This window comes from Halobacillus alkaliphilus (genome assembly GCF_900113125.1).
GTDB lineage: Bacteria > Bacillota > Bacilli > Bacillales > Halobacillaceae > Halobacillus > Halobacillus alkaliphilus.
This window is the reverse complement of the sequence record NZ_FOOG01000028.1, coordinates 1-53,242: the sequence shown is the minus strand read 5'-3', so window position 1 is coordinate 53,242 and position 53,242 is coordinate 1. Positions and strand designations below refer to the sequence as shown.

Genomic DNA, 53,242 nt, shown 5'->3' with positions numbered 1-53,242 from the left:
CAATGTCATGATTCCACTCGACCAGTGAAATATTGTAGTTTTCACTCAACGACAAGAATTTATCTTTAGCATAGTTTGAAATGGTGTCATCGATGACGTGTCTTCTATATTTTACGACCAATACAAGATGATAATACAACAAGAACACTGAATGGTTATTACTATCTAATTTCATTTATATATCAGTCCTTATCCATTATAAGACTGATTATATCATATATTGTAATCAAAAGCATTTGGGCTCTCGCCCAACCGAAATTCATCTCCCCCTTACCGCTGAGCTTCGCCCTTCACACGCTTGAAGAGGGAGACTTCTTTCGGAAGTTCGTTAAAATAACCTTTACAAGTTGGCCCAAGGCTGAAGATTAACCAAGTTGAATAAGATTTCTTCCCCTCCCTTGAATTTTCCATTAATTTCATAGAAACTAGTAAATGTTGAAGTTTTTGAAAACGTTTACAAGTGAGGGGGAAGAAGATGCTTAAAGGAATGACCTTGTTTTTTGATCGCCTGGTCCAACGTTATCTCCCGGATGCGTTTCTGTTTGCGATTATATTAACACTCGTAGTATTCGGGCTTGGAATGGGTTTTACTGAAAGCTCTCCGGTTCAAATGGTACAATTCTGGGGAGACGGGTTTTGGGATCTATTAGCATTTGCCATGCAAATGTCTTTGATTGTTGTAACAGGATACATATTAGCTAATACTCCCCTTGTTAAGAGTGTACTAGTAAAATTGAGTACTTTGGCTAAAACGCCCGGTCACGCTATTTTGTTAGTTTCTTTTACGGCGGCTGCAGCGTGTTTGATTAATTATGGCTTCGGTTTAGTGGTAGGAGCTTTACTGGCCATACATGTAGCGAGACGTGTGCCAAGCGTGGACTATCGTTTATTAATGGCCAGTGCTTACAGTGGATTTTTACTGTGGCATGGTGGAATGTCTGGTTCCATACCCCTTACAATTGCGACGGAAGATCATTTTCTGGCGGACACCATTGGTTCTGTTCCGATTACGGAGACTCTTTTCAGCAATATGAATCTATTCATCGTCTTTGCGCTATTATTGTCCCTGCCATTACTTAATTTATGGCTGTTAAAGTCCAGTGGCGATTTGAGCAAGAATAACCTGGACTTGTTGAATGAGGACATGGCGGAAGAAGAGCTTGCAGCAACTGCTGAGCAGATGACGCCTGCCGAACGGTTAGAAAACAGCGCCGTTGTTTCTATCGCGATAGGGTTGTTAGGGTTATCGTTTGTTATTTACTTTTTTGTACAGAATGGTCTGGATTTAAATATCAATATCGTCAACTTTCTATTCCTGTTCCTTGGGATTCTGTTTCATAAAACCCCTCGGAACTTTTTAAACAGCGTGAATGGAGCTGTGAAAAATGCGGGTGGTATCATCATTCAATTCCCTTTCTATGCAGGAATTATGGGAATGATGGTGGCTTCGGGGTTATCAGAGCAAATGTCTTCATGGTTTGTAAGCATATCTACGGAGTTCACATTTCCTTTGTTTGCTTTCATTAGTGCAGGGATTGTAAACTTTTTTGTTCCTTCTGGCGGTGGTCAATGGGCTGTTCAGGCACCTATCATGATTCCGGCAGCGATGGAGCTTGATGTCAGTACAGCCAAAACTGCGATGGCTGTGGCCTGGGGAGACTCTTGGACGAACATGATCCAGCCATTTTGGGCTTTACCTCTTCTCGCTATCGCAGGGTTAAAAGTTAAAGATATTATGGGGTTCTGCATGATCATCTTCCTTTGGAGTTTCATTCCGATTTCTATCGCTTTATTATTTATCAACTGATCCATGGAAAAAGCGGAACTTCCGATACCCTCGAAGTCCCGCTTTTTTTGATATCACTACGAGGACTTCCGTGTTTGAATTGCTCGTTTCTATCAGGGTGTTAAATGAGAAAAAGGTCACCTGTAAGCTGTAAAATTGTTTATGAAGTGGAAGCAGTTTTTTAAAAAAGGAGGGGCAGGCGGGTGAACAAAAATCAAAGATTAACCATCGTTTTTCTACTGTTAGGTTCCATTTTAATTTCAGGAGGGATTGGTCTTCGTGATTATGTAAGCTATTCACTTCCAATAGGATGGATCGCTGGGTTTATCTCACAACTGATTGCTGTATGGTTTGCTGTAAGCTGGTATAAAGAGACAAGGTGACCGGATCGTCTGCTCAACCACACTGCTTTTAATGAATAGAACATACTACGAAACATAAGGGAGTGAAACGAATGAATGGTTTAATAATTATTGTGGTAATCATACTCTCTCTATGGTCGATTACAAACACTCTCCAAAAGTTAACGAATAAGGTTTTGGAGAAGCAGGACCAGCAGAACCAGCTATTAGAGGAAATAAAAGTAAAATTGGAATCGAATTCGAATGGAAAAAATGAGTAAATTTAAACCATGCTTTTCCTTCTATATCAATTCAGATGTGAGCGATACTGTACGATTGCGTCCTGCTTGCTTCGCTTTATATAGAGATTGATCCGCTAATTTGATAATCTGCTCCGCCTTAGCGGCCTTTTCCGGATAAGTACTTACCCCTATAGATACTGTAATATAAATAGTTTCTTTATTAGATATAGGAAAGGGATGATCCTTAACTGCTAATCGAATCCGTTCAGCAATTTCAAAAGCACGAGCGTTCGGACAGTCTGGCAATATGATTGAAAATTCTTCACCTCCATTCCTTGATACAATATCAAAAGAACGAGTCTTATCCTTTAAAATTTGTCCCAGTTGTTGCAAGACCATATCCCCGGCAGGATGTCCATAGGTGTCATTTACGTGTTTAAAATGATCTACATCGACCATAAGTAAGGATAAACTCTCCTTATTCTCTACCGCTCCATTTAACGTTCTATTCCATAAAGCATCAAATTGCCGCACATTATTGAGTCCGGTCAGGAAATCAATGGAAGATTGTTCTTCGTAGGTTTTAAAAAGGTAGTGGGAGGTTCGTAAGTAGTCGACTAAGTAAACAGCGAGACTTCCGCCCAGGAAAGAAAGAATCCAGTACGTAGGCAAAAGAATTTGAAGCGTTTCCCAGTCTTGGACAAGAATCGCTATGATAATTGAAAATACCACGTTGGAAAAGGCCAACATATAGATAGCTGTTTTAAAAATTTGTTCCTCGTTTCCCCATTTACGGCGTATGAAACAAAACCCTGCGAGTAAGATGACCATAAGAATAAAGGCACCCAGAGAAGAGTAGTTAAACCCATATACAAAGCGGCCAGCAATCACCAGAAGTGAACTAATGACAGCAGGTTTGAGACCGATAAAAAGAAGAAGAACGAGAACTGGTATATGTCTGAGGTCTACAAACGTCTGAGCAGTCACCTGAATGGAATAATACATTACAATATTCCCCAAAATTCCTCCAGCGATTCCATCTATTATTAAAACAGTCTTTTTGGACAGGAAGATGTCTAATTTATTCCATCTTACTTGGAGATAAGAAAACAATAAAGCAATTAATATGCAAATATTTACAAAAAATTCTGAAACGATCATTCTATAAGCCCTCTCTTCATGCATTAAAATTTCGTCGGATAATCAAATAAAAGGCCTTTTCAAAAGCCATAGTCCAGCTGCTAAAAGGTGCATTACCTTCAATATATATCCTCTTTTAACTAAATACCATAGCTTCTTGTCCATTTCGAACGCCTCTTAAAGAATGAGTAACCCTGATAAGTCATGATCATAATACACGGGAAATTTAGTTTTAGATGGCCTCTATAACACTTTTTATAATTGGAGGGCGGAAGATTGGTATAGTTACCGGAGGAGTCGTGAGTGCTTGTTCTTGAAAAAGCACAGGAGCTTAAATTGGATGGTTTATTAAAAGATGAAATGATAAATAGATCTCTCATGAAAGTATATAAATCGGTATCTCAAGATTCTTCTAAATATATCTATTTAATCGGTTTGAAAGGGGATAATGTTTAGCTAGCTTGTCTAATAGAATAGCTGAGTTTGAGAAGAGATCATAGCTTGAAGAAACGGAGACTTTTCAGAATACTCTATGTACAAAGCAGGAGTATAAAACTAAAGCTAGAATATACATAATGAAGATTAGAAGCATATTACAAAAAATAATGTATTTCAGGAGGACCTAATGGGGAGAATCATTCATTTCGAAATTCATGTAGATGATATGGAACGAGCCAAGAGTTTCTATAGTGGAGTATTTGGATGGACATTTGAAGATTGGAGCGAGTATGCCGGGATGCCTTATTTCGGAGCTGTGACCGGCGATGACAATGATCTTGGAATCAATGGAGCTTTAATGCAGCGTCAAAGCGCTCCTCCTGTATTAAATCAGGCTCTGAATGGTTTTGCCTGTACCATGGGTGTGGAAGATTTCGATGCTGTTGAATCTAAGATTTTAAATCACGGTGGCCAGGTCGCGATGCCTAAATATGCCTTGCCGGGAATGGCCTGGCAAGGATATTTCCTGGATAGCGAGGGAAATATATTTGGTCTTCATCAGCCAGATGAAAATGCTGAATAGAGATGAGCTATCTCAAGCTAACCCAGTTAATCAGTAAACGCTGTAGTTTGTGTCCCTAAAAAACTTATTAAACAATCCGGATGGAGAGTGTAAGATTTAGCTTTGAGATATCTTTGATCCGTTACTAATATAGAGCGGAGCTGGCTACGGAAACAACTCGCTTTCCTGCGGGGGAACTGGCAAGCCTCCTCGGTCGCTGTCACTCCCTGTGGGGTCTCGCCTAGCTCCTTCTCCCGCGGGAGTCTCCTTGTTTCCTTCGCCACCCTATGATTGAAGAGTGAACGGACCCTTCTATAGGCGATAGAGGGGTGCTTGGTCCGACTTAAATGCATTTATAGCAGGTTCATCCAGGTGGACAAGCTCGTTCTTAAAGAAGTCTCCACCATATCATGGTTGGACTTAAGACCTCGAGAGGCTAGGCACCGAAACTAGCCTGGAGCTGGCGGAGATAAAGAAAACACGAAGAGCGTAGCGATTCGATGTTGCCTGATCGTACAGAAGTGAGGGAAGTCTCACTAGACGCTAGGTGCTGGAGCTGGACAGCTCTCCTTGTCGTTTATGTTCTGATTTTCGAGTAAGACTAAAAAAGTGTAAGAATGGGCTGAACATGATCGGTGAGATGCCGCAGGGATGCAAAGCCTGAGGAAGCTCAACTCAGAAGAGGTTCGACTAAGAACTCCCCGTCATGTGGCAACGTCGAACGACCCTGCGTCATGTAGGGCCGGAAAGCGAAATCGTCCCCTGGAGGACCTTCCTCATCAACCAATATCTCGAAACTGCGTCTTCCAGTATCGGGAGCTTTTTTATAACATTAAGATGGAGATTACACACATACAAAACTGTCCAGAGTATAATCACTCTGGACAGTTTTGATTCGTATTCATTTAGCCAAGCGCGACATCGAGCGTCATCATGACAGTGAAACCGAGCATAAGGCTCATGGATGCGAGATTGACATTGCCCTTTTCATGGGAACCAGGAATGATCTCCTTCGCCACCACGAAGATCATAGCACCAGCGGCGAAGCTGAGTGCGTACGGAAGAATGGGCTCAATGACAATAACGGCCGATGCACCGATGACGGCTGCAATGGGTTCAACCATTCCTGAGAATTGACCGAACATAAAGCTTTTCTTTTTCCCCATCCCGTCGCGATGAAGAGGCATGGAAACAGCCGTACCTTCTGGGAAATTCTGAATGCCGATACCAAGCGCCAGTGCCAAAGCCCCCGCAAGCGTTGATTCTGTCATGTTGGAAGCAAGAGCTCCAAAGGCAACGCCGACAGCCAGACCTTCAGGAATATTGTGAAGGGTCATGGAAAAGAAGAGCAGAGCTGTACGATTTTTAGCCTTAGTATCTTTAATATCGTGCATGTAACGATCGGTGTTAATCGCTGGAAGCATGCGATCGACAAACATCAGCAGCACTCCCCCTAATAAGAAGCCGACGGCTGCTGGAATCCAAGCCGGGCCTGGACTTTTAGATGACATTTCAATCGCGGGGGCAAGCAGAGACCAATAACTGGCTGCGATCATAACCCCACCGGCAAATGCAAGCATGCTATCTAGGAATTTCTGGTTCGTCCCCTTGATGAAAAAGACGAGAGAAGCTCCTAGAGCTGTCATCCCCCATGTAAATAATGTCCCAATAAAAGCTTGCATAGTGGGGTGGAGTTCTTTAAAGGCTTCTAACATATTAATTCACCTCCAATGTTGTATTTTTTTATAAAAGTTGCACACGAGCAAAAAATGTTTATGAAGCCATTTTACAAAGAAGCTGTATGGACGTCAAACTTCCCGTTTGTAAAATATTAGTGAAGAACTTCTCATAAAAGGTAAGGTTCGAACTAGCAAAAATCTAGCAACGAAAAGAATATACCCAATATTTCACAGAATAAATCTTGAATCTTTGAAACGGACATATATTTAGGGTACGCGCTGTCTTGAAACGTATCGGTAAATAGAATCGTAAGCGTATGTAGAGAAGACGAGCTTAAACAATGATCTATTTTTCATCGATTATGGTATAAACGAGAATGGGGGCTAAAGAAATGAAGCGATTTATGATTCTAATTGGAGTGGCGCTTGTGCTAGCCGGGTGTACAAATAAAGGCAGCGAAACGGGGCAGGCACAGGAAGAGAACGGTGGCGAAAATGCTTCTTCATCTTCTCTGGTGGTGAAGCCGGCGAAGCTTTCCAAACGTGAGAAAACGCTTGTTAATCAAATCGGTGTCGATTATCAAACCTTTTTCACGGTAGATGGAAAGGTAACAGAGGGGGAGGCCCTGATCAGTTCGATTGATGTCTACGAAAACGGGGAGCTGATCAATGAAATCACCACCCAGTCTACTGCTGAGGAGAATAATAAATATAAAAAGGCTCTTCATTCTTTTCAACTTCGAATGGGGGAGGAGATGAATGATTTAACGATCGGAGGACCAGACGGATATGTGGCGGGGCAAGCGCAGCAGCCCGCAGATTTGAGGGCATTTCTTTTTGAATATCCAGAAGAACAGGTCACGATCTCTAAGGGAGAAACCGTCTACTGGGCTTATTTAATGGGATCGAGCCAGGGTGAATTATCTTCACGGGGAAATGAAGATTTGAAGACATTGCCCCCATCCGTTAAGAACGAGGACTACGCCATTGTCTTTAAAATGGAACTGAATAAAGAGAAGTAGCCGTTAAAAAAGCTGAAGGTGATCCTAATCATCTTCAGCTTTTTTTAATGCGTCCAGACTGTTCATAAGATACCCTTATTCGGGCCGCTTTTCTAATTTATAAACGAGAACCCCGCTGATTAAAAGTGTAATGCCGATCAGTTTCTGCCAGGAGATGGAAGATGATTCGAATCCAAACCAGCCCGCTGTATTGATTGTAAAAGCAAGGATGATCTGTGAGATCAACGCAATCGATATGGCATAGGCCGGTCCGATCAATGAAACGCCCCTCATTAAGAAGAAAACGATTCCGACACCAAATACACCCCCAAATAAAAAAATGGGATTAACCTCTCCAAACGCAAACAGACTTTTTTGCTCGACCGAGTAAAAGACAGGCAAGGAGCAGACGAGCCCTAATCCGAGCACAAGTGTAGTGGTAGCCCAGGGACCTGTTTTTTCACTGACTCTCGCATTAAATATATTCTGCAGACTGATTAAAACTCCTGAAATGATGGCGAGTGACGCACCGACCATGAGAGCACCTCCTTATTCATAAATATTTCCTTTCGCAAGGGTTCGAAGCTTTTCTAGATCTTTAATCGTAACCGATCCATTTGTTCTCTCCACGACATGATCAGCAGCCATTTTCTTCAGAACCCGGTTCAAGTGACGGTAGCTGGTGCCGATCCATTCGGCGAGCTCGATTAAATTGGAGGTTCGCATTTCCTGATGAAAAACCGTTCCTTCTCCGACCGAAGAAATGGATAATAAATAGCTCGCCAGCCGCACTTCTACAGGGTAAAGCATGTGCATACTTGTCGTATGGGATTCGGTATAAAACTTATGAGCCACGGTATCCAGCAGAAACCGGATAAAGCTTGGGTGCTCCTTTTCAAGATCAGATAAATGCGAAAAGGGGGCGGAAATCATCACGCCTTCGGTAACGGCTTCCACCGAATTGAGGACCGGGCTGCCTTTAACATATTCCACATCTCCAATTAGAGCGAGCGGTCGTTTAAAGCGGTTTATCAGTGATTTTCCTTCCGGCGTCAGCGTGAAGATTTTAATTTTTCCTTCGACGAGAAAATATAGTTCTTCAAGCTGATCCCCGGCAGTAAATAAAGTTTCGCCCTTTTCAAAGGGGGAGACCTTCATATGCTGCCTGAAGGAAGCAGGAAACAAATCTTCCAGCTGGTACTGGTGGATGTAGGAGTCTAGTGTTGTATGCTGTTTTTCATTCACGTTAAGCTCTCCTTCTTTTTACAATTGAAAAAGGATGACACCGAGGAGCATCATAGTCAGTCCAATACTCTGCCTGCGTGTGATCGGGATTTTTCTTTCGCCGAACCATCCTTGCGACTCAATAATAAAGGCCGTTCCGATTTGTGAGACGAGTAATAAAGCAATAGCAGGCGCAGGACCGATTCTGTGAATCGCTGTTAATTCTGAAAAAACAACAATCACCCCAAACGATCCCCCCACTAAATAAAGCCAGGGCACCTGTCTGAAGCTTTTTCCTTTTCCATCTCGTACATTTAAATAAATAATAATGGCAATCGTGAAGGCAATGACATGAACCATTGAAGTCGTATGCCATCCGCCAATTGCTTCACTCACTCTTGCGTTAAAGATTCCCTGCATCGTAATGCAAAGACCTCCAAGCAGGGCAAATAATGCACCTTTCATTGTTCATCCTCCTCTTCTGCATCTATTAAAGAGGATGTGGAAAGGTTTCGAAAGGACATATGTCCTAACGTGCTATTTTTTAATAGTATTTGTTTGACTACTCCTATACAAGAGCGTAATTATGGAAAATTCTATCCACTCTTATGCAGTAAGATCAACTAAAAATTATCTTTATGAGGACGGGTGCTGAGCAGGCGGAAAAAGTCTTAGAAAAGCATACATAGAAATACAAGAATAAGAGGGGGGGAGGAAGATGAACAAAAAACTTACATACTTATCAGGTGCCAGGATAGTCTTTCAGATTTCATAGTGAAAACGGCCAGGTGTAGGATTAATAGTGGTTTTTTCCATTGCTTTAGCAAAGGAAGCCTGAAAAGAGTGTAAGCATCCTTAGGCCAAGGGAACAGAATGACGATACAGATGTTCCTATTCTATGTAAACAAAGTCAAATCGAATGTGAACGTTTCTCTTATCATGTTTCCCTAATTATAAACCAGCACCGCTAGAAGAAGGGTGCTGGTTTCTTTTGTTTTATTCTATTTTGTATTAAAAATTCTATTTACCTGATCGGTTTGCAGCTTTATCACGATCTGGATCTTTAAAGGGGTACTTATTTCTGTCGGAAGAACAATAGATGATTACCAACTAATGCTGCAGCCGACAATGATTAATAATATAAACAACACGATAATTAATATAAAGTTGTCTTTCTGCGGAGGGCAGTGGTGTACGGGAGGACAGGTCATCTGCGGGGCCATCATGTAGGGTGCATTTACATTTGCATCCATATAAGGTGCATTTACGTTTGCCCCCATATAAGGCGCATTCATATTAGCAGCCATGGCATAAGGAGAATTTAAGTTATGCATTTGAAAACTTCCTTTCTTTGTTGTGTGTTCGTCACTATATAGTACTCGCCTAACCCAAAGTTGAGCCCGTCTACCTGAAAAATGGGTAGGTATCACGACCACACCTCACTCGTTTTCAATGCTTCAGCTGATAACTCAGCTCAAATAGATAATTAATATAGGAGATTGAATTCTTGTTATGGTGGACGACCAAAGAGGCCATTTTATGAACGCGTCCGCCTCCTGATAAATTAGCTAGCTGATTGAAAGAAGGTCTTGTAATTAAGCTTGCCAGATAGGCTGATTGCTGACTGTCCGGCTTTCTTTTCCGGTTCAGAGCTTCAATCATCTGATTCGCCGTCCTGATACTAAACCCATGTCCAAAAAAACGACCATTTCCCATCGCAATTGCATTAATCCCTCTGAACCACGGGGTATCGGGGTCAAAATCCGGGTTATTGAAATAGACGACATCTCCCGGAACATAATGATTCGCGTGAAAAGAATACAGCCCGAGGTCTTCATCGGTGTACCAGCTATATAAATAGAGTCTCGGAAAGAGATTGTTAAATGAGAGACTGCCTATCGTCAGCAAGATACCATGGTAAAAGTTGATGACACAGGCAGTTGCGCATTCAAATTTATAGAGATTACTATTTTTAAAAATATCGTACATCGCATCTGAAGGGCGCACTTGAGGCTTCAATAGAAACCCGCCAGCTTCCGTCAGGTTCCAATATTCCGGGTTACAGCGGGAACCCTTAAAGGTGGCAAAAGCAGCTTCTCCCTCATCCATTTGCTGTGCACTTCGAATAATGTTTTTTCTGGATTTGATTACAAAGGAAAGTTCCCTTTCTGAAGAAAAAGAGTATATGTCCTGAGCCTCTTGCATAGCTTCGGTGATGACATTCTCAAGTTCGTCCGCATTCCAGTAATGATTTGGTTGAAAAGGCCGTCCGGATACTTGGATCATATGAATCCTCCTTTTCTAAAATAAAACATCTGTTATTGTACCTATCGTATTCATATAGGGTTTGGAACATGTTTAAATCCATCCAACTTTAAAATAGAATCCTATTGAAATGCGGAATCCGTTTATAGAGAAAATAAGATGAACAACGAGACTTCATAGACACAAGAACGAGTGAATACTTCTTCCGTAAAGGTAGGAGACAAGCCAAGACTACTAGGGATTATAAAAAAGTGACATCGTGTCACTTTTTTATTGACTTTACTCAGGAGTTGGCTTAAGATAGCAAAAGTATCTTAATGTGACACAGTGTCATATTAAAGGAGGTAGCATAATATGCCGAAGAAAACATTTTTTAATTTACCTGAAGATAAAAAGCAATCGCTCGTGGAAGCATGCAGAATCGAGTTTTCGAGAGTTCCCTTACATGAGGCTTCGATCTCCAACATGATTAAAGTGTGCGGAATATCAAGAGGCAGCTTTTATCAATATTTCGAGGATAAGGAAGATGCCTTTTATTACCTGCTAAAGGAGAAGTCAAAACAGCGGCAGGAGACGTTTATTCTTTTTTTGAAAGAAACCGATGGCAACATATATGAGGCTGTAACTAAGTTGTTTGAAGTAGTAATGGAAGAGTTTGAGGAGGAAGAAAACCGGAATTTTTTCAAACATGTGTTTTTGAACATGAATCATAAAATTCAAAACACATTTACGAACGGGGAAACAGAAGATAAATTTTTGCAGTACTTAGATGATATCAAGGTTCATTTGGATCAAAGTCAATTTAACACCGAGAATGATGAGGAATTTTACCATGCGATTCATCTCATACGTATGTTGATGTTCAATAATATAGTCCGCCATTTTGCTAAGGGCTTAACAAAAGAGGAAGCAATGAAGAATTTCACATTGGAATTAAATCTTTTAAAACGTGGAATTTCCAGTTAAACACAGGGAGGAATAGATATGGCTGAAGTCAATCAACAGATCAATCAAAGTAAAGAAGGGAAGCCGATCAATCGAGTAGCGATCATGGCTGTACTATTAGTTAGTGCTTTTGTAGCCGTGTTAAATCAGACATTATTGAATACGGCATTGCCTAATATCATGGAAACATTAAATGTATCCGCCAGTACATCCCAATGGTTAATGACAGGGTTTATGCTGGTTAATGGAGTCATGATTCCAATCACCGCCTTTTTAATCGGGAAATTTACAACCAGAAATTTATTTTTTACAGCAATGAGCCTGTTCACGCTCGGAACCTTGGTAGCGGTAGTTGCTCCTAACTTTCCGGTCCTGCTGACGGGCCGCTTAATTCAAGCAAGTGGAGCCGGAATTATGATGCCGCTCATGCAGACGGTCTTATTAATGATCTTCCCTGTAGAAAAGCGCGGTACGGTCATGGGAATGGCGGGACTAGTGATCGCTTTTGGACCGGCGATTGGACCGACCCTGTCCGGGTACCTGGTTGAAGAATACTCGTGGCGCGTTCCGTTTATAGTGATCATTCCGGTTGCCCTTGCCTCGATTGCATTTGGAGCTTTCGCACTTAAAAATGTAACGAAACAAACCAACCCAACGATCGATACTCTTTCTATTATCCTATCAACCTTTGGATTCGGCGGTTTGCTCTATGGCTTAAGCAGTGCCGGCAATGATGGATGGGATAGTGCCAATGTGTACTTGGCGGTTATCATTGGTGCCGTGTCACTGACGGCATTTATCATCAGGCAGTTCCGTCTGGAAACACCGATTCTGGAATTCCGGGTGTTTGGAAATAAAATTTACGCATTGGCTGCGGTCATTAGCATGATTGTGATGATGTCGATGCTCGGAGCAGAGTTGCTGCTGCCGATTTATATGCAGACGATGCGCGGATTTACGGCCTTTGAGTCCGGATTGATGTTGCTCCCAGGCGCCATTGTTATGGGAGTTATGTCTCCGATTACTGGTAGAATTTTTGATAGAATAGGAGCTCGTTGGTTAGCTATTGCAGGCTTAACGATTATTACGGTGACCACTTTTGAATTTACAAACTTAACCGCTACGACAAGCTATACCTTTATTTTAGTTATTTACGCTATTCGGATGATGGGCGTGTCTATGGTCATGATGCCTGTCTCGACTGCGGGTCTGAACCAGTTATCCGTCGATTGGATTCCTCACGGGACAGCCATGAACAATACGATGCGCACCATTGCGGGATCGATTGGAACCGCCTTGCTCGTTACGGTTATGACTAACTCAGCAAAGGATTATGCACCATCTGAGGGAGCTACACCTCAGGAAGTCATGTCGAATTCAATGATTCACGGCATTAATGTCGCTTTTATGGTGGCTACGATCATCGCGATTGTGGGGATTCTACTATCCTTATTTATTCCAAGTAAGCCGAAAAAGAATGATCAGCAGCCGGTCACCGATCCTGAAGCAAGCTTACAAACCAATTAGGAGAGGTGTCACTAGATACCATTATTGAGGTCAAAGGACTGAAAAAGTAACGATCACCAAACCTTCAGAAGGCGAGGCTGAAATCAATGGCTTTGACTTGATTTTCCAGAGCTCTACTTAGATGAAAAGCTTAATTTCGATATGGAGCCTGCATGAGTTCATGCCTTGAATCGAATGCATTGAAGGACAAGGACGCAATCCCTTAAAGAGTGGGGTTGCGTTTTTTTTGTTATTCTCCTTGCGGGTCTCTATAAAGATCAGGAGGAGAGCTTTTGTTGTCCATATGTTCAATCGACTAATAGGAATAAGACGGGCGATGACACCTTCCTATATTCAGAAATTAATATTTCGAGTTGCTTATATAAGAATATGCTTATATAATCATTGGTGAGGTGAGGTTATGGAAAAAACCATCATACAGATCGAGGATGCAGCTAAAACACTGAAGCTTTTAGGAGATAAAAGCCGATTAACGATTGTAGGCCTCTTGAAGGACGGGGAGTGCTGTGTCTGTGAATTTGTTGAAGTGTTAGAAATGAGTCAGCCTTCCGTCAGCCAGCATCTAAGAAAATTAAGAGACGCTGGACTGGTGAAAGAAAAGCGGAAAGGTCAATGGATTTTCTATTCCTTGAATGACCAGCATGAAACGTATCCAATCATACAGCAGTTATTAGAACAAATACCGGATCAGAAAGAAAAGTTAGCAGCATTGGAGGAAGCCGGTTTACGTATCCAATGCGATTAGTAGGGGGATTCACTTGAATTTGGCAATTGTAGCAACCATTATTTTTTTACTTACGTTAGTTTTAGTTATCTGGCAGCCGAAGAATTTGGGGATTGGGTGGTCAGCCTGTGCCGGCGCCGTCTTAGCGCTGCTTTTTGGCGTTGTGGATTTTAATGACGTACTCGCCGTAACCGATATCGTCTGGAATGCGACGCTCGCTTTTGTGGCCATCATCATTATTTCCTTAATCCTTGATGAAATCGGGTTCTTTGAATGGGCCGCTCTTCATATGGCGCGCGTGGCTAAAGGCGATGGCAGGCGGATGTTTATTTACGTCACGCTGCTCGGTGCTGTGGTAGCCGCTTTATTCGCGAACGATGGAGCAGCGTTAATTTTAACACCTATTGTGCTGGCCATGGTTCGAAATTTAAACTTCAAGGAAGCCATGATCCTGCCGTTTATTATGGCGAGTGGATTTATTGCAGACACCACTTCACTGCCTTTGATCGTCAGTAATCTGGTAAACATTGTTTCTGCGGATTTCTTTGACATTGGTTTTATTGAGTACGCATCGCGAATGATCGTTCCCAATCTGTTTTCATTAGTGGCGAGTATTCTTGTGTTATTTGTTTTCTTCAGAAAAAGTATTCCTGGGCACTATGATTTATCCCAGCTGAAGAAACCGAATGAAGCGATTCAGGACCATAAAATGTTTCGTATGTCCTGGGCGGTCTTAACCGTACTTTTAATCGGTTATTTCGCAAGTGAGCCGCTCGGAATTCCGGTATCCATTATTGCTGGAATTGTAGCTATATTCTTTCTAATCATGGCTCAAAGAAGTGCAGCTGTGAAAACGGGAGAAGTCGTTAAAGGTGCTCCCTGGGCGATTGTGTTCTTCTCGTTAGGAATGTACGTCGTCGTTTATGGACTGCGAAATGTAGGATTAACCGATATGCTCGCAAGTGTTATTCAAGCGGCAGCGGACCAGGGGTTATTTGTAGGAACGATATCGATGGGATTCATTGCTGCGATTCTTTCTTCGGTGATGAATAATATGCCGACCGTAATGATTGATGCCCTGGCGATTTCTGAAACGGCCACGACAGGAACCATGAGGGAAGCTCTTATCTATGCCAATGTGATTGGCTCTGATCTTGGGCCGAAGATTACACCGATTGGATCGCTTGCCACTCTGCTTTGGCTCCATGTTCTCTCTATGAAAGGCTTCCGCATTTCATGGGGATACTACTTTAAAGTTGGAATTATACTGACTGTTCCTACCTTATTTATTACGCTAGTGGGATTATATTTGTGGCTTTTAATTATCTAATTATTTTTGAACAAAAAGGAGAAATTTACGATGTCTGAAAAACCAGTTGTTTACTTTCTATGTACAGGAAACTCTTGCCGCAGCCAGATGGCTGAAGGATTTGGAAAAGAATATTTAGGGGATAAGTACGACGTCCGTTCTGCCGGGATTGAGGCTCACGGATTAAACCCGAACGCGGTAAAAGCGATGAACGAAGTGGATATTGATATTACTGATCAAACTTCCGATATTATTGATCCTGATACCCTGAACAACGCAGCCTACGCAATTACGCTGTGCGGGGATGCTAATGATAAATGTCCAATGACCCCGCCGCATGTTGAACGCTACCACTGGGGATTTGATGATCCAGCTAAAGCAGAAGGAACAGAAGAAGAAAAATGGGCCGTTTTCCAAAGAGTACGTGACCAAATAGGTGAGCGAATTCAGCGATTTGCTGAAACGGGAGAGTAATAAAAGTAGCCAAAACGTAAGTGTTTTGGCTACTTTTCTATATAACGAAGTCTATTTGTATTTATGCCATGAGTGGAGGCTGCTGCGGACCACAAATTGGATTATCCCTTAAGCAAGCGCAGATCACCGATACTGTTTAAGAGATTAACGGTATCTCTATGGTTATTGATCAAGAGATCAAAGATACGGTCCAGGGAGTAACGCTGGAAAAAGTTGGAAAACAGCTAGTAATGCTAGAGTTAACAAATTGTTGGTAAACAGACAGGCCGGTGGTCGATATGAACTGCCGACCTTATTTGTTATTCACATTCCATTAAATCAACTTTTTTTGATTTAATGGTTGATTTTATGATTTGCGTAGCATACACTGATATTAATCAAAATAATTTGACGAAGGAGGGTGAATATGAAGAAAGATATTCCTTTCAAGGATGAATCGTTAGACCAGACATTTCGCATGTATGAGAAAAAGTTTAAAGCTCTGGCTGATGTGAGACGGCTCCATATTCTAAATGAAATTACTGATGCCGGAGAGGTTTGTGTTTGTGATTTATCCGAAAAGCTGCATGTACCCCAGTCTAAATTATCGTATCATTTGAAAATCCTCATGGACGCTGAGCTGATTACTAAAGACACGCGCGGAACCTGGAGTTATTATAAGTTAAACCATAAGGAAATGAACCATTTATTATCCCAAGAACTTTGCTGCCTGTTTAGAAAAGAATAAATTTTTTTATTATATATATCAAAAAAAATTGATTTAATGAGAGGGTATATCTATGGAATTTGAAGAACTGCAACAGTTGAAAAGAGAGGACATCATACAATCCGTCCGTCACTATCGTAGCTTGAAAGGGTTTAAGGAAAGGTCAGGAATCAAGAGAGGATTACGTAATCCACTTAAACTGTTCTCTCCAGCCAAAGGCGAGGAAGTATGCTGCTGTTAAATTTTTTAATCAATTAATCAAAAAAAATTGATTTAAGAAAGGAAAAAATGAGATGGCAGATATGTTCAATAGTTTTTTCAGTATTGCGTTAGAGTTAACGATTTTATTTATCGGGGTATCTTTTCTCATTCATCTCCTTCAGGGATTCATTCCTTATGAGAAGATGGAAGAATTTATGAATAAAAGCCACCCCTTCGTTAGTGCCATGATCGCTGTGGGGTTTGCTTTTGTTACTCCCTTTTGTTCTTGTTCAACGATTCCGATTGTAGTGAATTTATTAAGAAACCGGGTGCGATTTTCCATGGTCATGATTTTCCTGTTTGCCTCTCCTGTACTAGACATCACGATTCTTACATTAATGATGGCCATATTAGGCTTTAAAGTGACACTTACTTATGCAATCGTGACCGTAGTTTTCTCGGTATTCATCGGATTTTCTCTACACGCGCTTGGTTTTGAAAGGCAATTAAAAAATGTAATGGTAGAGAATTTCTCTTATCCACAATCTGAACGCAAGATTAACATCAAGGCTGCCCTTAAAGAAACATGGACGCTTATAAGGACTGTCTATCCTTTCTTAATCCTGGGGGCAGGAATTGGTTCGGTTATTCATGGTGCGGTTCCTAGCGAATGGATTTCAGCTCACTTAGGAGGCGAGCATTGGTGGCTCATTCCAATCGCAGCTGTCATTGGAGTTCCACTCTATATTCGTTTATCCACGATGATCCCTATTTCGCAAATTTTAATAACCAAAGGCATGGCTTTGGGGCCAGTTATGGCTCTCATGATTGCTTCAGCAGGTGCCAGCCTGCCGGAGGTTACGCTTCTTCATACTATATTTAAGAAAAAACTAGTTGCAGCTTTTGTGGGCTCCGTTTTAATGATGTCTACCGTATCAGGGTTCTTATTTTATCTTATTTAAAGGAGAGTAAATCATCATGCAATGGTTGAAAAAAATGATAGGTTTAAAAGATAGTAAAGACTGCTGTCAGGTTAAAATTAAAGAAGTTAAGGAAAACGATCTTGGCAAAGACTCACAGGGGGACCTTGTAAAAAAAACGAATTCATAAGGAGCACTCTTCCTGCGTGGACTTTACAAAAAACAGATCGAATGGAAAAAGTTGGTCTGTTTTGTGTTGTGTTTATTTTAAAGGAGTAAGCTAAACTCATTTTTTTGTGCAGCAGACTATGGAGTAAATAGCTGATTGACTTCATACGTTTGTACATATAAGAGTGAGCAAAAAATTGTGGGACTGATTTCCATTAAGAAATCAGTCCCGGCTTATTTTGGCGTTTATATGATTAAATAGGTAGAAACCGACCATCTTCCAAGTACCTGATCAGCTGATTTGTTGGGCATTCTTTTTCTCTTGAGCAGCTTCTTTCTTTTCTTCGGCGGCTTCTTTTTTCTCTTCTTCAGCTTCCTGCTTTTCTTCTCCCGCTTGTTTAATCTGTTTATAACGCTGGCGCTGACGGTATCCGTAAGTAGAGGAGAGGACGACCTCTTCATTTTCAAGCACGGATCCCAGCGCACCAATAATGGTTGAAATGCTGGTTGCCGTCCAGGCTATATAAAAATAGTGACTGTAACCGACAGAGCCGGTCAATTGCGACTCCAGCATACCAATTGGAATAATCATGATGACAGCGATGGAAAACAAGACAAATAATAGAGTGTAATACAAACAAACGGTGATAAAAAGCGTCAGAAGCGTTGCTGTATTGTAGAACTTACGTAAGGCATCCGCCCGTTCCTTGTTGGGTTTTTCCCATAAATTGTGCGCAACTACTACCCATCCGACCATAGCGAGTATCGACACGATCGAAAGCATGAACATCCGCCACACATCGTAATTGTTGGCGAGCTGCCATAGCGTAGGGAACACAAGGGCATAGGCTCCTGTGGTAAAGGCGATTACAATGACTTTCATAAAGGCTGGAAACATCGCCCAGGGCCGATTAGCTCGTACCATCCCTGTGATCAGACGTAAGGCTCCGCTGCCACGGGAGTTCACCAGAAATCGTACATCAACGTTCGATTCCTCCTCGTCTGGTGTTTCGCGTCGGATGGGAGAAAGTCGTTCAAAGGCACGCTTTCCGACGAGACTTGTAGAGTTTTTATTTCGCAGCTCGTGATGGTCTTCATCATCTTTGGACTGGATTCTTTCTTCTGCCTCTTCCCTGTCTTCTTCCGAGCTTCCATAATACATTTCGTTGACTAACTGTAAAATAGATTCTCTGACGCGTTTAACCATTGGAGTCGAACCCAGACTGGGCAGGCTGATTAAGGCGACATGTCCTTCTTCATAACCTTCAGCAACGATTAGTCTGTTGTTATTGAATAGGGGTAGATCGGTGATACAGACGGAAAAGTCCCAATTCTCTTCCTCTTTTTTATCCATAGCCGCGTTTAACACTTCTATAGAATCTTCGGTCACTCCTGTAAGAGCGTTGATTACATATTCTACTTCCCAGTTATATTCGTCATCTACGTAATAACTGAGCCATTCAGGCAATTCCTGCTCCAGTCTTTCCCCTAATTCTTTAGGATATCCGGGAGGTGCAATTAAACCTAATTTCATTGTTGATGCTCCCATGGTGATCACCTCTGTTTACTATTTCCTTCACATGTATTACCCAGAAACCAAGTTTAAAAAACGCATTTAGAAGATTATACATATATAGTAAATAGATTCTAACCAAAAGACTCCGTGAATCCCCATGTCCATCTTGAACATAAGCTCCCGATACAGGAAGACTTGAATTCGAGACTTTTGTGAGAATAGGTACGGAGGGGGAAGATTTCGCTTTCCGGCCCTGCACGATGCAGGGTCGTTCGACGTTGCCACACGATGTGGCGGTCTTGGTCGAACCTCTTCTGTGCTGAGCCTCCTCAAGCTTTCCGGGGTCTCACCGATATCATGTTCATGAGGCCGCTGAAAAACTCCTTTCTACCCAGGGGAGTTGTGGAAGTTTGTTGTTGCTTCTCACGAATCGCTTGTCGGTGGATGCTTGCCGCGGGCACGGCCTCAGCTAATTTGGTCAAGAAGATCACTTGACCAAATGGATCTTCGGCTCGCGCTGTTCCCGCAGGCGTCACCACCGAACGCTCATCGTGGAATCAACGAAAATCCATCTAAAAAGAGAGGTATTCTTGTACTTATAAAAGTAAAAGAAAAGCGGCTTGGAGGGATGAAATAAATCCGTCCAGGCTGCTTTTTTGTAGTCTACCTTTCATAAATTTTTCAGTTTTTCAGCGACCTCATGTTCATCCCACAGGGGTCTTCATCGTCCCACTCCGTACCTTGCCGAAAATAGGGAGCTCGAAATCATGTTTGAAACACTCTGATTTATGGTGGAGACCTCTTTAATAATGACCTTGTCCATCTGGATGAATCCTGCTATAGAAGCATTTGAGGCGGACCAAGCATCTCCCTATCGCCTATAGAAGGGGCCGTTAACTCTTTAATCACAGGGTGGCGAAGGAAACGAAGAGACTCCCACGGGAGAAGGAGCTAGGCGAGACCCCACAGGGAGAAGCGACCGAGGAGGCTTGCCAGTTCCCCCGTAGGAAAGCGAGTTGTTTCCGTAGCCAGCCCCTCTCTATTTTAGTAACGGACCCAAGATATCTCGAAACTGAGTATTCAACTATACGCCCTATATTTCAATAAGTCTTATATGGAAAATCAATCAACAGTATCAAAAAAAGAATAGTAAAGGGTATAAAAAAGCTGCTCTCCTTTCGATCGGGAGAGCAGTTTTTTTCATTGTTATTTCACGAGTTCCATTTGTAATTCATGATCCTTGATGTCAGCCTGAGGCAATAATGTAGATTCGAAATCGAATTCGTTCAAGTCCTGCCCAAGCTTAGCTTTATTCGGAAGATCCGGATTGGCAAGTGCACTGGTACCTAGCGAAACTAGATCAGCCTGTTTGTCTTCCAGTACTTTTTCCGCTTTCACAGGGTCGCCTAGTTTTCCGTTTGCGATGACAGGGAGTCCACTGAAGTCTTTTGCTGCCTGAGCTAACGTACGGCTGTCCGTTCCGAACGAAGGAGCAGCACCGTCCCCATCTGTCACGTGGATATAGTCGAGTGTGGTCTTTCCGAGGGTTGAGAAAATGTATTCAGCTTCATCCTCACCCTTGGCCCATTTGTGTTCAGGGTCTGATACTTTTATTTGAGACATGCGAATCCCTATCATAAATTCTTCACCCACAGCTTCGCGGACATCTTGAATGACTTCAACGAACAAGCGGAGGCGATTTTCAACAGAACCTCCATACTGATCCTCTCGGTCGTTCAGATAATCGGTTAAGAATTGGTCAAGCAAGTACCCGTTTGCTCCGTGAAGCTCTACGCCATCGAAGCCTGCGTTCTTAGCCCTGCGTGCGCTTTGGACAAAGGATTCTTTCGCTTGTTTAATATCTTCTTCCGTCATTTTCTTTGGCGTCTGGAAGGGACCAGATCCACCGTAAAAACCAAGCTGTTCGCCTTTCGGTGCGTTTTCTGAAGGAGCAACCGTCTCATCTGTATAGGCGTTGCCCTGACTTTGTCCACCAGCATGCATTAGCTGGGCGATTAAGTGAGCGCCTTCTTGATGGACCGTTTCCACTACAGGTTCCCAGGTCTTCATCTGTTCATCATTCGCAAGCCCCGGTTGATTGTAATAGCCCTGGCTGTGCTTTTCATCCGTATAAATGCCTTCTGTGATAATCGTGCTGAAGCCGCCTTTAGCGAACCTTTCATAATAACGTCTCATCTTTTCATTCGCATGACCATTATCGAAAGCGCTGATCCGTGTCATAGGTGCCACGACGAAGCGATTGTTTAAGGACACGTTTTTTAGATGTATATCTGAGAATAGATGTTCAAAATTCATGATTCCACTCCCTTTCCCTTTGGTCTACTTCCACATCATAAGGTGGGAATATCTCAACTTCAAGGTATATGCTCGCTACTATAATCTCAAGTGTTCAATGAATCTCACGGCAAAAGAAGGGCAGCTATGGGTGGAATGGATAATTTTTCTTTTTTGGGGTAATAGATAGTAGGAGGCGTTTTATTATATGAAACGACAAACCTTTTTTATTTTACTTGCCTGCGCCAGCTTTATGTTAATTGTGTCCCTTCTTCTTGTCACAACCCGTTCTACTGATCAAAAGCCTACGAAAGATACCACCGAAATGTCTGAGGGCAACTCCGAAGATGTTGAAGAAGACATCATAAAAATCAGTTATGATGGCGAGCAATTCCCGATTGCAGAAACGCCTGATGTTTCAGAAAGTGTCCAGCAATACGAAGAACAAATTGAAAAACACGCGGCATCGTATGATGTGGAGGATTACTCCAATTTGATTATGGCCCTGATGATGCAAGAATCTCAAGGGAAAGGAGAAGACCCGATGCAGGCTTCTGAATCCTTGTGCGGAGAAACCGGGTGTATTGACGAACCCTCGCAATCCATTAAACAAGGTGTCTACTATTTTTCAGAAGTTCTAAAACAAGCCAATGATGATGTGAAACTGGCTTTGCAATCGTATAACTTCGGTAATGGTTTTATTGATTATGTAAAAGAAAATGGAGGAGCTTACACGAAGAAGCTGGCCATTCGCTATTCTCAGAAGATGTTTACGAACTTAAAAGATTCCGGCCATTACACCTGCCGCACACCGGAAGAAGCTGATTTGAATGCGTGTTACGGAGATTTTAACTATGTTGGAGAAATTCTCAAGTATTTTGAGTGATCAGTTATAGTAAACGAAACTCCATTCATATAAAGGCGAGCGTCTACTGGCCTGTATATGAATGGAGTTTGTTATGTGAACCATTCACTTAGTATATACGCTGCCTATGTACCACCTTTTGTATTATCTTAAATTATCTTGTAGAATGATAGGTTGATAGATATAATGGAAATAGTGTGAAATTTAGATAGAATCTGGAGTGAAGAATAAATGTCTCGTTCTTCTAGGTTAAAAATGAAAAAGGGGAAATGGTGGAAAATCCCGCTCCTTTTACTAGCATTCCTATTAATTGGCGGGGGTGTGTACGCCTATACCATCTATAGTGGTGCGAAAAATACAGTTGATGAAAAAATGCAGGAACAAGTAACAGCTATTGATACGGAAGTAACCACGAAGAAAATGAAAGAAAAAGAACCGTTAAATATCCTCCTGATGGGTGTGGATGAGAGAAGCGGTGACCGTGGCCGTTCGGATGCCCTGATGGTGTTGTCCGTAGATCCTGAGAACAACCGAAGCCAGCTCATCAGTATTCCTCGTGATACGAGGACCGAAATGGTCGGCGATGATCCGCAGGCCGGCAATTTGGATAAAATTAACCATGCGTATGCGTTTGGCGGTACCGAAATGGCGGTAAATACCGTAGAGAACTTCCTGGACTTCGAACTCGATTATTATGTGAAGATGAACATGGAAGGTTTATCTGAAATGGTCGATGCAGTCGGTGGAATAACCGTAGATAATGAACTGAGCTGGACAGATACCGGTTATTACGAAAAAGGATATGAATACGAAAAGGGCAATATCGAGATGAATGGCGAAAAGACGATGGGGTACGTCCGTATGAGATACCAGGATCCGAACGGTGACTTCGGCCGAAACGAACGTCAGCGTAAAGTCATTCAGGGAATTATCGATAAAGGCGCGAGTGTCGGTTCCGTAAACAAAATCGGTGATGTCATGGATGTTCTTGGAGATAATGTGACCACGAATATGGACTTCAGTACGATGCAGAATATGTTGATGAATTATCGAAGTGCCCGCGAAAATATGACGACGTATCAGATAACAGGAAGCGGTACAAAAATCGATGGCATCTATTATCTTCAGGTTCCGGACGACGAGGTAGAGAATGTGCAGGAAATGGTTAAAGAATATAGTTCTTAAGTGAAAAACAGTCTCTACGGAGGCTGTTTTTTTTTTGTACAGTGCGAGGGGGACTTTGATTTAAAGCCTGCCCAAGTGCAATCCATCTATGAAAAGCAATAAAAAATTTTAACAGAATATGTTCTTAAAACCCTTATCCCACAGCTTCAAAATCGAAAGCGGTTTCTTTTTTTGTAAAAAACTCTTGAAAACGGATACATTTCGTCTTATAATCAAGTTAAGTTCAAAGAAGAGCTCTTTTTTTTACACCAACCGGAAACCGGTTTCGAAACAGTTTTAATAAGGTTTTCTCTTTTTTTAAATAAAACAGAAACCGGTTTCGATAAAATGTGCAAGAGAGTAGAACTCTTTGGGAATTCATTTACTATTTAAGGGGGAAACGCAGTGAAGTTTAAGAAGAGTTTGCTAGTTGGTCTGCTTCTCAGTTTAAGTTTAGTTTTGTTCGCGTGTAGTAATGATGAAGGAACGTCTTCCAATGGAAGTGACGGAAGTGATGGAAATAATGGAGAAAAAGTAGAACTGGATTTTTGGGTGTTTGGTGCTACCAATTATGAAAGTCTAGCTAAAAAATACGAGGAAGAAAATCCGAACGTTACTATTAAAATCCGTAAGTCTGAACTCGGAGATCACCACAATAGTTTATTCACAGCGATTTCTTCTGGGACAGGCGCACCGGACTTAACCATGATTGAAGTGGATCAGTTGGACCGCTTCCGTGAAGCTCAGGAGCGTTTTACGAATTTGTATGACCTGGGAGCAGGCGACATCCAGGATGAATATTTAGATTGGAAATGGAAAGTAGCAGAGAACGAATCAGGAGATTTCCTGTTTGGACTTCCTACTGATATTGGACCAAAAGCTATGTATTATCACACAGGTGTGTTTGAAAATGCAGGTCTTCCAACAGATCCTGCGGAGGTAAAAGAGCAAATTTCCAGTCCAGAAGCTTTTGAAGAAGCGGCAGCAAAAGTTAAGGAAGCTACTGGAAAGCCAATGGTCGATAGTATGGAAATGGCGTTCCGTGCGAACATGGATGCTCTTGAAGTAAGCTATTTTAACCGTGAAGGTGAACTGCTTATTGAAAATCCAGATAACAAAGTAAAAGATGCCTATGATTTTGCGGTTCAATTAAATGAACAGGGATATGTAGGATCTTATGAAATGTGGACGCCGGAATGGGCCACAGCTTTAAACAAAGGTGAATTTGCTGTAGAGATGGCACCAGCCTGGCTTAAAGGCTACATGACAGAAAATGCACCGGAAGCTGAAGGAGAATGGCGCGTAACGACGCTTCCAGAACAGTTTGCTGGAAACTGGGGCGGTTCTTACATCTCCATTCCAAAAGAAACGAAGCATGCGGAAGAAGTTTATAAATTCTCCAAATGGTTAGTCAATCCTGAAAACCAATTGAAGTCATTTGTAGAAAGCGGATTATTCCCATCCACTCCAGCTACGTATGAAATGGAAGAGTTTACTCAGAATTCGGACGAGTACTTTGGCGGTCAAAATACAGCAGAAGTATTTGCGGAAGCGGCTCAAGAAGTTACCGCTGCCTATAAAGGACCGAACTATGTAACCGTCAACAACGAAGTTTTGACAGCTCTTCAAAACGTAAGTGAAGGAGCAAACCCAGAAGAAGAATGGGAAGCTGCTGTTACTAGAATCCAGGACATTATGAAACGATAATTTTTGAAATCAAAGGGCTGGATGCTGCTTATGATCTAGCCCTTTATTAATAGGAGGTTGTCTGGGTGGAATTAACAAGGGCTAGGGCTAAAGACAAGGCTGAACCGAAAAAAAGAAAGCTGTCTGAAAGTAAAAAAGATATGCTGTCCGGCTATTTATATGTAGCTCCTTTCTTTATCATTTTCGGCATCATCGGTTTGTATCCCGCTATATTCAGCATCTATCTTGCTTTTCAAAAGTGGAGCGGGTTTGGCGAGATGGAATATGTCGGTATGCAGAACTTTACATTGGTACTTCAGGATCCATTATTTTGGAAGTCGCTTTATAACACACTTATTATCGGGGTTATGGGTACTGCCCCGCAATTGCTAGTTGGTATTATACTCGCTTACTTTTTAAATTTAGCGGTCATTAAGTTTACGAACTTCTTTCGTGTAACCATTTTTATGCCGTACATTACGTCGATGGTTGCGGTCGCATTAGTGTTTGGTGTCTTTTTCAGTAACAACGAGTCGGCCCTTGCGAACTATGTAATCGGATGGTTTGGTGTAGATCCTATCAACTGGAAAACATCAGAATGGGGAGCGAAGATTGCTATCTCCTTAATGGTGTTCTGGCGATGGGTAGGATATAACACGATTATTTATCTTGCCGGCCTTCAAAGCATTCCTAAGGATTTATATGAAGCGGCTAAGATCGACGGGGCGAACGGCGTGCAGCAGTTCTTCCATATTACGATCCCTCTTTTGAAACCATTCATCGTGTTAACGGTCTTTATGTCCACGGTTGGAGCACTTCAACTCTTCGCAGAGCCTACTGTTTTCCTTGGTGGATCAGCGTTTAACCGTGATGAAGCGATGACGGTGGTTATGTATTTATACCGTGATGCCTTTAACCTGAATTCCTTCGGTACCGCATCTGCAACAGCAGTCTTACTGCTTATCATTATTGTTATTATTGCATCCATCAACACTTGGTTAACATCAGGGTCTAAACGACGTAAGAAAGTGAGGGCTAAACATGCCAAAGGCTAATAAGAAAAAATTCTCTATGAAATCGGTTCCGATATATGCCGTGCTGATCTTAGCATCTCTCTTATCCTTATTTCCGTTTTACTGGATGTTTGTCATGGCGACGAGACCAAGTGAAGCGTATAACTCCATTCCGCCAGCAATGATTCCCGGTACGAAGCTGGTTGAAAACTTTCAAAATGTACTGGATCAAATTCCTTTCTTCCAGGCCATGTGGAATACGTTTCTGCTCTGTACCATTACGACACTGCTCGTACTGTTAATTAGCACCCTTGCTGGATTTGCATTTGCCAAGTTTCATTTTCCGGGGAAAAATGTATTGTTTGTATCGATTTTGCTTACGATGGTTATTCCGCCTCAACTTGGATTAATTCCGCAGTATTATCTAGTTTCCGAACTAGGGTGGCTTGATACATTATTCGGAGCGGGTATCGTTTACCTGCTTAACCCGCTCGGAATCTTCTTAATGAGGCAGTATGTCAGCCAGTCGGTGCCGGATGAATTAATTGAAGCGGCTAAACTGGATGGATGTTCGAACTTCAGGATTTACCGTAGTATCGTACTGCCGATTATTAAACCGGCCTTTGCGACTCTTGGGATTATCGTCTTCACGTTAGTATGGGGCGAGTTCCTGTGGCAGTTCACCGTATTAAGGAGTCCAGAATCTTATACACTCCAGGTAGCGCTCGCTTCCTTGAATGAGTCGTATAATATGGACTTTGGCATGGTGCTGTCCGGTGTGTTCTGGGCAACGGTACCACTCATCATCATTTTCCTTATGTTTAATAAACTATTTATTTCAAGTATTACAGAAGGTTCTGTGAAGTAATAAAATCGCATGACTATTCGACTTAACTATAAAGCTATTCGGAGGTACGGAACATGACCACAATTGAATTTCCTAAATCAATGAAATGGGGAGCGGCAACAGCCGCTTACCAAATTGAAGGAGCAGCCGATAAAGGCGGCAGATCTCCTTCAATCTGGGATACCTTTTCCCATACCCCGGGAAACGTGAAAAATGGAGACAACGGGGACTATGCCTGTGACAGTTACCACAAATATGAAGAAGATGTCCAGCTGTTAAAAGAGCTTGGCGTGGACGTGTATCGCTTTTCTATTTCCTGGCCTCGTGTCATTCCCCATGGAAAGGGAGAGGTGAACCCTGAGGGAGTCGCCTATTACCAGCGTTTAATTGATTCGCTTCTTGAGAATGGAATCGAACCCATGATTACGTTGTATCACTGGGATTTACCACAGGCGCTGCAGGACGAGGGCGGCTGGGAAAACCGTGATACGGTCGAAGCGTTCCAGGAGTATGCAAAGGCTATGTACGAAGCGTTTGGAGATCAGGTAAAGAACTGGATTACCATTAACGAACCGTGGTGTGCTTCTTTCCTCTCCAATTACTTAGGCGTCCATGCCCCGGGTAAACAGGACCTTCAGGCAGCAGTGGACGTATCCCACCACTTATTACTTGCGCACGGAAAAGCGGTGGAAACCTTTCGTGAGATGGTTCCTGACGGGGAAATTGGCTATGCACCGAACGCGGACTGGCTGGAGCCGTTCAGCTCGGCTGAAGAGGATCATGCAGCCTGCCGCCGCGATATGCAGTGGAAGATCGAATGGTTTATGGACCCGGTGTTCAAAGGGAGCTACCCTGAGCTTCTTCAATCCATTTTTGCCGAGAACAATGCGTATCTTAAAGTAGAAGAGGGCGATATGGAAACGATATCTCAGCCGATTGATTTTATGGGGATTAACTATTATTCGGGCAGTATTGCGCGCTATAAAGAAGGCAGCGGATTATTCGAAGTTGAACCGATCTGGGTGGATTATGATAAGACTGATATTGGGTGGCCCGTCTATTCAGAAGGCTTCTATAAACTATTAACCTATATTCATCAGCAATACGGTGAAGTTCCGATTTATATCACGGAAAATGGAGCCTGCTACAACCATGAAGTAGAGAACGGCATCGTAAACGATCAGCCGCGTATTGATTATTTGAAAAAACACTTAACCGCTCTTCATCGTGCCATGAAATCCGGGGTTCCGATTAAGGGATATATCCTCTGGTCGCTTCTCGATAACTTCGAGTGGGCGGAAGGATACAGTAAGCGATTTGGCAGCGTTCATGTTAACTACCGAACGTTTGAAAGAACGAAGAAAGAGAGCTATTACTGGTATCAGCAGACGGTTCATAATAACTGGTTCGAGATTTAAGTTAAAGGTTTTGTTAAACTTCAGGGTTGATTTTAAGGTCAAGCTCCCGATACTGGAAGACTCGACTTCGAGACTTTTGTGAGAATTAGGTCCTGCGGGGGACGATTTCGCTTTCCGGCCCTGCACGACGCAGGGTCGTTCGACGTTGCCATACGAGGTGGCGTTCTTAGTCGAACCTCTTCTGTGGTAAGCTTCCTCAGGCTTCGCCTTCCGGGATCTTACCGATCATGTTCATCCCACAGGAGTCTTCATCGTCCCCCTTCGGACCTAGTGATATATTGAGCTCGAAATCATGTTTGAAACGCTCCGGTTTATTATGGAGATAAACTTATAACCCTGAGCGTGCACGTGTGGATAATTGCCGCTATAGAAGCATTTGAGGGAGATAATACATCCCTATCGCCTATAGAAAGGGTCCGTTCACTCTTCCATCATAGGGTGGCGAAGGAAACAAGGAGACTCCCGCGGGAGAAGGAGCTAGGCGAGACCCCACAAGGAGTGTTAACGACTGAGGAGGCTTATGGTAAAAAGGAGGATCGACTAATATCGCCACGTCCTATGGCAACGTCGATCGACCCTACTTCGTGTAGGGCCGCAGGAAAGCGAGTTGTTTCCGTAGCCAGCCCCTCTCTATATGAGCAACGGACCCTAGATATCTTGAAACTGAGTCTTAAAGTATACGGCCCTATTGTGTAATAAGCCTCTTATGAAAAATCAACAATAAACTTTAATAGAGTTCAGTTAGAAAAGACTGTCGGGAGATTATCCCGGCAGTTTTTTTATATCGATTTTTATTCTTAAAACTTGATGATGCAGGGTCTCGGAAAGCGATTTGTTCCCGGGAGAACTTTCAACGTAAATTAATATCTAAAACGAGTCTTACAGGGGTGGATGTGTATCTCCAAGCTCATCGTATAGATTTTATAGAATTAAATTTAGTTTCGCACAGAAAATTGAAACGATCTTGTTCTATAAACGTATATAAAGATGCTTCCTGAAGATATAGGTTAGGTTAATAAGTCCATAGAATGGCGAGAATTTAAATGGGAAAAATTACGTTTCATTTCAACGATAGGAGTGCTCCACTTTTGTTTCTTTTACTATTGGAGGTTTAATTAAGGAACAGAAATCTATTTACTTATTGAAATGAGGAGGCGGAAAGCATGATTAAGAGTCTGGCCATTTGGTTTTCAATCATAATCGGTGGATTTATCCTGTTTATCATCACGCAAATCCCTTTTCAAATGGGGTTGTTTGGTGGATATGAGGGTGTTGGTTTAACTCTCGTTGGATTATTACAAGCCGTAACGGTCATCCCTTTATTGTACATTGGATTACGATTTTTAAAGATGAGCTTTAAAAGCATAGGCGTAACCACTGATAATTGGAAAAAGGATAGCCTGTTGGGGGCAGCTGTAGCGATAGTATGGGCCATTGTACAATTTATTTGGATCATACCCCATACAGGCGGGGCTTCCCGTGAAGATATATCTGAGATACTCATAATGCTTGATTCTAACTGGGTGAATATTTTGTGGTATTTACCTCTGGGTATCATTGGCGGAGGGATCGTTGAAGAGTTATACAACCGTGGTTTTTTTATTGGCGCGTTAACAGGTATTTTTAAAGATTCTAAAGTTGTACTTTATATAGCTTCTGCTTTCTCCATTTTGTTCTTTGCAGCCGGGCACTTACCAGCAAATTTTGTAGAATGGGTGGATCTTCTAGTACCTAGTACAGCTTATACGATTCTTTATTTATATACGAAGAGATTAACCGCATCTATGGTTGCTCATGGACTGTGGAACACCATAGTCGTCATTGTAGTCACCATCATTTATTCATAGTTCGGTCGGCGCACAAAAAACTGTATCCTCCAGGGTACACCTTGAAGGATACAGTTTTATTTTAGGATGGAGAGCTCTCCGTCTGGACGAGAGCTTTACAGCTGTCACGAATGACGAGTTCAACCGGAACGACAATACTGTCGTTCATTTTCTGGCGGCTGTTGATTTGACGAAGCAATAATTCTGCAGCTTCTTTACCAAGTGCCTCCGTATTCTGACGGATGGTTGTTAAAGGCGGATTCACGAATTGCGCGATATCAATATCATCAAACCCGATAATAGAAAAGTCCTCCGGAACGCTGTAACCCGCGTCTTTAATCGCCTTCATAGCACCAATGGCTAATTCATCACCAGCTGCATAGACAGCGGTAGGAAGGTGGGGAAGGGCCAGAAGTTTTTTCATGGCTTCATAGCCTCCTTCGCGGGAAAAGTAATCTCCGTTTACAATGTATTCATCCTGTATATCGAGTCCTAATGATTTTGTCGAAGTTAAAAATCCATTCAGTCTTTCCTGTCCAGCAAACGTGGTGGCGTGCCCTGCGATATGAGCCATGGTACGATGACCCAGGGAATACAGGTAATCAACAGCCTTATAGCTTCCGTCGAAGTTATCCGATTTCACGACAGCAGATTCGCTGCTATGTAAATCAATGACCACCGTAGGAATGGTTGATTCCATGAGCTCCTTAACCTGCTTATCGTTAAATAATGAGCTGACGATTACCACGCCGTCGACTCCGCGGTATTTAAACTGTTCCAGGTAACTTTTCTTCTGGTTATTGATCATCCGGGAAGCAAATAGCAGATCATAGCCGAATATTTCTACATTTTTGCGGAAGCTTTCAATAACGGAACTGAAAAAAGGATGCTTCATTCCAATTCCTAATGATTCGATGAAAATAACGCCGATTGTCCATGATTTTTTCGTCGTCAGGGTGCGGGCATGAGAATTGGGTAAATACCCCATCTCTTCCACCGCATCTAAAATGGTTTTTCTTGCTTTCTGACTGACATCAGCATAGTTGTTAAGTGCTTTGGATACGGTTGTAACTGAGTATCCGGTTTTTTTAGCGATATCGTATATGGTTACCATGGTTTTATTCCATCTCCTCCGGTATCGAAAGCGCTTTCGATTGTTGGCATATATGTATTATAATATCGTGCCGTATTTATTGCAAGACTGAAAAAACAACAGAAAAAACCTTGAAGTTTGAAAAAGGAAGCTGCTTCATCAGCTTCCTTTTCAACATGAATTATTCGTATTCACTTGCATTCTTTACTTGTAAAACGACATTATCAATATAAACGTCATGAGCCTCAGCAAATTGTCCCATTAAAAACTTCAGGGAAACTGTGTCGTCCGCGGTCATGTTCCATTCGTAGTCGAAGCTCTGACTCTCTGTTCCAAGTGATATTTTTTCGCTGAAATACCTCTGGTAAGAAGCGTTTTCTACCGTAAGTTCGATGTCTCTCTCCACAGTGGACCGAGCATCAAAGGATAGTTCGTACGTGACTCCTTTGGACAGTTGGAGTCCTGGCTGTTCAAGGAGCACACTCCACATCTCATTACCTGCATTGGTAATACGAGCTTCAAGCTCTCCACCGTCAGCTGTTATTTCCGCCCCGGCATCGAAGTGAATATAGGTAGACCAATCGTCCAGTCCATTTGTAAAGTCTCCGTTGGTTAAAGGATAAAGGTCAACGTTACTGTAATCAATAAAACTGGATGTTTGAAGGAGGACGACGTTGTCCAAGTAAATGCTGGCTGACTTTCCGCCTGCATGAAAGACAAGCTGTCCTTCACGATCTGTGATGTCCTGTGGCATTTCAAACGTGACTTCGTGCGTATCCATATCTTTCGTTAACTGAACCTCCTGCTCGGCATAACGAACAGTTCCATCCTTACTCAGGAAAGCCACTTCCATCGTTTGATTCTCGTCAGCACGCCCTTCAAACGTAAGAGCGTACGTATTTCCTTTCAAAAATTGAAGTCCCGTTTGGCTCAGCTGGACAGCCTCAGGGGAATCTCCGCCTTCGGAAACGTCCAAGTGCAGTTCGCGCGTTTCTGAGTCAACGCTTGCTTCTGCGACCGCATCTTCTTTGGTATTCAAATTCCAATAGCTCATGCGGGACTGATCTCCCTGGTCAAATGTTCCATTGTACACATGATTTCCATCTGAAAGCGGCGTCTTTTGATCACTTGTCTCTTCTGTTCCCGTAATATCTTCCATGCGGACATTTCCAATCCAGACAGGGGCTGTTCCGTTTGCGCCCATATTGAATTCGAGTCTGGCGGCAAGATCCGTTTCCTGGTTCAGGGTAAAGGTGTACTCATACGACTGAACTTGATCCGAGAGGGCGATCGACTGTTCGCCGGAGTAGTTGGCATAGCCTCTTTCCGCTCCGCCCGAAACTTTGGTCATCATATTTCTTGATGTATTGGATTTAGCATCAAAATTGACCTTATATGTGTGTCCTTCAACGATGGCTGCATTTTGTATCAGCTGAAGCGACCACAAGGCGTTTCCAGGATTACTAATTTCGGTTTTGGCAAACGTCTCTTCATCGACATCGGAAGTTGTGATGGAACCAGCGCCTTCAAAGTCTGGCAGCTGAAGGAAGTTCCAATACAAAGGATCGTAGGAAGCGCTTCCCGAATTTACCTGATTGATTTCTCTAGTGTATTGGTTATCATAAATAAGATTTCCGTCTTCGAGAGGCTGCTTGGCATCCTCAGGAAGCTGTTCTTCTTCTACTTCAGGTTTAACCGGTTCTTTATAATCGCGTCCGGTTAGTTCATAGACACGGACGTAATCCACTTCCATGATACCTGGAAAAGGAGTAGTTTCGTCTGCATTTCCGCCGTACCATCCGCCAACAGCGAGATTCATAATAAGATAGAATTCCTGGTCAAAAGGGGCAGGGTAAGTATAGTTTGCTGCTTCGTCTTTCCCTTTGCTGAACCAGTTATTAAGAGTTTGATAGAGTTCTCCGTCCACATACCAGCGGATTTCTCCCGGTTCCCATTCCACTGAATACGTATGGTAGTCCGTATAATCGGTTCCCACCGGAAAATGATATTCAGTGCCGCGGTACGTATTATTCGGATATTCCTCTCCATAATGAATCGTGCCGCCAATAGTGCTCGTGTCTTTTCCTGCTGCTTCCATAATGTCAATTTCACCTGAGGAAGCCCATTCTCCGTAGACACTGTCTTCCGGCATCATCCAAAAAGCCGGCCAGAATCCTTGGCCTTCCGGGAGTTTCATTCTCGCTTCAAATTTACCGTACTTCTTACTGAATAAACCCTTCGTTTTCAGCTTGGCGGATGTATAATCGTAAGAGCCAAACTGATCCGTAATCGGCTCTTCTTCTTTTTGAGCTTTAATAACTAATTTTCCGTCTTCAATATATGAATTTTCCGGAGAATCGGTGTAGTATTCCTGCTCGTTATTTCCCCAGCCCGGAGAGATTCCTTCTCCATTTTCATCGACGATCCAGTTGCCGATGTCGTAGGTCCACTTGGAGTCATCTATCTCGGCTGTCATAAATTCATCTGACCATACGAGAGACCAATCCGTTTCTTTTTGACCGGGTTCGTAAATTTTCACATGATTCACATCGGAATCGATTAAACGTACGTGATTCTGAACTTGCTTGTGTACGTAAATCGTTCCTTCTACCGTGACGTTTTCTAACTTCGTCCAGCCTTCTTTGGTTCCTTGTGTGATGTATAGATCGCCAGTGATCGTTGTATTTTTCAGGGTAACATCCTCTGAACTGATCACCGCTGTACCTTCAATGGTTTCATCCTGATATGTACCCGGCGTGGTGTACGTTCGCTCGATCAGCCTGTCAAAGATCTCCATCGCTTTTGATACGTTAAGGGGCTTTTCAGCCTTCACGCTTAGTTCATTGGAGGTTAATTTTTCTTCTTCGGGCATGAGATAGGCCATCATCTCGACAGCATCTTCTTGTTTAATCACTGAATTTTTAGATGCTTCATCCTCTAAGACAGTTTTCCAATAGTCAGCCTCTTTGTCTTCATATCCAAACACTCGATTCACAAGGGAAGCAAATTCCGCTTTCGATAAAGCAGCATTAGGATTTTTTAAGCTTTTTTCCAAGCCGGAAAAGATCTCCTGCTCACTCCACTCATTCGCAGCTCCTTTCTTTGACTTGGCTAAAACAGGGGAAGCTGCTGATACAAACACCATCACCAGCAAGATACAAATGAACAACCATTTTTTCAACATGTATTTCTCCTCTAAGGATTATATATGATGAAGCGGGGGAGCCCCACCAACCATCGACAGGTAACAGAAACCGGTTTCGTAAAAGTGTAAAAAAATAAGCAGAACGTAAGTGGGTGCAAATGCGAAAGCGCTTTCGTTTTTTCTGAAAAAAATAAAACTTCTAGTAGGTCCCTGTTATGTTAGTCCATATCTTACCACAATTTTCTGAATTGGCAAGAGGTGTCTGAAATAGAATTACTGGTTATTATTTAATAATTATAGTGTAAAAGGACTAAAATTTATAAAAACAGTCTATCATTTTTATCCATTATAGGTAATAATAAGGAGGCGCGTACTACCTGATTGAATATTCAATAGAAAAGAGAAATGATGAACCAGTTGCCTTGTCCATTTGAAGAATACCATTCCCTTGTGCATCATGTACTGCATCAGTTAGGTATGCCGCTTCCCTATGAGGATTACATACAGGATGCCTACTTTGTTTATGAGCAGTGCATTCAGCGTTACGACCCTTCACTCGCTAAATTTTCTACTTATTTCACCTGGCAGTTAAATTACCACTTTCGAACTATTATTCAAAAAGAGCAACAGTACTGGAACCGAATTTCGATTATGTATCCGAAAGAGAAGGGGTTCTTTCCTGATCCGACATCCGAGTTTAATCAATTCTATGATGTATTTTACTGCAGTCAATTGAACAGCCTGGAGAGTGAGATTCTTCATTTAACGCTGCAAGGTTATACAGTGGAAGAGATATCGGCTGATCGATCGGTCAGTGTGTCGACGGTGAAAAGGTACAGAAAAAAGATCAAGCATAAGGTAGGAAGGAATTTTACGAGTGAAGAGTAGAGGAAGGGAACAACAAAGCTGGTAAGGAAACATGGAGACTGTCTCAATCGAGGCGGTCTTTTTTCTATCTATTAGACTAGGTCTTTGTGACTCTGTTCCAATATTTGCATAAAATTAACGTCCGTTTATTGAAGACTTTACATTTCGAGTCGATATAGCTTTTAGAGACAAATATCGACGTTTCAATAAACTTTAGGAGGAATGAGATTCCCATGGCCAGACGTACATATGTAAAACGGGCGATCGCATCGGTTGTTTTGCCCATCGCTCTTCTTATCCCTCTGCATACAGTAGATGCAGGGTCCAAACAGTTTTCTGATGTGAATGAGGGAACGATCTATTATGAACCGATCCATGCGCTTGCAGATAAAGAAATTGTTCAAGGCTATACGGATGGAGAATTTAAATATCGATCAGAAATTACCAGGGCGGAAGCGGCGCTTATGATTACCCGTCTATTAAACTTAGATACGGAAAATGCTCCTCCTGCTCCATTTACGGATGTTAAGCAGGGAGAATGGTATTCAGGAGCAGTCAATGCTTTATACCATGCAGGAATCATTGTAGGAAACGGTAATGGTTTATTTGGCACCAATGAAGATATTACCCGGGCAGAGTTATCTAAGATCATCGTAGAGGGATACAATCTTGAAATGCAGGAAGGGAATGCTTTACCCTTTGAAGATGTGAATAACCAGGCCTGGTACACCGATTATCTTCGTGTCTTATATTCGCATGGGCTGATTTCAGGCACATCTGCGACTACGTTTGAACCAAATGAGCCTATGATCCGTGGTGATTTTGCCTTGCTATCCTATAACACCGAATTTGGATATGGTGATTTGTTCCTTGAGCTTGAGGAAGCGGTGGCGATCAGTGCCTATCAAATCTCGGCAACTTTTAACAATGAGGAAACAGCTGTCATCCACCTGGATCAGCCTCTTGAAGAAGGGGAAAATACGAGAACATTCACTTACAAAGGGGAAACGTATGAAGAGCGCTTGAACTATGAATTAATATATCCAAAAGACATCGCGCTTGAAAATGATTATGTAGCTGCGGCGCTTCCGTATCTTGGCATTCCGTATTTATTCGGTGGAGAAACAACAGAAGGGTTTGACTGCTCAGCTTTTACGAGGCGTGTCTATGAAGAGGCGAAAGATATATTTCTTCCCAGGTCTACGGATCTGCAGTGGGAGGTAGGACAGGATGTAGCTCTTGAAGACATTCAAGTAGGCGATGTAGTATTTTTCAGCAATACATACCGGGAAGGAATCTCGCATAACGGTATTTATGTAGGAAACGGGAAAATCATCCACTCTTCGAGAACCTACGGCATCAGCATAGCTTCGCTGAGTTCTTCCTATTGGCAGAAGAAATTTACCGGGGTGAAAAGGTTCGAGAATTTACGAATTCCCGAAGAAGATCCGATTGTGTCAGAAGCAACGAAGTACATAGGCGAATCTCCTTATTTAGCTGGAGGTACGACTCCGGAAGGCTTCGGGGCGGCTGAATTTATTCAATATGTATTTATGGAAGCGGAAGGAATTGAGCTGCCTGCGGATGGCTATGCTCAGATGGAAATCGGGGACGACGTCGCAAGAGAAGACCTGCAACCCGGAGACATCGTCTTCCTGGAAGCGAATTATATGAACCCGACGATCTATGTAGGCAATGGGCAGATCGTTCATGTTACAGTATCAAAAGGAGTCACGGTGACAAACTTAGTGACAAGCAGTTTCTGGGGACCGAAATATGTAGGTGCGAAACGTGTAACTAAGGAAAATTACGATGATGCCCCGGAACCTGAGGAGCCGGAAGATCCCGAGAATCCTCCCGAGGATCCGGAAGACCCACCAGAAAACTCGGAAGATCCTGTGAATTAAAACAAAACCACCTCCCCGAGCGACGGGGAGGTGGTTTTTGTGATCGTCATTTATATCTGACTTACCGTTTTGGGGTCCGGCTTTCAACAAATCGTTTCATGCGGTCCATTGCCTTATCAAGCTGTTTCAGGGAAGTGGCATAGGAGCAGCGGATATAGCCTTCTCCACTTTCTCCGAAGACATCACCAGGAACGACAGCGACCTGCTCTTCGTGGAGCAATTGCTCGGCAAATTCAGCGGAGGATAATCCGGTGGCTTTAATGGAAGGGAAAGCATAGAAAGCGCCGCCCGGGTTCGGACAGTCGAGTCCCATTTCATTTAAACTTGTTACGATAAAGTTTCTACGCTGCTTATAGCTCTCGAACATATCCCGCACACTCGGACGTCCGTTTTTCATCGCTTCAAGCGCCGCGTGCTGAGCCATGGTCGGTGCGCACATCATCGTATATTGATGAATTTTTACCATGGCCGCAATCAGATCCGGTGGCCCAGCCGCATAACCGAGGCGCCAGCCAGTCATTGCGAATGCTTTAGAAAAACCACTGATCAGAATGGTCCGCTCCTTCATTCCAGCAAGGGAAGGGAAACTCGTATAGGAAGCGTCATACGTAAGTTCCGCGTATATTTCATCTGACAGCGCCACTAAATCGTACTTCTCAATCACCTCAGCAATCGGTTCCAGTTCCTCTTTCGTTAAAAAGGTGCCTGTGGGATTGTTCGGGTTGCAGAGCATGATCGCTTTCGTTCTTGGGGTAACTGCTTCTTCAATGGCTTCAGCGGTGAGTTTGAATTCATTATCAGCTTCTGCCTGGATCGTGACAGGCGTCCCTCCGGCAAGACTGACGGTAGGAACATAAGCCACAAAGCTTGGTTCGACCACGATGACTTCATCTCCCGGTTCGACGACCGCCCTCAAAGCAAGATCAATGGCTTGACTTGCACCTACCGTAACAATCACCTGTTCGGCAGGATCATAGTCCAACTGGAAATTCCCATGTAGATATGTGCTGATTTCTTTCCGCAGTTCGATCATCCCTGCATTTTCCGTGTAAGATGTATACCCTTGCTCAAGAGAATGGAAGCTTTGCTCGATAAAGTTCCAAGGGGTGACGAAGTCCGGCTCACCGACTCCCAGGGAAATGACATCCTCCATTTGGGCGGCGACGTCAAAAAAACGGCGGATCCCCGATGGTTTCAGATTCTCCACATTCTTCGATACGAACGACTTTTTACTCATGGAGATACCACTATTCTTTTATCATCTTCATCATCGTCTTCCAGAATAAAGCCGTCATGCTTGTACCTTTTCAAGACAAAATGAGTAGTGGTGGATAGAACGGAATCAAGGGCCGACAGCTTCTCGGAAATGAACTTACCGATATCCATCATCGTCTTTCCATTAACCGTTACGGACAAATCATAGGCTCCGGACATTAAATACACCGCTTTCACCTCAGGAAAACGATAAATACGCTCGGCCACTTTATCAAAACCGACTCCTCGTGCCGGTGTCACTTTCACATCCACCATAGCCGTGACTTCCTCGTGCTCTACGACCTTTGCCCAATCAATCAAAGTGGAATAGCCAAGGATCGCTTTTTTGTCTTCGAGGTCATAAATGACCTGCTGAATTTCTTTTTCACTTCTTCCCATCATCTTGGCGATTTTAGCTACACCTAAATTTGCATTCTTCTCAATAATCTTCAAAACCTGAATTTCTGTCTCTTTCAATGGAGTCACCTACTTTCCTTCTATCCCATCATTTTAACAGTATTAGGTATAAACGAGAACCTTGTTTCAGAGATATTTACATAATAGCTTACCAACCATCAAAATAAGAGCGAATGTTTGGAAAATTATTCATTAAAATGATACGCTGAGATCATCTTTATGGAAGGAGTCGATTATGAGTATTCCAAACATTACACTTCATGATGGTTTGACCTTGCCAGCGATAGGCTTTGGCACTTACAAATTGAACGGAAATGCTGGCGTTCAAGCAATCACAAGCGCCATTGATACTGGATATCGACTAATTGATACCGCTTATAACTATGAAAACGAAGGAACCGTTGGAGAAGCGGTCAGCCGCAGTTCCATTCCAAGGGAACAACTGATCATAACCTCGAAGCTTCCAGGTCGTTACCAGACCTATGATAAAGCTGTTACAGCGATCCAGGAATCCCTATACCGTGCTGCTCTTGATTACTATGATCTGTATTTAATTCACTGGCCTAATCCTAAACAGGATCATTACGTAGAGGCCTGGCAGGCTTTAATTGATGCGAAAAAATGGGGGCTGATTCGTTCCATCGGCGTATGTAACTTCCTGCCTGAACATTTGGAACGCCTGGAAAACGAGACGGGCGTGAAGCCGAGCTTGAACCAAATCGAACTGCATCCATTTTTCAATCAGGAAGAGCAGCGGATCTTTAACGATGAACATGAAATTAAAACAGAATCCTGGAGTCCACTCGCCAAAGCAAGTGAGATTATTCATAATGAAACGCTGCAGAAAATAGCAGACGAGCATAATAAAACAACCTCGCAAGTGGTCTTACGCTGGCACCATCAGCTAGGAGCGATCCCGATTCCGAAATCAGCTTCCCCTGAGCGCCAGCTTGAAAACCTGTCTATATTTGATTTCTCACTCAGTGATGATGAGATGGGAATGATTGCTGAACTAACCCGTCCGGACGGTCGATTGAATGACCAAGATCCGGCGGAGTATGAAGAATTTTAATGATCGAACAGCGCATCCACGAGGGTGCGCTTTTTTATTGCCAAAAAGAGGAAAAACAGATTTAATAGAAATAGACTCATTAATTTAAGAAAGAAGTGAGAAACTATTGAATCGTAAAAAAAGAAGTGTGCCTCTTATATTGAGACAGGAAGAAGCTCTTTACCGCCGGCTGCCAGATCAATATGAGAAAAGAAGAAATATAGAGCATTCCATTCAAAAGAGGTGGGCGGGTTACCGCGGTGAACTTGCGCTGGATTACTTTCTTGATTTTCTCCCCAAAACCACTTTTCATGTGTTCGAAGATCTTCGTCTCTTTACAAGTGGCAAAACTTTTCAGATCGATACCCTACTTTTAACCCCTCACGCAGGCTTCATTATAGAAGTTAAAAATATCTCCGGAACGATTATATACGAAGGAAACTCTCAGCCCTTTCGACGAATTTTACAAGGAAAAGAAGAGCGACTTCCGAACCCAATTGCACAAGTGAACCGCCAGAAAATCCAGCTTGAGCATTGGTTTCATGCACGCGGCATACACGATTATCCGATTATTCCTCATGTGGCCCTCAGCAGCCCCTCTACTAATATGGATCTGCAAGCAGATCCAACTGTCCCCATTACTCACCTGGATGAAACCATAGAGAGAATTCAAGAGGTATATTCTTTATATAAAAGGAGGAAAAGTTTTGAACTTGGCCGTATCTCAGAAAAGCTTGTAGAGAGGCATCGCCCCTATTATTCTGATATTCTCGGAGCTTATTCAATCCCTGCTTCCACTATAGAGACGGGAGTTCAATGCCCAGAGTGCCAGCGTTATGCTATGGCTAGAATTAGAAGACTATGGGAATGTCCTTTTTGTAAAACTCGTTCTAGTGAAGCGCATTATCAAGCGATAGCAGACTATTTCCTATTATTTGGACAATCCATGACTAATAAAGAATGTCGTGAGTTTTTACATCTCTCTTCACGATATTCGATGACTAAATTATTAAAACGGTCAAGTCTTGTAGTGGAAGGGGAAACAAAAGGAAGAATTTATCAAATGCCGGCTAATATAGAAAAATGGTTAAAGTAATTATAGAGAGTTCGTGGCCTGAATATATTACGCACGGCCCAATCGAGGGAGCGCACGGCCCAATCGGGGGAGATCACGGCCCAATCAGGGAAGAGCACGGCCCAATCGAGGGAGCGCACGGCCCAATCGGTGGAGATGACGGCCCAATCGGGGAAGCGCACGGCCCAATCGGGGGGGAGCACGGCCCAATCAGGGAAGAGGACGGCCCAATCGAGGGAGCGCACGGCCCAATCGAGGGAGCGCACGGCCCAATCAGGGAAGAGGACGGCCCAATCGAGGGAGATGACGGCCCAATCGGAGGAGCGCACGGCCCAATCGGGGGAGAGCACGGCCCAATCGGGGAAGATGACGGCCCAATCGAGGGAGGTAATGGCCCAATCGAGAGAGAGCACGGCCCAATCGAGGGAGATGACGGCCCAATCGGGGAAGCGCACGGCCCAATCGAGGGAGCGCACGGCCCAATCGGGAAGCGCACGGCCCAATCATGGAGGAAACATCGCCCCTCCATGCAATTTACGCCCCTCCTCTCCACCTTGAAAATAAGAAAAGCTTGCAAAGTTCTCATCTCTGCAAGCTTTCCCCATTATTTATACTTCCTTAAATCCTCCGTCATCGACAGCGCCCACTGCGTCAAAGTCGCAGAACCATAAGGAAGGGCTTCCTCATCGAGATCAAACTGTGGATGATGAAGAGGATAAACGGCTTCTTTTTCTTCATTTCTAACTCCAAGACGGAAAAAGATCGCTGGAATCTTCTCAGCGTAAAAGGAAAAGTCTTCTCCGCCCATAGACGGTGGGATGACAGAAAACCTTCCCGGACCGAATACATCGTGCACGGCTTGCTCTACCGAAGGAAGCAGGTCCTCGTCATTTACAAGCGGAGGATAGAAATATTGGTAGTGGAAATGATAATCCATCCCGAATCCCTGGGTAATTCCTTTAATGATACTTTCCATTTTCGCTTCGATTGAATCACGAACTTCCGGGTCCAGTGTGCGGACGGTTCCGCCAATTGAAACTCTTGGAGCGATCGCATTGTTCGCCGACCCGCCGTGAATCTGGCCGACGGTAAGTACCGTAGGAGATAAAGGATTCACCTGGCGGCTGACGACCTGCTGCAGAGAACTGATCACTTCAGAAGCGACACTGATAGGATCTGCTGCTTTATGAGGTTGCGCCGCGTGTCCGCCTTTTCCAATAACCTCAAGGTCAAAAAAGTCAGCGGCTGCACAGGCTTCTTTTTGTGCACAGGTTACTTGCCCAGTAGGATAATCCGGATTGACGTGAAGACCAGCCATTACGTCGATCTCAGGGTTTTCAAGAACACCCTCTTCGATCATCGTTCGAGCTCCAAACAGTGCTTCCTCCGCCGGTTGAAATACAAGCTTGATCTTGCCTTGTTTAGGAGGGTTATCTTTTAATAGCTTCGCTGCCCCTAGCAGCATAGTGGTATGTCCATCATGTCCGCATAAATGGGCTTTACCTGGTGTGTTGGAAGCATAGTCTGCTGTTTTTTCGTCCTGGATAGGAAGAGCATCCATGTCGGCTCTTAATCCGACCGTGGGTCCAGGGTTTCCAGAGTCGAGTAATGCCACCACCCCGGTTTTCGCGATCACGTAAGGTTCATAACCGAATTCTTTCAGTTTTTCCTGTACAAAGCGGGATGTATTATATTCTTCATACCCTGTCTCCGGGTTTTGATGTAAGTATTGTCGCCACTGGGTCAAATCCGCTTGCGTGGATTGTGCTTGTTCCAACAACGTTGTCATCCAATCACCTCTGTTCTTTTTATTAACCATGACACATCCGAACCTCTAAGGACAACTATTTATTCGAATTTTCTATCTTCGAGACTATTTTATGGGTCTGATATACTTTGTTTATCAAGAAAAAGGAGGTTCATTCAATCCATGACGATCAAAAATGAATATATAGAAGTAACTAAGATTGAAGAAATCGGTGAAGGCATGAGAGTTTGTCTTGATTTTATCGACATACTTGATCCGGAGGACGGACTCTATATAGGAAATACAGGACATGGATACGTCAAAGTACTTTCCGAAAATCGAGAGTCGGACGGCTATCCGCCTCGTCCCTTTCGTATTAACTGCGGCGCATTTCATCAATACTTATATCAAGAAGAAAAAACGTATTACTTACATGAACTGAACCCGGGAGAAAGCTTGTTTTTATCTGGAAAAGAGGACCGGGAGCTCCCTCTTGGACGTGTGAAGGTCGAGAAGCGCCCATTTGTAAGGATTGAATGTCAGACGGAAGAAGGGATAATTTCGGCCACGCTGCAAAAGTCCTCGAGCGTGTATGTGATGGAAGAGAATGAAGGAGAACTCCCCCTGCTCAGTCTGGAAGTTGGACATCGACTGCTCGGGATCAGGGATAAGCCTGGCCGGCATTTAGGAACGCAAGTGGATGAAATTATTTGGGAGAAATAAACGGGCAATGCTTCCGCAAATGAGGGTGGAAGCATTGTTTTTTATTCACCTTAAATTACAGCTTTAACGATTTCTAGTTTCGCTGTTACATAAGAAGAAACGAACGATAGCTACGAAGATGAATAAGAAACCATATCCTAAAGCGGTGGTCATCTTTTTACTCTCCTTTCATTATTTTTTGTAGTGGAAAAGTGTAGGAAACCTTTATGGTAACCCGAAAGCACTTTTCTCCATTTATTATTTTTATATAATTCATTCCTTTTCCGTTTAAATGAAAAAATAAACTACAATCTTCTATATCAAGCTAAAATCTGACTAAAGTCATAACGTCTCCATTGCCTCCTAAGACAATTGTAGGAAATGGAAGCAACCTTGTTTGAAATTACCATTAAAAGTAAAAAGAACTAATATAAATCAAATCAATTAGAAAGGTGGAGGAATGATGACAGCACTAAAAGAGTATATGAATGCGAATCTTACGACTTGCGAGGCCTCCGATAACTTATCAGAAGTAGCCAAATGCATGAGAGAAGAAGATGTTGGGTTTGTACCAATTGTCGAAGAAGGCAAATATGCAGGCGTTGTTACAGACCGCGATATCGTAGTAAAAGGGCTTGCTAAAGGGTCGCCCGATGATGTAAAAGCTTCTGATATTATGACGGAAAAAATTATTACAGGTTCCTCAGATATGGAAATAGCTGAAGCTGCTCGTTTAATGCAAGATCATCAGATTCGCCGCCTGCTTGTTGTGGACCAAGATACCATCCGTGGTGTGGTGAGTATAGGAGATATAGGAAAACAGGGATCTGATGAAATAGCTGGAAACATTATGAGTGAAACGGCCAAAGGCTCAAGCAACAATTAAAAAAGAAGTAATAGTACCATGATCCACTTAAACCTGATTAGTTATATTAAAAAAATATTACAAGTAAATATTTGGGTTTGATCTCCATGTGATTGGTGGTAAGTATTTTATATCTTATTCAAAGGAGGCAAAATAAAATGGCTAAGAACAATAATCAAAATCAAAACCAAACCATGAGTCGAGAAGAAGCTGGTCGTAAGGGTGGAGAGAAGACAAGCCGCAAATACGATCAAGAACATTTCGAGAATATTGGTCAAAAAGGTGGCGAAACTACAAGCCAGGAGTACAGCCAAAAGCACTTTGAAGATATCGGTCAAAAAGGTGGAGAGACCACCAGCGAAGAGTACAGTCAAGAACACTTTGAGGAAATAGGCAAGAAGGGCGGAGAAACAACCGCTAAAGAACATGATCAAGAATTTTATGAAGAAATCGGCCAAAAAGGCGGAGAAACGACAAGTGATAAGTACGGAGAAAAACATTTTGAGAAGATTGGTAAAAAAGGCGGCCGCAACTCAGGTAATGGTTCTAGCAATAACTAAGAGCTGCAGCCGCTGATCAAATAAAGCTGGGAACTTTATTTAATTTTGAATTATTATTATAACGGAGGGATATTATCATGGCAAACAACCAGTTTAAAACAGGTGAAAAAGCTCCAGAATCCGGTAACTATAAAGTAGACAAACTTGTAAGTGGAAACAATAAATCTAGTGACAATACAGAAATCAGTTTGAATGAAGGCGATCAGTTCCCGCCTTCTCCATCTGAAAACGAAGCAGCTTATTGGGTGAAGTCATCCTAATAGCTTTATAAAATCCTCTGCCATGCGGCAGGGGATTTTTTGAGGTCAGTTATCTGTAAGCATCTTATTGGTTTTCATAAGCGAGTCCTCCATTATCTAACCGATTAATGGAGGACTCGCTTTCTTATATATCTTTCCAATTAACTATCTTACTTTTTTCATATATTCAGAGGAAGTCAGGGGACGTTTTTGTTTAGGTTTCCAGGTAACAATAAAAATCCCGCACATGATCAGAAAGAACCCTATAAAGAATTGGGGCGACAAGGATTCATCTAACAACAGCCAACCTAGTAAAGCTCCGGTAAGAGGCTGAAAGAAGTAAAATAAAGAACCGACACCCGCTTCCATCAATTCCATCCCTTTGTTCCAAAAATAAAAACCCCCGGCCGTTGATACGATTCCTAGATAGAGTATGCCGGAAATAACGGTTAAATTAGGAATGGAGAATGAGGAATATTGAAGTTCTCCTATCATAAAAGGAACAGTCATCATCATCCCAAAAAAGATGCCGTACGCTGTGATTTCCAGCGATGAAAATTTGGAAGACGCTTTTTTTACATAAATAGATAGTAACGCCCAGCATACCGCTGCCATGAAAAGAATAAAGCTGCCCAGTAGGTAACTGTTCATTTGAGTGTTCCATTCAATTACAGTAACAACGCCAATTGAGGCGAGGAACAGAGAGGCTGCCTTCCGATAAGTAATTTCTTCTTTTAAAATAATTCTAGCAAAAACCACAATGAAGACGGGAGTGGTAGCAGTGATTAACGCTCCTGTGTGGGCATTGGATAGTTCCACTCCAATGAACTGGAAGGAAATCGTGACTAAATAACCTATGAAACCAATCCAGATCAACAACATCCAATCCCTTTTTGTTTTAGCAGCAGAAGGTTTTTTCCTTACTTTAATAATAGAAAAAAGCAAAAAGCAACCAATCAAATACCGGATACACATGAGCGTAAATGGCGGAATGAATTCCAGGACATATTTGCTGGCTACAAACATCCCGCCCCAAATACTAGCGGCTAAGGCCAAACAGATAGAACCAAGGACTTGCTGTTTCATTTTATCCCCCTACGTTATATAAGATATTTCAATATAATATTTAACACTATCCGGTATTTATTGATAATAAACGTGAAGTCTTTAAAAAAGATTATTTGTTATCTTTCGGGATAGTAGATTGAAGTTTTAAATTATATTGTAAAAATGAATGTTTGAACTGTAGATTGAAAATGGCTTTTCAATCTTAACCAACTACCAGTTGATAGACTCAGATATTTTCCGTCTAATTCTGTAGCTTGGTAAAGTGTTTTGTAGATAGAAGTGAAATGAAATTGTCATATGATATAATGAAAGAAACGAAAAATAAGGGATGGAGTAAGATGACTATTAAAACTAAACGGGATATTGAAGAGTTGTTGTCGTCTTTTTGTGATTTCGCGCAGTACGATGAGAAGGGTGCCAAGCACTATCTGGTGTTTGCGGACAAGGAACGGAGCGGAGACTGGACACTGATGGTTTATCGTGATGGTTTGATCACGGCACACGGCCGAGGCATAGATTATTGTGACGAAGGAGAGCGTGTGTTGAAGCGGGAAGAAGCGGGTAAATTTGTCTGGAAAAATCGTAAAGCTATCAATGCCGTAATTCGAGAGAAACGTAAGGTTACAACTTCATAGCTTAACTCATAAAGAAAGGCAGAGGTTCTATAACCTCTGCCTTTCTTTATCTTTCATTCAATACTTATTCGGTAATTCCTACTTGATTCAATCCATCTTTTGTTGCCTGGACCTCTGCACTATTGGATCCGTATAGATCAACAGCTGACTGAATCAAGGATTCTCTAGCGTGACTGAAATCAGACTCTGGAGTCAGATAAACCGTCAGTGCGCGATAATAGATCTGCCCTAGTTTATCCTTGCCAATTTGTTCTCCTGTTAGGTATGCTGCATGGTTGATGATGGAAGAGTTGATATGGACACCGCCATTATCCAACTCTAACGGGAGGCCATAGTATTGGTCCATGTGAGATGGATACTTTCCGTTTCCATCTCCATATGACGTATATTTTTCCCCAACTGCATACTTACTAGGGTTGCTCAGACTGCGAAGAGAGGTACGGCCCGATTCTCTCGCGTCTTCTGCCATAATGTCTTCCCCGATTTCCCAATCCTCCTCATCTACTAAAGCACCGAAGATATCAGAAAAGGCTTCATTAAGCGCTCCGGATTGGTTACGATATTTCAAGCCAGCGGAGTAAGTGGTAACCCCGTGCGCCATTTCGTGCGCCGCTACATCCAGACCGGCGGATAGAGGTACGAAAAATTCGCCATCACCGTCACCGTAGGTCATTTGCTCCCCGTTCCAAAACGCATTGTTGTAATCCTGGCCAAAATGAACCGAGGATTTGATGGCCATGCCCTCTCCATCAATGGAGTTGCGATCATGTTCTTCCAGGAAGTACTCGTAAACTTGTTCAGAATTGTAGTGTGCATCCACAGCAGGGCTGTCATAAGAATCTTTAAATGCTGCATCTGGGGAGCTGAAAAGGACCCCAGGGAACTGAAGATCACTATCGCCCCATTGATTTTTCATATCATAGGTATAAATCCCTTCCAAGTCCTCGTGGGAATTATCAAACAGGTAAAAGTTTGTTCCCGATTGAACGGATTTATCGTTTTTATGTGTGATGTGAAGCTGGCGTTGATCCCCTAGCACACCAATTCCAGCGCCCTTGGACGATTTATAATCCTGTGCGTGCATAATTTTGTTGTATTGATCTATAACTTCGCCGGAATTCGCATCGACATAAACAGACCAGTTCCCCGGATTATCACCCAGGAAATTCACATTTACTTTGTAAGCTAAATGATTTTCACCTTGAAACGAGTAATAAACGAGCGCCGAGTCTGGTGATTCTACCAGCTGATCCGGAGCGTCAACTGCTTTTTTAGCACGTTTTACACTTTCCAAGGCTGATAGGGAAGCTTTGGAAGGAAGCCCTTCCTTTTCAATCGCATCGTTGAATTGTCCGCTAACCGATTGAACGCGATTATCGCTGCTGTAATGCACGGTAACCTCGTTACCTTCGACAGGAATATTGTTTTTCTTCTGCTGGAGCTTAACGTGAGTCATGCCTAGCTCATCTTTCGTAACTTTCGTCGATTCCAGACTTTCTTCAGGTTTATCCATATTGAACTTCGCTTTATTTTTATTTAAAAATTCCTTCGCAGATTTGCCATCTGCTGATGTTTGTTTTTCTGACTGCATCTCTTTGACAAAGAAAGGTTTTCCTTTACCTTCACTATGTACTTTCTTCTGAACAACCTCTGTGTTTGCATTTGGACTTACAGCGAGTGTTTGCGCTGGTGAAACGGTCCCCATAAATAAAGCAGAGGATAAAACAGCTACTGGTATCACGTGTTTTTTCTTCATAAAATACCTCCCAGGTGTAATGTAACCAATTATAGGAAAAATAGGGAATTATATACAGAGTATTTTTAACTATCTTTATTTTCTGAAAATAATAGAGCGTGGTATAAAAAGACTATTATAGTGGAAAGTCATTTTAAGAAAAAAGACCGTCTATATCTTAGACGGCTTTCTCTATGAAACAAACATTTATTTTATTCATGAATGATTAAAATAATTTAAATATGAGACGAGTCACTAGTAGTGTTGCTTTGTACAGCACTCTTCCTCATGATCCATACATTCTATTAGATCTCTAGGCCCTGGCACGATCGAAAAGCATCCTGTAATAACATGATTTAATTTCTTATAATCTCCATCTAAGCTCCCTGATAGAAGAAAAGTAGGTTTATTGTGCCGCTTCGCTAATTATGAAGCGCAGTAGATTTTCACTTTTGCTTGAGATAAATCCCATTACTCAATTGATCATCCTTTTCTATTGACAGAATATTAAAACATCTATAAGGTAGATAATAGAAAGCAGCCCCATAGAAAGGAAGCCCCTTTCATTGTCCGGCTGCAACGTTAGTACAATAAGCAAATAACGTAACTGTTAAAACTGTCTAATCTCTACAGCGCCAGAGATTAACTCGCAGTTTAAAGCCAGTTTTCTTCCTTAAATGGAAGAGGACTGGCTTTTTTTGATTTTTATGGGCCCATAAAAATGTATTACTACAATTATTATGGAGGGAAATTAATATGTGTGCAGTAGAAATGAAGAAGGAGAGTCTTCCGTCAATTACAGGACAAGGATATTCTATTCAGCCGCATCCAAAGCATAATCGCTTATATCATATTGAATTTGAAGAACAGGTGATTGATCAATTTTTGCAGGAGGTTCAACACATTAGTGATGAGCAGTTGGAGTATATTCCTTACCAGCGGTTTATCACAGCAAATATACTGCTGAACTTAGTGGATGAGGACTTTGGAAACACGATCCGGACCCTTCTTCACGACCGGAATTCCGGTGGTTTTACAGTGGGACTGCAAGGGCGTACTGAGAATGCTCAGGATTATGTGAAATTCTCCACGGCCTTATCGCACCTGGCGGGCATTCCAAATTTTGATGCCATGTCAAAAAAATACTATGCACGCTTCTCTGTGAAGCATACGGATGACAGCGATTCGTATCTTCGTCAGGCGTACCGTCGCTTTACGCTTCATACGGATGGAACGTATGTGGATGAGCCGACGGATTGGCTGCTCATGATGAAGATGGAGGAAGAAAATGCAGTTGGAGGAAGCTCTCGATTACTGCACCTTGATGAATGGGAAGAATTTGATTACTTTTACAATCAACCACTTGCTTCCTATCCTTTCACCTACAAGGCGCCGGCCAGTAAAAACGTGTCGGAAGATGTACAGCGCAAACCGTTCTATGAATGGAATAATGGCCCCTGCATCTGTTTTATAGATCAGTTTGTGTTTCCGGAAACGATTGCTCAGGCTCAGTATCTGAAAGAATTGTCCCAATCTATGGAAAACTCAAAAGGGGTCATTGAACTGGAACTTCCAGTAGGAGATTTAGTAATGCTGAATAATCGTTTTTGGCTTCACGGCAGGGCCGGGTTTGAAGAGAATCCTGATTTGCATAGAGAATTACTTCGTCAGCGAGGACATTTTGTACAGTAGTAGGAGGAAGAAGAATGTATGATTATGTGATTATCGGCGGGGGTATTGTGGGGCTGTCCACAGCTCTTGCACTCATTCAGAAGAACGCCGGTGCTTCCATTATGGTTATTGAAAAGGAACAGGAGCTTTCTGCCCATCAGACTGGAAGAAATAGTGGGGTCATCCACTCAGGTGTCTATTACAAGCCTGGTAGTTTAAAAGCGCGGATGGCCATGCAGGGCAGAAACTCAATGGTAGAATTCTGCCAGACTCATGACGTTCCTCACGAAGTCTGCGGAAAAGTGCTGGTTGCAACCGAACAAGAGGAAGTTCCTCGTTTAGAAGCCCTGTACAATCGCGTTCAGGAAAATGGATTGAATGTGACGAGGATTGGGCGTGAAGAATTGCAGGAAATTGAACCCTACGCCAATGGGATCGAAGGACTCCGCGTTCCTTCAACAGGCATTGTTAATTATAAAAAGGTTAGTGTAAAAATAGCAGAATTGCTCAGGCAGGCCGGTGTCGAGTTTTCGTTCGGCTCAGCTGTCGAGACGATTGAGGAAGGTGCCGGCGAGGTTACCATAGAAACGAAAGAGTGCACACTGAAATCGCGCTTTCTCATAAACTGCGCAGGTCTTCACAGTGACCGTCTTGTCCGGATGGCAGGAATTCATACGGATCTGCAGATTGTTCCGTTTAGAGGAGAATATTTTAAATTAACCGAGGAAAAGAACTACTTGGTAAAAGGTCTGATTTATCCAATTCCGAACCCTGCTTTCCCTTTTCTCGGCGTTCATTTGACGAAAATGATGGACGGTGGCATCCATGCAGGACCAAACGCTGTACTAAGTTTTAAGCGTGAAGGATACAGAAAGACTGATTTTCACTGGAAAGATGCGTTTGATGTTTTATCATTCCCAGGGTTTTGGAAAATGGCAAGAGTCAATATGAAAGAAGGCATGAAGGAAATGGTGCGCTCCTTTCATAAAGAGAGCTTTGTGAAGAGCCTTCAGCGCCTGGTACCGGATATACAAGAAGAAGATGTAATTCCGACAGATGCTGGCGTACGGGCACAGGCGATGTTGAAGGATGGACGTCTCGTCGATGATTTTCATATCATTACGGGTAAGCGTTCTGTTCATGTGTGTAATGCACCATCACCAGCGGCTACGGCTTCTTTTGAAATCGGGAGAGAGATTGCGGAGCGGATTCCGCAGGTGGAACGAGTTCAAATGAGTTAAAAGAAGAGATCAGTGCATGGCACTGGTCTCTTTTAAATAGCAATTATACTGGAATCTAATAGAAAGTAGAATATTCTGCGTAGAGTCAAGTTTTGCTACTCTCTTGGACTTAGCAATTTCGTTTGTGGTACAGATCCATGATGGACATCGGTGTTTTCTCATTATCCTCGAAGTCGGAAGAGGAGTAATGTTCGTCAGACATGGAGTGATCTTTACTCACAGAGCCTGTTAATTTTTCCGGGAGTGAATTGGAATTCGTCAATACCCATGGCTCAGCAGGAACCTTGGCTTCGTCGGTATTCATTACCCCATGGAGGTACGCCGTTTTTCTAAGTTCTAAGGTTTCTTTCAAGTTAACAGCATAGGCAAGCAGACTCTCTAGTGTTTCACGGTCATATTCGTCCATCACATATGAACTCTCTTTCCTCATTCTCACAATAACAGTATCTTCTTCGTTCGGTCTTTCAACTACACCGAGTAAAAGGTTGTAAGGCCCGAAAAAGGAGTTGTAGTACCTTGTCGTACTGTAGGGATCAGCGATGATTTCTTCATAGACATTCTGTTCAAAATTCTCCAACTGAGAGTAAGAGACGATGTCAATTTCCATTTTGATGTCATTCTTAGTCGCTTTGATCAATTTATTAAATTCAGCAACCAAATACTCAACAATATCCGGAAGGTCCGTTCTCTTTTCTCTTACTAACTTGATGAGCGTATCCTCATGGTTTTTTAAGACTGAAGAAGTGAACCGGAAGTTACTGGCGATTGCTCGTTCTTTTTCTTCCCATTCCCCAAACTCCACCCCCAGTTTAAATACGGTTAAGCTCTTCAATGCGGATAAGGATAAGACTCTCGCAAAGAAAACTGTAAACATAATGAGAATAGCAACCACAAAAAGAGCTAGGAGGGAAGGTCGGATGAGATAGTCAATAAAGGTTTTCGGGCTTTCTGCATAGGCACTGGCTGAGATTTCATAATAGAAAAATGCTCCGTAAGCTATAGAACCAATAATGCCGAGGGTAACCAATATGAAATAAATTTCTTTTTGGTTATTCATAATCAGGCTTGCGGCTCTTGAGATCTTGCGCCAAATAGGTCCTTTATACATCTTTATCCCCTTTCTCTTTACTATATCTTACTCTTAGATTACTACATTTTTCCTCTTTATGAATTATTTTTTCTGGGTTCAGTTACCTCCTTGTTGTTATTACAGTAAAGCTCCCATTACTTGAAGACTCAGTTTCCAGATAAATGGGTCCGTTACGTTAGATGGATAAGGGTTGGCGGGGAAATAACTCGCTTTCCTATGGGAGAACGGTGAGCTTCCTCAGTCGTTTCACTCCCTGCGGGATCTCACCTAGTCCCTTCTCCCATGGGAGTCTCGCCATTTCCCCACCAACCCAGCGACCTCTTGTGAAACGTACCCTTCTAGAAGAGAAAGATTCTCCTTCTTAATCTGGATTACATGCTTTTATGACAGGCTATTGCGGGTCGTTACATCCTAAAAATAGCTGCACAATCATGTGGTCTAATTTCTTATTACGCATGTGATGTCTGAAGTGGTTTCGAGCATCTGATTTGGCTAGGTCCGGAGGGGGATGATGAAGACTCCTGTGGGATAAACATGATCGGTAAGATCCCGGAAGGCGAAGCCTGAGGAAGCTTACCACATGCCCACGGAAAGCGAA

52 protein-coding genes and 1 pseudogene are annotated in these 53,242 nt (G+C 42.7%); 34 read left to right on the top strand and 19 right to left on the bottom strand.

All coding sequences use genetic code 11. From position 1 onward, the window contains the following. On the bottom strand, positions 1-175 hold a 175-nt coding region (locus BMZ06_RS14210), incomplete at its 3' end, for a transposase (RefSeq protein ID WP_175477896.1). A 300-nt stretch (positions 176-475) separates the two neighbouring features. On the opposite strand from BMZ06_RS14210, the gene BMZ06_RS14205 reads away from it, so the two are divergent. From BMZ06_RS14205 to BMZ06_RS20775, 3 genes are all read left to right on the top strand, one after another. Beyond that, on the top strand, positions 476-1,807 hold the full coding sequence (locus BMZ06_RS14205; RefSeq protein WP_089752850.1) for a short-chain fatty acid transporter: 1,332 nt from the start codon (positions 476-478) through the stop codon (positions 1,805-1,807). 182 nt (positions 1,808-1,989) lie between these two features. Further along, a complete protein-coding gene (locus BMZ06_RS14200) occupies positions 1,990-2,169 on the top strand; it encodes a hypothetical protein (protein ID WP_089752848.1) in 180 nt (59 codons plus the stop codon). Between the two features lie 71 nt (positions 2,170-2,240). Continuing rightward, complete coding sequence (locus BMZ06_RS20775; RefSeq protein ID WP_175477893.1) at positions 2,241-2,408, top strand: hypothetical protein; 168 nt, start codon at positions 2,241-2,243, stop codon at positions 2,406-2,408. A gap of 21 nt (positions 2,409-2,429) precedes the next feature. Here BMZ06_RS20775 and BMZ06_RS14195 read toward each other — a convergent pair whose 3' ends face one another. Continuing rightward, entirely contained in the window at positions 2,430-3,530 is a 1,101-nt protein-coding gene (locus BMZ06_RS14195) for a GGDEF domain-containing protein (protein WP_089752846.1), read from the bottom strand. A gap of 282 nt (positions 3,531-3,812) precedes the next feature. On the opposite strand from BMZ06_RS14195, the gene BMZ06_RS20770 reads away from it, so the two are divergent. Both BMZ06_RS20770 and BMZ06_RS14190 read left to right on the top strand, forming a co-directional pair. Next, positions 3,813-3,965, top strand: a complete 153-nt coding sequence (locus tag BMZ06_RS20770; RefSeq protein ID WP_175477895.1) for a hypothetical protein — start codon at positions 3,813-3,815, stop codon at positions 3,963-3,965. Positions 3,966-4,134: 169 nt separating this feature from the next. Then, positions 4,135-4,530 carry a VOC family protein gene (locus BMZ06_RS14190; RefSeq protein WP_089752845.1) on the top strand — a complete coding sequence of 132 codons (396 nt, stop codon included), beginning with the start codon at positions 4,135-4,137 and terminating at the stop codon, positions 4,528-4,530. Between the two features lie 884 nt (positions 4,531-5,414). On the opposite strand, the gene BMZ06_RS14185 is transcribed toward BMZ06_RS14190, so the two are convergent. Then, a complete protein-coding gene (locus tag BMZ06_RS14185; protein WP_089752843.1) occupies positions 5,415-6,224 on the bottom strand; it encodes a ZIP family metal transporter in 810 nt (269 codons plus the stop codon). Between the two features lie 356 nt (positions 6,225-6,580). Between BMZ06_RS14185 and BMZ06_RS14180 the strand changes: the two genes are divergently transcribed. Continuing rightward, positions 6,581-7,210 carry a hypothetical protein gene (locus BMZ06_RS14180; protein ID WP_089752841.1) on the top strand — a complete coding sequence of 210 codons (630 nt, stop codon included), beginning with the start codon at positions 6,581-6,583 and terminating at the stop codon, positions 7,208-7,210. Positions 7,211-7,285: 75 nt separating this feature from the next. Here BMZ06_RS14180 and BMZ06_RS14175 read toward each other — a convergent pair whose 3' ends face one another. The 5 genes from BMZ06_RS14175 to BMZ06_RS14155 all read right to left on the bottom strand — a co-directional run bounded on the left by BMZ06_RS14175 (position 7,286) and on the right by BMZ06_RS14155 (position 10,699). Next, positions 7,286-7,726: a DMT family transporter gene (locus BMZ06_RS14175; protein ID WP_089752838.1), complete on the bottom strand. Its 441-nt coding sequence runs from the start codon at positions 7,724-7,726 to the stop codon at positions 7,286-7,288. A gap of 12 nt (positions 7,727-7,738) precedes the next feature. Next, positions 7,739-8,434, bottom strand: a complete 696-nt coding sequence (locus BMZ06_RS14170; RefSeq protein WP_089752836.1) for a Crp/Fnr family transcriptional regulator — start codon at positions 8,432-8,434, stop codon at positions 7,739-7,741. An 18-nt stretch (positions 8,435-8,452) separates the two neighbouring features. Beyond that, positions 8,453-8,878: a DMT family transporter gene (locus tag BMZ06_RS14165; RefSeq protein ID WP_089752834.1), complete on the bottom strand. Its 426-nt coding sequence runs from the start codon at positions 8,876-8,878 to the stop codon at positions 8,453-8,455. A gap of 638 nt (positions 8,879-9,516) precedes the next feature. Continuing rightward, the gene (locus tag BMZ06_RS14160; RefSeq protein WP_089752831.1) at positions 9,517-9,747 is read right to left on the bottom strand and encodes a YjcZ family sporulation protein; all 231 of its coding nucleotides are present in this window, start codon (positions 9,745-9,747) and stop codon (positions 9,517-9,519) included. Between the two features lie 115 nt (positions 9,748-9,862). Continuing rightward, entirely contained in the window at positions 9,863-10,699 is an 837-nt protein-coding gene (locus BMZ06_RS14155; RefSeq protein WP_089752829.1) for a protein-glutamine gamma-glutamyltransferase, read from the bottom strand. A 333-nt stretch (positions 10,700-11,032) separates the two neighbouring features. On the opposite strand from BMZ06_RS14155, the gene BMZ06_RS14150 reads away from it, so the two are divergent. From BMZ06_RS14150 to BMZ06_RS21155, 8 genes are all read left to right on the top strand, one after another. Then, complete coding sequence (locus BMZ06_RS14150; RefSeq protein ID WP_089752827.1) at positions 11,033-11,644, top strand: TetR/AcrR family transcriptional regulator; 612 nt, start codon at positions 11,033-11,035, stop codon at positions 11,642-11,644. A gap of 18 nt (positions 11,645-11,662) precedes the next feature. Next, positions 11,663-13,150 carry a DHA2 family efflux MFS transporter permease subunit gene (locus BMZ06_RS14145; RefSeq protein WP_175477894.1) on the top strand — a complete coding sequence of 496 codons (1,488 nt, stop codon included), beginning with the start codon at positions 11,663-11,665 and terminating at the stop codon, positions 13,148-13,150. 400 nt (positions 13,151-13,550) lie between these two features. After that, positions 13,551-13,895: an ArsR/SmtB family transcription factor gene (locus tag BMZ06_RS14140; RefSeq protein WP_014644454.1), complete on the top strand. Its 345-nt coding sequence runs from the start codon at positions 13,551-13,553 to the stop codon at positions 13,893-13,895. A 13-nt stretch (positions 13,896-13,908) separates the two neighbouring features. Then, positions 13,909-15,204, top strand: coding sequence for an arsenic transporter (locus BMZ06_RS14135; RefSeq protein WP_089752825.1), 1,296 nt, complete (start codon positions 13,909-13,911; stop codon positions 15,202-15,204). Between the two features lie 30 nt (positions 15,205-15,234). Continuing rightward, the gene (arsC, locus tag BMZ06_RS14130; RefSeq protein WP_089752823.1) at positions 15,235-15,657 is read left to right on the top strand and encodes an arsenate reductase (thioredoxin); all 423 of its coding nucleotides are present in this window, start codon (positions 15,235-15,237) and stop codon (positions 15,655-15,657) included. Positions 15,658-16,063: 406 nt separating this feature from the next. Next, entirely contained in the window at positions 16,064-16,384 is a 321-nt protein-coding gene (locus BMZ06_RS14125; protein ID WP_089752822.1) for an ArsR/SmtB family transcription factor, read from the top strand. A 272-nt stretch (positions 16,385-16,656) separates the two neighbouring features. Further along, positions 16,657-17,526, top strand: coding sequence for a permease (locus BMZ06_RS14120; RefSeq protein ID WP_089752820.1), 870 nt, complete (start codon positions 16,657-16,659; stop codon positions 17,524-17,526). Between the two features lie 16 nt (positions 17,527-17,542). Beyond that, positions 17,543-17,674, top strand: a complete 132-nt coding sequence (locus BMZ06_RS21155; RefSeq protein WP_281244480.1) for a hypothetical protein — start codon at positions 17,543-17,545, stop codon at positions 17,672-17,674. 270 nt (positions 17,675-17,944) lie between these two features. Here the strand turns inward: BMZ06_RS21155 and BMZ06_RS14115 are convergent, their stop codons facing one another. Then, positions 17,945-19,186, bottom strand: a complete 1,242-nt coding sequence (locus BMZ06_RS14115) for a hypothetical protein (RefSeq protein WP_245756019.1) — start codon at positions 19,184-19,186, stop codon at positions 17,945-17,947. Between the two features lie 382 nt (positions 19,187-19,568). Between BMZ06_RS14115 and BMZ06_RS20460 the strand changes: the two genes are divergently transcribed. Then, on the top strand, positions 19,569-19,805 hold the full coding sequence (locus BMZ06_RS20460; RefSeq protein WP_139205835.1) for a hypothetical protein: 237 nt from the start codon (positions 19,569-19,571) through the stop codon (positions 19,803-19,805). A 569-nt stretch (positions 19,806-20,374) separates the two neighbouring features. Here BMZ06_RS20460 and BMZ06_RS14105 read toward each other — a convergent pair. Further along, positions 20,375-21,484 carry an oxidoreductase gene (locus BMZ06_RS14105; RefSeq protein WP_089752814.1) on the bottom strand — a complete coding sequence of 370 codons (1,110 nt, stop codon included), beginning with the start codon at positions 21,482-21,484 and terminating at the stop codon, positions 20,375-20,377. A gap of 187 nt (positions 21,485-21,671) precedes the next feature. On the opposite strand from BMZ06_RS14105, the gene BMZ06_RS14100 reads away from it, so the two are divergent. The 7 genes from BMZ06_RS14100 (at position 21,672) to BMZ06_RS14065 (ending at position 30,303) form a co-directional block, all read left to right on the top strand. Next, positions 21,672-22,349 (top strand): lysozyme family protein, encoded by a 678-nt coding sequence (locus tag BMZ06_RS14100; protein ID WP_089752812.1) that lies wholly within the window; start codon positions 21,672-21,674, stop codon positions 22,347-22,349. A gap of 210 nt (positions 22,350-22,559) precedes the next feature. Then, a complete protein-coding gene (locus BMZ06_RS14095) occupies positions 22,560-23,513 on the top strand; it encodes an LCP family glycopolymer transferase (RefSeq protein WP_089752810.1) in 954 nt (317 codons plus the stop codon). 384 nt (positions 23,514-23,897) lie between these two features. Beyond that, positions 23,898-25,199: an ABC transporter substrate-binding protein gene (locus BMZ06_RS14090; protein ID WP_089752808.1), complete on the top strand. Its 1,302-nt coding sequence runs from the start codon at positions 23,898-23,900 to the stop codon at positions 25,197-25,199. A 65-nt stretch (positions 25,200-25,264) separates the two neighbouring features. Continuing rightward, positions 25,265-26,233, top strand: a complete 969-nt coding sequence (locus BMZ06_RS14085; RefSeq protein ID WP_089752806.1) for a carbohydrate ABC transporter permease — start codon at positions 25,265-25,267, stop codon at positions 26,231-26,233. Then, positions 26,220-27,059 (top strand): carbohydrate ABC transporter permease, encoded by an 840-nt coding sequence (locus BMZ06_RS14080; RefSeq protein WP_089752804.1) that lies wholly within the window; start codon positions 26,220-26,222, stop codon positions 27,057-27,059. Before BMZ06_RS14085 ends, BMZ06_RS14080 begins: the two co-directional genes overlap by 14 nt. A gap of 53 nt (positions 27,060-27,112) precedes the next feature. Continuing rightward, positions 27,113-28,456, top strand: a complete 1,344-nt coding sequence (locus tag BMZ06_RS14075; RefSeq protein WP_089752802.1) for a GH1 family beta-glucosidase — start codon at positions 27,113-27,115, stop codon at positions 28,454-28,456. 1,163 nt (positions 28,457-29,619) lie between these two features. Further along, a complete protein-coding gene (locus BMZ06_RS14065) occupies positions 29,620-30,303 on the top strand; it encodes a CPBP family intramembrane glutamic endopeptidase (RefSeq protein ID WP_089752798.1) in 684 nt (227 codons plus the stop codon). 61 nt (positions 30,304-30,364) lie between these two features. Here BMZ06_RS14065 and BMZ06_RS14060 read toward each other — a convergent pair whose 3' ends face one another. Further along, on the bottom strand, positions 30,365-31,396 hold the full coding sequence (locus tag BMZ06_RS14060) for a LacI family DNA-binding transcriptional regulator (RefSeq protein WP_089752797.1): 1,032 nt from the start codon (positions 31,394-31,396) through the stop codon (positions 30,365-30,367). Positions 31,397-31,556: 160 nt separating this feature from the next. Then, a complete protein-coding gene (locus tag BMZ06_RS14055; protein ID WP_089752795.1) occupies positions 31,557-34,559 on the bottom strand; it encodes a carbohydrate binding domain-containing protein in 3,003 nt (1,000 codons plus the stop codon). 366 nt (positions 34,560-34,925) lie between these two features. On the opposite strand from BMZ06_RS14055, the gene BMZ06_RS14050 reads away from it, so the two are divergent. Continuing rightward, positions 34,926-35,408, top strand: coding sequence for a sigma-70 family RNA polymerase sigma factor (locus BMZ06_RS14050; RefSeq protein WP_089752793.1), 483 nt, complete (start codon positions 34,926-34,928; stop codon positions 35,406-35,408). A 212-nt stretch (positions 35,409-35,620) separates the two neighbouring features. Continuing rightward, a complete protein-coding gene (locus tag BMZ06_RS14045) occupies positions 35,621-37,294 on the top strand; it encodes an NlpC/P60 family protein (RefSeq protein ID WP_089752791.1) in 1,674 nt (557 codons plus the stop codon). Positions 37,295-37,355: 61 nt separating this feature from the next. Here BMZ06_RS14045 and BMZ06_RS14040 read toward each other — a convergent pair whose 3' ends face one another. Together BMZ06_RS14040 and BMZ06_RS14035 are read right to left on the bottom strand one after the other, a co-directional pair. Further along, positions 37,356-38,531: an aminotransferase gene (locus tag BMZ06_RS14040; RefSeq protein WP_089752790.1), complete on the bottom strand. Its 1,176-nt coding sequence runs from the start codon at positions 38,529-38,531 to the stop codon at positions 37,356-37,358. Next, positions 38,528-39,025, bottom strand: a complete 498-nt coding sequence (locus BMZ06_RS14035; RefSeq protein ID WP_089752855.1) for an Lrp/AsnC family transcriptional regulator — start codon at positions 39,023-39,025, stop codon at positions 38,528-38,530. The genes BMZ06_RS14040 and BMZ06_RS14035 overlap by 4 nt, the downstream gene beginning before the upstream one ends. A gap of 175 nt (positions 39,026-39,200) precedes the next feature. On the opposite strand from BMZ06_RS14035, the gene BMZ06_RS14030 reads away from it, so the two are divergent. The 3 genes from BMZ06_RS14030 to BMZ06_RS20455 all read left to right on the top strand — a co-directional run bounded on the left by BMZ06_RS14030 (position 39,201) and on the right by BMZ06_RS20455 (position 41,762). Next, positions 39,201-40,037: an aldo/keto reductase gene (locus BMZ06_RS14030; protein WP_089752788.1), complete on the top strand. Its 837-nt coding sequence runs from the start codon at positions 39,201-39,203 to the stop codon at positions 40,035-40,037. 106 nt (positions 40,038-40,143) lie between these two features. Beyond that, complete coding sequence (locus BMZ06_RS14025) at positions 40,144-41,112, top strand: nuclease-related domain-containing protein (RefSeq protein ID WP_089752786.1); 969 nt, start codon at positions 40,144-40,146, stop codon at positions 41,110-41,112. Next, positions 41,100-41,762 (top strand): ribosomal eL19 family protein, encoded by a 663-nt coding sequence (locus BMZ06_RS20455; RefSeq protein ID WP_139205834.1) that lies wholly within the window; start codon positions 41,100-41,102, stop codon positions 41,760-41,762. The genes BMZ06_RS14025 and BMZ06_RS20455 overlap by 13 nt, the downstream gene beginning before the upstream one ends. On the opposite strand, the gene BMZ06_RS14015 is transcribed toward BMZ06_RS20455, so the two are convergent. Further along, positions 41,696-42,880, bottom strand: coding sequence for a M20 metallopeptidase family protein (locus BMZ06_RS14015; RefSeq protein ID WP_245756018.1), 1,185 nt, complete (start codon positions 42,878-42,880; stop codon positions 41,696-41,698). The two genes, BMZ06_RS20455 and BMZ06_RS14015, sit on opposite strands and share 67 nt — an antisense overlap. A 141-nt stretch (positions 42,881-43,021) precedes the next feature. Between BMZ06_RS14015 and BMZ06_RS14010 the strand changes: the two genes are divergently transcribed. The 4 genes from BMZ06_RS14010 to BMZ06_RS13995 all read left to right on the top strand — a co-directional run bounded on the left by BMZ06_RS14010 (position 43,022) and on the right by BMZ06_RS13995 (position 45,225). After that, on the top strand, positions 43,022-43,561 hold the full coding sequence (locus BMZ06_RS14010; protein ID WP_089752779.1) for a 3-dehydroquinate synthase II domain-containing protein: 540 nt from the start codon (positions 43,022-43,024) through the stop codon (positions 43,559-43,561). Positions 43,562-44,003: 442 nt separating this feature from the next. Further along, positions 44,004-44,426 (top strand): CBS domain-containing protein, encoded by a 423-nt coding sequence (locus BMZ06_RS14005; RefSeq protein WP_089752776.1) that lies wholly within the window; start codon positions 44,004-44,006, stop codon positions 44,424-44,426. A gap of 137 nt (positions 44,427-44,563) precedes the next feature. Further along, positions 44,564-44,965, top strand: a complete 402-nt coding sequence (locus BMZ06_RS14000; RefSeq protein WP_089752774.1) for a glucose starvation-inducible protein B — start codon at positions 44,564-44,566, stop codon at positions 44,963-44,965. 77 nt (positions 44,966-45,042) lie between these two features. After that, a complete protein-coding gene (locus BMZ06_RS13995; protein WP_089752772.1) occupies positions 45,043-45,225 on the top strand; it encodes a YjzC family protein in 183 nt (60 codons plus the stop codon). 144 nt (positions 45,226-45,369) lie between these two features. On the opposite strand, the gene BMZ06_RS13990 is transcribed toward BMZ06_RS13995, so the two are convergent. Next, positions 45,370-46,290 carry a DMT family transporter gene (locus BMZ06_RS13990; RefSeq protein ID WP_089752770.1) on the bottom strand — a complete coding sequence of 307 codons (921 nt, stop codon included), beginning with the start codon at positions 46,288-46,290 and terminating at the stop codon, positions 45,370-45,372. Between the two features lie 320 nt (positions 46,291-46,610). Here BMZ06_RS13990 and BMZ06_RS13985 point away from each other — a divergent pair, with 320 nt between their 5' ends. Continuing rightward, a complete protein-coding gene (locus BMZ06_RS13985; RefSeq protein WP_089752853.1) occupies positions 46,611-46,907 on the top strand; it encodes a hypothetical protein in 297 nt (98 codons plus the stop codon). A 64-nt stretch (positions 46,908-46,971) separates the two neighbouring features. Here the strand turns inward: BMZ06_RS13985 and BMZ06_RS13980 are convergent, their stop codons facing one another. Continuing rightward, entirely contained in the window at positions 46,972-48,663 is a 1,692-nt protein-coding gene (locus BMZ06_RS13980; RefSeq protein WP_089752768.1) for a M4 family metallopeptidase, read from the bottom strand. A gap of 234 nt (positions 48,664-48,897) precedes the next feature. Then, positions 48,898-49,005: pseudogene (locus BMZ06_RS21210) on the bottom strand (hypothetical protein); the annotation flags it as partial. Between the two features lie 393 nt (positions 49,006-49,398). Here BMZ06_RS21210 and glaH point away from each other — a divergent pair. Both glaH and lhgO read left to right on the top strand, forming a co-directional pair. Continuing rightward, positions 49,399-50,334 (top strand): glutarate dioxygenase GlaH, encoded by a 936-nt coding sequence (gene glaH / locus BMZ06_RS13975; protein WP_089752766.1) that lies wholly within the window; start codon positions 49,399-49,401, stop codon positions 50,332-50,334. 14 nt (positions 50,335-50,348) lie between these two features. Next, positions 50,349-51,554 (top strand): L-2-hydroxyglutarate oxidase, encoded by a 1,206-nt coding sequence (lhgO, locus tag BMZ06_RS13970; RefSeq protein WP_089752764.1) that lies wholly within the window; start codon positions 50,349-50,351, stop codon positions 51,552-51,554. Positions 51,555-51,663: 109 nt separating this feature from the next. On the opposite strand, the gene BMZ06_RS13965 is transcribed toward lhgO, so the two are convergent. Further along, a complete protein-coding gene (locus BMZ06_RS13965; protein ID WP_089752761.1) occupies positions 51,664-52,662 on the bottom strand; it encodes a hypothetical protein in 999 nt (332 codons plus the stop codon). Positions 52,663-53,242: the final 580 nt, after the last annotated feature.

Coding starts and splice junctions, on each gene's coding strand:
- BMZ06_RS14205 (WP_089752850.1), top strand. CDS start 476: ATGCTTAAAGGAATGACCTTGTTTTTTGATCGCCTGGTCCAACGTTAT.
- BMZ06_RS20775 (WP_175477893.1), top strand. CDS start 2,241: ATGAATGGTTTAATAATTATTGTGGTAATCATACTCTCTCTATGGTCG.
- BMZ06_RS14195 (WP_089752846.1), bottom strand. CDS start 3,530: ATGATCGTTTCAGAATTTTTTGTAAATATTTGCATATTAATTGCTTTA.
- BMZ06_RS14190 (WP_089752845.1), top strand. CDS start 4,135: ATGGGGAGAATCATTCATTTCGAAATTCATGTAGATGATATGGAACGA.
- BMZ06_RS14185 (WP_089752843.1), bottom strand. CDS start 6,224: ATGTTAGAAGCCTTTAAAGAACTCCACCCCACTATGCAAGCTTTTATT.
- BMZ06_RS14180 (WP_089752841.1), top strand. CDS start 6,581: ATGAAGCGATTTATGATTCTAATTGGAGTGGCGCTTGTGCTAGCCGGG.
- BMZ06_RS14175 (WP_089752838.1), bottom strand. CDS start 7,726: ATGGTCGGTGCGTCACTCGCCATCATTTCAGGAGTTTTAATCAGTCTG.
- BMZ06_RS14165 (WP_089752834.1), bottom strand. CDS start 8,878: ATGAAAGGTGCATTATTTGCCCTGCTTGGAGGTCTTTGCATTACGATG.
- BMZ06_RS14160 (WP_089752831.1), bottom strand. CDS start 9,747: ATGCATAACTTAAATTCTCCTTATGCCATGGCTGCTAATATGAATGCG.
- BMZ06_RS14155 (WP_089752829.1), bottom strand. CDS start 10,699: ATGATCCAAGTATCCGGACGGCCTTTTCAACCAAATCATTACTGGAAT.
- BMZ06_RS14150 (WP_089752827.1), top strand. CDS start 11,033: ATGCCGAAGAAAACATTTTTTAATTTACCTGAAGATAAAAAGCAATCG.
- BMZ06_RS14145 (WP_175477894.1), top strand. CDS start 11,663: ATGGCTGAAGTCAATCAACAGATCAATCAAAGTAAAGAAGGGAAGCCG.
- BMZ06_RS14140 (WP_014644454.1), top strand. CDS start 13,551: ATGGAAAAAACCATCATACAGATCGAGGATGCAGCTAAAACACTGAAG.
- arsC (WP_089752823.1), top strand. CDS start 15,235: ATGTCTGAAAAACCAGTTGTTTACTTTCTATGTACAGGAAACTCTTGC.
- BMZ06_RS14125 (WP_089752822.1), top strand. CDS start 16,064: ATGAAGAAAGATATTCCTTTCAAGGATGAATCGTTAGACCAGACATTT.
- BMZ06_RS14120 (WP_089752820.1), top strand. CDS start 16,657: ATGGCAGATATGTTCAATAGTTTTTTCAGTATTGCGTTAGAGTTAACG.
- BMZ06_RS21155 (WP_281244480.1), top strand. CDS start 17,543: ATGCAATGGTTGAAAAAAATGATAGGTTTAAAAGATAGTAAAGACTGC.
- BMZ06_RS14115 (WP_245756019.1), bottom strand. CDS start 19,186: ATGAAATTAGGTTTAATTGCACCTCCCGGATATCCTAAAGAATTAGGG.
- BMZ06_RS14105 (WP_089752814.1), bottom strand. CDS start 21,484: ATGAATTTTGAACATCTATTCTCAGATATACATCTAAAAAACGTGTCC.
- BMZ06_RS14100 (WP_089752812.1), top strand. CDS start 21,672: ATGAAACGACAAACCTTTTTTATTTTACTTGCCTGCGCCAGCTTTATG.
- BMZ06_RS14095 (WP_089752810.1), top strand. CDS start 22,560: ATGTCTCGTTCTTCTAGGTTAAAAATGAAAAAGGGGAAATGGTGGAAA.
- BMZ06_RS14080 (WP_089752804.1), top strand. CDS start 26,220: ATGCCAAAGGCTAATAAGAAAAAATTCTCTATGAAATCGGTTCCGATA.
- BMZ06_RS14075 (WP_089752802.1), top strand. CDS start 27,113: ATGACCACAATTGAATTTCCTAAATCAATGAAATGGGGAGCGGCAACA.
- BMZ06_RS14065 (WP_089752798.1), top strand. CDS start 29,620: ATGATTAAGAGTCTGGCCATTTGGTTTTCAATCATAATCGGTGGATTT.
- BMZ06_RS14060 (WP_089752797.1), bottom strand. CDS start 31,396: ATGGTAACCATATACGATATCGCTAAAAAAACCGGATACTCAGTTACA.
- BMZ06_RS14055 (WP_089752795.1), bottom strand. CDS start 34,559: ATGTTGAAAAAATGGTTGTTCATTTGTATCTTGCTGGTGATGGTGTTT.
- BMZ06_RS14050 (WP_089752793.1), top strand. CDS start 34,926: ATGATGAACCAGTTGCCTTGTCCATTTGAAGAATACCATTCCCTTGTG.
- BMZ06_RS14045 (WP_089752791.1), top strand. CDS start 35,621: ATGGCCAGACGTACATATGTAAAACGGGCGATCGCATCGGTTGTTTTG.
- BMZ06_RS14040 (WP_089752790.1), bottom strand. CDS start 38,531: ATGAGTAAAAAGTCGTTCGTATCGAAGAATGTGGAGAATCTGAAACCA.
- BMZ06_RS14030 (WP_089752788.1), top strand. CDS start 39,201: ATGAGTATTCCAAACATTACACTTCATGATGGTTTGACCTTGCCAGCG.
- BMZ06_RS20455 (WP_139205834.1), top strand. CDS start 41,100: ATGGTTAAAGTAATTATAGAGAGTTCGTGGCCTGAATATATTACGCAC.
- BMZ06_RS14015 (WP_245756018.1), bottom strand. CDS start 42,880: ATGACAACGTTGTTGGAACAAGCACAATCCACGCAAGCGGATTTGACC.
- BMZ06_RS14010 (WP_089752779.1), top strand. CDS start 43,022: ATGACGATCAAAAATGAATATATAGAAGTAACTAAGATTGAAGAAATC.
- BMZ06_RS14005 (WP_089752776.1), top strand. CDS start 44,004: ATGACAGCACTAAAAGAGTATATGAATGCGAATCTTACGACTTGCGAG.
- BMZ06_RS14000 (WP_089752774.1), top strand. CDS start 44,564: ATGGCTAAGAACAATAATCAAAATCAAAACCAAACCATGAGTCGAGAA.
- BMZ06_RS13995 (WP_089752772.1), top strand. CDS start 45,043: ATGGCAAACAACCAGTTTAAAACAGGTGAAAAAGCTCCAGAATCCGGT.
- BMZ06_RS13990 (WP_089752770.1), bottom strand. CDS start 46,290: ATGAAACAGCAAGTCCTTGGTTCTATCTGTTTGGCCTTAGCCGCTAGT.
- BMZ06_RS13985 (WP_089752853.1), top strand. CDS start 46,611: ATGACTATTAAAACTAAACGGGATATTGAAGAGTTGTTGTCGTCTTTT.
- BMZ06_RS13980 (WP_089752768.1), bottom strand. CDS start 48,663: ATGAAGAAAAAACACGTGATACCAGTAGCTGTTTTATCCTCTGCTTTA.
- glaH (WP_089752766.1), top strand. CDS start 49,399: ATGTGTGCAGTAGAAATGAAGAAGGAGAGTCTTCCGTCAATTACAGGA.
- lhgO (WP_089752764.1), top strand. CDS start 50,349: ATGTATGATTATGTGATTATCGGCGGGGGTATTGTGGGGCTGTCCACA.
- BMZ06_RS13965 (WP_089752761.1), bottom strand. CDS start 52,662: ATGTATAAAGGACCTATTTGGCGCAAGATCTCAAGAGCCGCAAGCCTG.